A 57,671-nucleotide genomic window follows, 5' to 3' on the forward strand; every position below is an offset into this window, starting at 1 on the left:
AAATTTGCCGGGACGTTAGGGTGGGGATATGTCCCCACCAGAAGGCACCAGGCGGTGTAAAAAATGCTTGAACGCAGGCTTTGGCGCAACCTCGATTATTATTTTGTGGGCAGCGTTATTGCCCTCTTGTTAATTAGCCTTGCTGTCCTCAGCAGCGCTGCGGCCAATGTGGCAACTGATCCCTATTACTATGTTAAAAAGCAACTGATATGGATCTTTATTGGCCTTTCCGGGTTAACCCTGGTGCTGCTGACTGATTACCAGCAACTAAAACGCTATCACTTGCCCCTGTATGTCCTGAATTTAATTTTACTGGCCGCCGTCATGCTCATTGGTCATGAAGCCAAGGGAGCCCAGCGCTGGATCAATCTCGGGCCTTTTCTCCTGCAGCCTTCCGAATTTGCCAAGACCATAACGGTCATTACCCTGGCCTGCTTTCTGGATAAACGCCAGGGCAAACTCAACCGCTGGCAGGATTTAATCTTACCCTTTACCTATGTAGCCGTGCCCATGCTGCTGATTTTAAAACAGCCCGACCTGGGTACGGCCCTGGTTTTGCTGGCCATCCTTTTCGGCATGTTGTATGTAGGAGGGGCCAACCCCAGGCTGTTATTATTAATCGCCGGCGGGGGCCTCCTCCTGGCGGGACTGGCCCTTTACGCCCACTTCCATTTTGGCCTGCCCCTGCCCCTGCAGGATTACCAGCTGCGCCGGCTGGTGGTAGTCCTCAATCCCTATAACGACGGCCAGGGCGGTACCGGTGCCGGCTACCATGTCATCCAGTCCCAAATTGCCATCGGCTCCGGTGGGTGGTGGGGGGTCGGCTTTCGCCAGGGTTCCCAGGTGCAGCTGCATTTCCTGCCGGAACACCATACCGACTTTATCTTCTCGGTAGTCGGGGAAGAGCTGGGCTTCGTCCGCACCGTAGGTATTCTCGCCCTTTATTTCCTGCTTATCTATCGCATGATCCGGATTGCTGCCCGGGCCAAGGATATGTTTGGCGCTTTGCTGGTGGGCGGCGTAGCCTCCATGTTTACCTTTCATATCCTGGTTAATGTGGGCATGACCACAGGTATTATGCCCGTGACGGGGATACCCCTGCCCCTCTTTAGCTACGGGGGGAGCGCTATGCTGGCCAATATGCTGGCCCTGGGGCTGGTGCTCAATGTTAACCTGCGCCGGCAAAAAATTCTTTTTTAGGGTTATGCCTATTGACAAGGGAGAACCCCTTGTGTATATTAATAATTGGCTGTTAGCACTTAACTGAGGTGAGTGCTAACAACTCCTAAATGCTGTGAAAGGAGGAGTTTTTATGCTCAAACCGCTTGCCGACCGGGTCGTTCTCAAGGTCCTGACCGGCGAAGAAAAAACCCAGGGGGGTATTGTTTTACCGGATACTGCCAAGGAAAAGCCCCAGGAAGGGGAAGTAGTGGCCGTCGGGCCGGGCAAGATCCTGGAAAACGGTACCCGGGTAGCGCCGGAAGTAAAGGTCGGTGACATAGTAGTTTTTGCCAAGTACAGTGGCACTGAAGTCAAGTACGAAGGCCAGGAATACCTGATTATCCGTGACAGCGATATCCTGGCTATTAAGGAAAAATAAAGGAATTTAAAGGAGGTAGGAAATCATGGCTGCCAAACAGCTGGCCTTTGATACGGAAGCCAGGCGCGCCCTGGAAAGAGGTGTCAGCGCTGTTGCCCAGGCGGTGAAAGTTACCCTGGGACCGAAGGGTCGCAATGTGGTCATAGAACGCAAGTTTGGTTCCCCGGTCATTACCAAGGACGGGGTTACCGTAGCTAAAGAAATTGAGCTGAAAGATCCCTATGAGAACATGGGTGCCCAGCTCTGCCGGGAAGTCGCTTCCAAGACCAATGATGTTGCCGGTGATGGGACAACCACTGCTACCGTCCTGGCCCAGGCCATTGTCATGGAAGGCTTGAAAAATGTGGCCGCCGGTGCCAATCCCGTTTTCATCAAGAAGGGCATTGACCGGGCTGTGGAAGCTGTGGTGGATGAAATTAAGAAGATGAGCATCCCGGTAGAATCCAAGGAAAGCATTGCCCATGTAGCCTCCATTGCCGCCAATGAGCGGGGGATTGGTGAGCTCATTGCCGATGCCATGGAGAAGGTTGGTAAAGACGGCGTCATCACGGTGGAAGAATCCAAAGGAACGGCCACTACCGTAGAAGTAGTGGAAGGTATGGAATTCGACCGCGGTTATGTATCGCCGTATTTTGTTACCAATGCCGAGGCCATGGAAGCCGAATTTGAAGAACCCTATCTACTTATCCATGAAAAGAAGATCTCGGCTATCAATGACCTGTTACCCCTGCTGGAAAAGGTAGTCCGGACGGGTAAACCCCTGGTCATCATTGCCGAGGATATTGAGGGCGAAGCCCTGGCCACCCTGGTGGTCAACAAGCTGCGCGGTACCCTGAACTGCGCTGCCGTCAAGGCCCCCGGCTTTGGCGACCGCCGTAAGGCGATGATGGAGGATATTGCCATCCTGACGGGCGGCACCTTTATTTCCGAGGACCTGGGTGTCAAGCTGGAGAATGTCGACCTCCACATGCTGGGCCGGGCCAAGAAGGTCAAGATTGCCAAGGAAAAGACCACCATTGTCGAGGGTTACGGCAAGAAAGAGGCCATTGACGGCCGCATTGCCCAGATTAAGAAGCAGATTGAAGAAACCGACTCCGATTACGACCGTGAGAAATTGCAGGAACGCCTGGCCAAGATGGCCGGCGGCGTAGCCGTCATCCGTGTCGGTGCGGCTACCGAAACCGAACTCAAGGAGAAAAAACACCGGGTGGAAGACGCCCTGGCAGCTACCCGGGCTGCCGTTGAGGAAGGCATAGTCCCCGGCGGCGGCGCCACCCTGGTCCACTGCATCCCGGCGGTGGAAAAACTCCAGGCCGAAGGCGATGAGGCCGTGGGCGTCCGGATCATCAAACGGGCCCTGGAAGAACCCCTGCGCCAGATCGCGGCCAACGCCGGCCTGGAAGGCTCGGTTATCGTGGAACGGGTGCGCAACGAAAAGCCCGGCATCGGCTTCGATGCCGTCACCGAGCAGTATGTTGACATGGTGAAAGCCGGTATCGTGGACCCGGCCAAGGTTACCCGCAGCGCCCTGCAGAATGCGGCCAGCATTGCTGCCATGCTGCTAACCACGGAAGCCCTGGTAGCCGAGATACCCAAGGAAGAAAAGACACCTCCCATGCCGCCCGGCGGTGGTATGGATTACTAAGGTAGAAAAGAGCCTGGAGGGGTGTTCTCCAGGCTCTTTTTATCTCCTGTTTCAAATATAAAAGCGGGTGAAAATTGCCGCCCGTAGAGATGCGGCTGCGGAAAGTGGGAATATATGGCGTAAATAACCTTAAATAACCCTTGCGTTAAGAATCTGCCAATAGTAGAATTATAAAAAACTTAACAGGGGAGCTCCTGTTAGGGGCTGAGAAAGGGCTAGTGAGCACCTGACCCGTTGACCTGATCAGGGTAATGCCTGCGGAGGGAGAGTGAACGTTTACGACCGGTGTACCTCCTAAAGGAGGCACACCGGTTTTTTATTGGGAGCAAAACATCTGAATTTACGGAGGTGTTGCCCCTGGCCTGGCTATATGTCATTACCAACCGCCGCCTGGCGGGTGCCAGGTCCCTGGTAGACCTGGCTGCCAAGCTGACCGGCGTCGATTACTTGCAGCTGCGGGAAAAGGATTTACCCGGCAGGGAGCTTTACCACCTGGCCCGGGATATAAAGCAGGCCCTGCCGCCGGGAACGCGGCTGCTGGTCAATGACCGCCTGGATGTGGCCCTGGCCGCCGGCGCCGACGGGGTGCACCTGGGCGAAAACTCCCTGCCAACGGCCGTGGCCCGCAGGCTTTTAGGGCCCGGCAAAATCGTGGGGGTTTCCGTGCACAGCGTGGCGGCCGCCCGGGAAGCGGAGCTGGCCGGCGCTGATTACCTGCTGTTCGGTCATGTATTCCCCACGGCTTCCAAGGAGGGAGTCCCCCCCAGGGGTCTGGGGCACTTGCGGGAAGTTGTGGCCAGTGTTGGTATACCAATTATCGCCCTGGGCGGCATCAATGCCGCCAGTGCTCCGCAGTGCCTTGCTGCCGGGGCCAGGGGCGTGGCCGTGATGTCAGCCGTTATGGCTGCTCCCGACCCGGCCCGGGCTGTAGCTGAATTAAAGCAGGCCCTAAGTAAGAGGTGAGTAGTGTAGTACCAGCCGGTACCAGCGAGTACATGAAAATACCGGGCTGGCATTTGTCGGAAGCGAGCGAGCTTCTACCGAGCGGCGAAGCGGCCCAGGCGAAGCCGAGGGATGATAAGCGGGGCCGAGGACAGCAAGGCCTTCGGCCGGATTCTAAAGGCAAGGATGCCGAATAGGCCGGGAACCCCGCCTTAAGCCCTGGCTGAGCCGTAGGCCGCCCAGAGAGGGCACAGGTAGCGAGCGAGACAATGCCAGCCTGCGACAGAGTTATTTCCGGGGAGGCAATATTATTATGCGCCTGAAGGTGAATGGCGAAGAGCGGGAAGTAGCAGCCGGGCTGACGGTTGCCGAACTGCTGCAAGAACTGGGGATCGAGAGCCGTTACCTGGCCCTGGAACGCAACCGCCGGGTTGTCCCCAGGCAGGATTACGCGACAACCGTTCTTGAGGAAGGTGATGAGCTGGAAATCATCCGCTTTGTAGGGGGAGGCTGAAAGAGGAAGTCGGAGGCAAGAGGTTGGAGGCCGGAATCTTTGGGGGCGACCCACATTTCATTTTGGAGGTGGATTCATCATGGATGATAAACTGGTCATCGCCGGGCGGGAGTTCAATTCCCGCTTGATGGTCGGGACCGGCAAGTATGCCACCATGGAACTCATGCAGCAGGCCATTGCGGCCTCAGGGGCGGAAATAGTGACGGTAGCCGTGCGCAGGATCAATCTCCAGTCCCCGGGACCATCCCTCCTGGATTACCTGGACCTGCAGAAGATAACTCTCTTACCCAATACCGCCGGGGCCACTACCGTCGATGAAGCGGTGCGCCTGGCCCGCCTGGCCCGGGAAGCCGGCCTTTCCGATATGATTAAACTGGAGGTTATCGGCGACCAGGAAACCCTTTTACCTGACCCGGTGGCAACCATTGAGGCTACCCGCATCCTGGTCCAGGAAGGCTTTATTGTTTTACCCTATACCACCCAGGACGTAGTCGTGGCCCGGCGCCTGGTGGAAGCCGGGGCGGCTACGGTTATGCCCCTGGGTTCCCCCATAGGTTCGGGACAGGGTCTGCCCAATTTTGATGCCATCAAGCTCATCATCGACCGCGTCAATGTCCCGGTGGTAGTTGATGCGGGCATAGGCGCTCCTTCCGACGCCGCCCTGGCTATGGAAATCGGCGCCTCGGCCTGCCTGATCAATACGGCCATTGCCGAGGCTCGCGACCCTGTTCTCATGGCCGCGGCTATGCGCCAGGCAGTAATTGCCGGGCGCATGAGCTATCTCGCCGGCAGGATACCCAAGAAAACCTATGCCAGCCCCAGCAGTCCTACCGCGGGCATGATTGGCCGCAGTTAGTACGACTTCCTGTTTTTGACCTTCTGTTTTACGGAGGTGGTTGTTGTGAGTGTACCGGCCTATGAATACGAGGGTGAACTGAAGGCGATAGTTGATGGGGAAGCCATCGAGGCCCTCCTGGCAACGCCGCCCCCCGGAGGAGCGGCCCTGGATGCCATTTTACGTAAGGCCCGCTCTTTAAAGGGTTTAAGCCTGGAAGAAGTAGCCGCTATCCTTAATTTAGAAGATGCCGCCATGCTGCAAAAGGTTTACCGGGCGGCAGCTGAAGTTAAAGAGCGGGTTTACGGGCGGAGAATAGTTCTTTTTGCTCCCCTGTATATCAGCAACCTTTGCAGTAATAACTGTCTTTACTGCGGCTTCCGCCGGGATAACAGGGACCTGAAACGCAAGCTTTTAAGCCCGGAGGAAATTGGTAAAGAAGCCCGGGCCCTGGCTGAGCAGGGCTTCCGGCGCGTCCTCCTGGTCGCCGGGGAAGGCAGGACGGGTGCCGATGTCGATTATCTCTGCCGGGCCGTTGAGGCGGTTTACCGCTATTCACCCCTGCGTATTGTCCACCTTAACGTTGCTCCCCAGACGGTGGCCGGCTTTCGCCGCTTGAAGCTGGCCGGGGCCGGCGTTTACCAGTGTTTCCAGGAAACCTACCACCCCGCTACCTACCGGGTAATGCATCCCGCAGGTACCAAGGCCGACTACGGCTGGCGCCTGACGGTCATGCACCGGGCCATGGCCGCCGGGTTTGGCGATGTGGGCATGGGGCCCCTCCTGGGCCTCTATGATTACCGTTTTGAAGTCCTGGCGGCCATCAGCCATGCCCGCAGCCTGGAACAGGCCTTTGGTGCCGGTCCCCATACCATGTCGGTACCGCGGCTGCGGCCGGCCCTGGGGGCAGCCTTAACTGAGGTTCCCCATCCTTTAAGCGATACCGATTTCCGCAAGGTAATTGCCGTTTACCGCCTGGCCTTACCTTATGTGGGCCTGGTGCTGACTACCAGGGAGCGGCCGGAACTCCGCGATGAACTGGTGGATATGGGCGTATCCCAGATTTCCGCCGGTTCCTGTGTCAGCCCGGGCGGCTACGCTGAAGCTGAAGACCCGGCAGCCCAGTTTGAAGTGGGCGACCACCGGCCTTTGAGTGCGATGGTAGCTATGCTCCTGCAACATGGCCACCTGCCCAGTTTTTGCACCGCCTGTTACCGCTGCGGCCGTACCGGTAAACGTTTTACCGGCCTGGCGCGGGAAGGTGATATCCAGCGATTCTGCCTGCCCAATGCCATCTTAAGTTTCCAGGAGTACCTGGTAACAAAAGCGCCGCCGGAGTTAAAGGCTGCCGGTGAAAGGGCTATTGCCACGGCCCTGGCCACCATTGACGATAGCAACTTGCGGGAGGAGACCATGGAGCGCCTGGAGCGAACCCGCCGGGGGGAGGGGGATTTACACTTCTAAACATTTCCTGCGAGCTTTTAAATAAAGCCAGCCGGTCAGTATCAACGTTTTTAAGAACCACCATGCCGTTAACGCGGGCACTGGTAGGCGAAGGAACTTAATTTGTCATACCTCCCCCGGCCAGGCATATATATAGTAAAAGAAAAATGCTTGTCCGGGGGGACGCAAGGTGCGGGATAACTGGGACTGGGAGGAAATTAAGGGGGCACCCCTGGGGAGCTGGCCAGGACCGGGGCGGTCCTTGCCGCCGCCGCGTTTTCCCCGCCGCTGGTTGCGGCAGGGGATATTGGCCGGCCTGTTATGGCTGGCCCTAACCATACTTTTTCGCCTGGACGGCCCCGTGGTCCAGCCCCTGCAGCTGGGGCTGCGCCATTACCTGGCTGACCCGGCGGCCGACTATACCCCGGCCGTAGCCCAACTGGTACGTTCAGGGATGTGGCTGGATGCCTACGACCGCTGGGTTTTCCATTCCTTCACGCCGGGAGCAGGTGCTGTCCCGGTGACCGCCAGCCCGGCCCTGCCGGCCATGGCTGTACCCCTTTCGGGAAATATCAGCCGCCCTTACGGCCGGATGGTTGCCGCCGGCCAGCAGTATTTCCATAATGGCATCGATATCCAGGCCCCGGGGGGTTCAACTGTCCGGGCCGCCCTGGCGGGGAAGGTCATCAGGGCCGGGGAGGACCCTGCCCTGGGGCTGGTGGTGGAAATCGACCATGGCCGGGGACTGGTCACGGTGTACGGCACCCTGGGCCAGGTTAAAGTAAGCCAGGGACAGGCAGTAGAAAAGGGCAGCGTAATTGCCACCCTGGCCCAAGGACCGGTGGCCCAGCTCCATTTTGAAGTACGGCAGGATGGCCGCCCGGTGGACCCCACCACCTTATTAACAGCACCCGGTAAGATGTAAACCATGCGGGCCGGACGACTGGGGACGGCAGAGATAATTTGCAACGATTATTTCCTGCTCCTCCTGGGCCTTTATTTTGTCGTGGGGGTTTTACCCCAGGCCTTACTCTTGTTTACGGCTGTGGCCTGGCATGAAGGCTGCCATGCCCTTGTGGCCCACCGCCTCGGCTGGCAGGTCAAGAGCGTGGAACTCTTTCCCTTTGGTGGGGTGGCCCGCTTGACGCGGCCTCCTGGACGGGGTTTTATGGACGAAGCCCTGATCGCCCTGGCCGGCCCCCTGGCCAGTTTCTTCCTGGCCCTGGGGATAACCCTTTTTGGCCTGTTGCTTAACTTCGAGCCGGCCGGGCTCCTTTTTTTTCGCCAGGTCAACTTTATCCTGGGCTTTTTTAACCTCTGGCCGGGCCTCCCCCTGGACGGGGGGCGTATTTACCGGGCCTTGAGGGCGAAGCACACCGGCCTGTACCGGGCAACTGTGGAAGGAGTTTGCGGAGGCCAGGTCCTGGCCCTCCTCCTGGGCCTGGGGAGTATTGCCGGCTTTTTTTTCCGGCTGGTGGATCTCCAGGGCCTGGCCCTGGCCCTCTTTATCTATTACGCTGCCCGGCAGGAAGGAGAGATGGCGCCCTATATGTTCTGGCAGGATTTCTGGCGGCAGCGGGGTAAAGAAAATAAACTTAAAGCTGGCAAGGTCTTCTGGCTGGTGGCCGACCCGGGTCTTACCCTGGCCAGGGTGGCACGTTCCTTTTCCCCCCGTTCCTTCAACCTGGTAGCAGTCATCGGTAAAGGGGGACGGCTGGAAGGTATCTTAACGGAAACGGAAATCCTGCAAGAACTCCTGGAAGGGGGGAATAATACCCTGGATGCCCTGCTGCGGAAGTAGGGCAGGCCTTGCCCCGCCTTTTTCTTTTTGATACAATACAGGCAAGAGGTATTACGGGCAAAGGTGCCCCGGCCCTTACCTGCAACGAGGGACGGGGTTATTTTTGTCTGGTCATCCTGGAGGAAGTGAAAGCCTGTGCGCATAGCCCTGGCCCAGCTCAACCCTACTATCGGCGACATCCGCGGCAATGTGGCAAAAATCCGCGAGGCAATGGCCCGCGCCCGGGGAAGGGGGGCCGGGCTCATAGTTTTTCCCGAACTGGCAGTAACCGGCTACCCGCCCCGGGATTTGCTCTGCCGCCAGGACTTCCTGGAGCGGGTTGAAAGGGCCCTGGCAGGAGATATTGCACCTTTAAGTAAGGGGTTACCCATCCTGATCGGCGCTCCGGTAAAAGGGACAGGGGTGCCGTCCGGGGGGAGCGATACGGCTGCGGCTTTCCTGTTTAACGCGGCCCTCCTGTACGCTGGCGGCAAACTCTTTTACCGCCAGGATAAAAGCCTGCTACCCAACTACGACGTCTTTGACGAGAGCCGCTATTTCAAGCCGGCTGAGCACCGGGAAGCGGTAACCTTCAATGGCCTGCGCCTGGGGTTGACCATCTGCGAAGATATCTGGAACGACAAGGATTACTGGAACCGGCAGCTCTATGAGGTCGATCCCGTGGAAGAGCTGGTAGCCGGGGAGACGGCGTTGCTGATCAACATATCCGCTTCACCCTACCATTACGGTAAAATCGGGCTGCGGGTAGATATGCTCCGCAGCCTGGCCCGTAAATATCACCGGCCCATCATTTACGTGAACCAGGTGGGGGGCAATGATGAACTGATCTTTGATGGCACCAGCCTGGCCGTGGACGCAGCGGGTAATGTGGTGGGCCTGGCCGCCAGCTTTGCTGAGGACCTGCTGGTGCTGGAGGTAGGGCGGATGGGAGCCGGAGGACCTTTATCCCTGGTGGCAGTTAAGGATGGCCGGGCAGGGCTGCCCCACGAAGACATCAGCTACGTTTACCGGGCCCTGGTGCTGGGAATCGCCGACTACCTGCGCAAGACCGGCTTTCAAAAGGCCCTGGTGGGTTTGAGCGGGGGCATCGACTCCTCGGTAACCGCCGCCCTGGCGGCCGCGGCCTTGGGGCCGGAAAATGTGCTGGGGGTCTCCATGCCCTCACGCTACTCTTCGCCGGGGAGCCGTACCGATGCCCGCATCCTGGCGGAAAACCTGGGCATTGCCTTCCGGGAAATCCCCATTGAAGGCATGTTTAGCGCTTACCTGGCGGCCATGAATGCAGGCGGCCCTCCCCGGGGCGACCTGGCCGAGGAAAATATCCAGGCGCGCATTCGCGGAAATATCCTCATGTTCATATCCAACCGCGAGGGTTACCTTACCCTGACCACCGGCAACAAGTCCGAGATGGCCGTGGGTTACTGTACCCTCTACGGCGATATGTCCGGGGGACTGGCCGTACTGGCCGATGTGCCCAAAGTGATGGTCTACGAACTGGCTCGCTACATTAACCGGGAGAGGGAAATCATCCCCCACAGCGTGCTGGTCAAGCCCCCGTCGGCCGAACTGAAACCGGGCCAGGTGGACCAGGACTCCTTACCCCCTTACGAAGTGCTGGATGCCATCCTGCAGGCTTATATCGAAGAGGAGAAAGGGGCCGCGGAAATTGCCGCGAGGGGATTTGACCCGGAACTGGTCCGGGAAGTGATCCGCAAAGTCGACCGGGCTGAGTACAAGCGCCGCCAGGCTGCTCCGGGCCTGCGGGTGACCTCCAAGGCCTTCGGCACGGGCCGGCGCATGCCCATTGCCTGGCGCGCGGGATAGAAAACCTTCAGGGTATATTTTTTTCTCATTTCCTGCTATACTAATGACCAGGAAATTGAGCAGCGTGAGGCGAAGGAATTGCAGGATAGTGACTGGGAAAAGTTATTAACCAGGGTTGCCAAACCGGCCCGTTACCTGGGCACGGAGTGGAATGCCATTCACAAGGACTGGAAAGAAAACCCGGTGCGCATGGCTTTTGTTTACCCCGACCTTTACGAAGTAGGCATGTCCCACCTGGGCCTGGCCATCCTTTACGGCGCCGTCAATGAGCGGCCCGGGATGCTCATGGAGCGGGCCTTTGCCCCCGGGCCGGACCTGGAGACCCTGCTCCGGGAAGAACATCTCCCCCTCTTCAGCCTGGAATCCCACCGGCCCTTAACTGATTTTGATGTCCTGGGCTTTACCCTCCAGTATGAAATGAGTTATACTACAATTCTTAATATCCTTGACCTGGCCGGTATACCCCTTAAGGCTTCGGAGCGGGCCCCGGAGCATCCTTTAGTTATCGGCGGGGGGCCGGGGGTGGCCAACCCGGAGCCGGTGGCTCCCTTTTTTGATGCTTTTCTCCTGGGTGACGGTGAGGAGGCCCTACCCGAACTACTGGCGCTGGTGGGCAGGTTAAAAAAAGAAGGGGCAATTAACGACCGCCGCCGGGTTTTAAAGGTCATAGCCAATCTGCCCGGCTTTTATGTGCCTTCCCTGTATAAAGTAGAATATAATAGCGACGGCACCGTGGCCGCGGTTATACCCCGGGAGGAGGGCGTGCCCGAACGCATAGTCAAACGGGTCATCCCCGACCTGGATGCAGCCTATTTTCCCACCCGGCCTATTGTTCCCTTCCTGGAGGTAATTCATGACCGCATGATGCTGGAAGTCATGCGGGGCTGCACGCGGGGCTGCCGTTTTTGCCAGGCGGGGGCCATTTACCGGCCGGTCCGGGAACGGGACCTCTCCATCCTCCTGCGCCAGGCGGAAGAGCTGGTGCGCCACACTGGCCACGAGGAGATATCCCTTACATCTTTGAGTACGGCCGACTACTCCCGGGTGGAGGAACTGGCGCGGGCCCTGGCAGCTACCTATGCTGATCAGGGCGTCAGCGTTTCCCTGCCCTCTTTGCGGGTGGATGCCTTCAGCGTCCGCCTGGCGGAAGCCGTCCAGCGGGTACGTAAAAGTACCCTCACCTTTGCCCCCGAGGCGGGCAGCCAGCGCCTGCGGGATGTCATTAATAAAGGCGTGAATGAGGAAGACATCCTGACGGCCACCGGCGAGGCTTTCCGGGCTGGCTGGCAGGCTATCAAGCTATACTTTATGCTGGGTTTACCCACGGAAAGGGAAGAGGATCTCCTGGGCATTGTAGACCTGGCGCGGCGCATCCTGGACCAGGGGAGAAAGCTGGCGCCGGGGGGAAAACCGGCGGTCACTGTCAGCGTTTCCTCCTTTGTCCCCAAGCCCTGGACGGCTTTCCAGTGGGAACCCCAGGACCGGTTGGAAGTAATTAAGGAAAAGCAAAAACTGCTGCGCTCCCACCTTAAAGGGCCGGGACTGCGCTTTAACTGGCATGAGGCAGAGGTCAGCTTTATCGAAGCCGTTCTCTCCCGGGGCGACCGGCGCTTGAGCAAGGCGATTGTGGCGGCCTGGCGCCGGGGGGCGAGATTAGAGGGCTGGTCGGAATACTTTAATTACGGCTGCTGGGAGGCGGCCTTCAGGGAAACAGGCCTGGACCCGGCCTTTTATGCCTGCCGGCTACGCCGGGAAGAGGAAGTATTTCCCTGGGACCACCTGGACTTTGGGATAGCCAAGGACTTCTTAAAAAGGGAACGCCGGCGGGCCTATGAGGGCCGGGTAACGGCTGATTGCCGGTCAGGCCGCTGCACCGGCTGTGGTGTCTGCCCGGGACTGGGTGTTGACCTTATCCTGAAAGGAGGGTCCCGGGACAGTGCGGTTACGGGTAAAATATAGCAAGGGGGGCCGGGCGGTTTTCCTGGGCCACCTGGAGATGCTCCGCCTGTGGCAACGGGCCATGCGCCGGGCCGGGCTTCCCCTGGCCTATAGCCACGGCTTTAACCCCCACCCGCGCCTAGCCTTCGGCCCGGCCCTGGCGGTAGGGATAGAGAGCCTGGCGGAATACCTGGACATGGAATTGACTATGGTCCTTGACCCGGCCGGAGTCAAAGAAAAGCTACAAGCCGAGCTGCCGGCAGGCCTGGAACTCTTGCTGGTCTTTCCTATTCCTGACCAGGCACCGGCCCTGACCGCCATTATTGATGCTGCTGCTTACCGGGTCGCCTGGGAGGAGCCGCCCGACCAAAAATTTTTGCAGCAGAAGGCTGAGGCGCTCCTTTCCCGCCCGGTGGTCCAGGTGAGCCGGCCGGGCAAAGATGGCACCAGGGTCAAGGATATCCGCCCGGGCGTTTTCCAGCTGGCCGTCAAGCCGGAAGCCACCCTGGCGATGCTCCTCGAGTGCAGCTCCCGGGGGGTTGTCCGCCCGGAAGAGGTCGTAAGTACCATGGGCCTGGAGGGCCCCTACCGGGTAACCCGTACGGGCCTGTTTATCCGCCAGGGCGATGCCCTCCTGGCCCCCGAATCTATCGCCGCAACGGAAATAAAAACAGCTGGGAAAGGGCTACTTGCAAGGGACTAGCGAGCCCCTGCACGAAAATGGTGATAGGGGAATATGGAGGATTTAATCTGGAACTGGCGTAGCCAGTTCCTACGGGAATTCTAACTTCAGACTTCCTGTCTCCGACTCCCGCTTTAGAGAAGGTAGAGATGGGTGAACAAAGAAATCTTAATCCAGGTTGATGCCGAGGAGACGGCAGTCGCCGTCCTGGAGAACGGCCGCCTAATGGAGATATACCTGGAAAGGGCCACCAAAGCGCGCCTGGTGGGCAATATTTATAAGGGCCGGGTGGCCAACGTTTTACCCGGCATGCAGGCTGCCTTTGTAGATATCGGCCTGGAGAAGAACGCCTTCCTTTTTGTTGATGATACTACTGGCCTGGAAGCCCTGGAAGGAGAAGTGCCCCCCCGCAGCCGGCGGCGTATCAGCGACGTCGTCCGGGAAGGCCAGGAAATCCTGGTCCAGGTGGTCAAAGAACCCCAGGGAAGCAAGGGTGCCCGGGTCACCACCCAGATTACCCTGCCGGGGTGTTACCTGGTCCTCATGCCCACGGTTAATTATATCGGCATCTCCCGCCGCATCGGCAGTGAAGAGGAAAGGGAGCGGCTGAAAACCCTGGCCCGGGCGGTTAAACCGCGCCGCATGGGGTTAATCGTCCGCACGGCAGCCGCCGGCGCCGGCCTGGAAGAACTCCGGGAAGACAGCAGGGCCTTAAGCCTGACCTGGAAACGTATCCGGGAGTTGGCCCGGCGGAGCAAAGCCCCGCGGCTGCTCCACCATGATGTGGAACTCTCTTTACGTATTTTAAGGGATTTATACACGGAAGATGTCAGCAGGCTCCTGGTTAATTCCCGGGATACCTACAACAGGGTTATTGAGATCCTGGCCGAACGGGCACCAGACCTGCGGCGCCGGGTTGTCTTAAGGGATGGCGCCGATCTTTTTGCCCTGTATGGCGTGCAAAACCAGGTAGAACAGGCTTTGAAGCGCAAAGTCTGGCTTAAATGCGGCGCTTACCTGGTTATTGACCAGATGGAGGCCCTGACGGCCATTGATGTCAATACGGGTAAATATGTCGGCCGCCACAACCTGGCCGACACGGTCTTGACGACAAATCTGGAAGCAGCGGTGGAAGTAGCCCGCCAGCTGCGCCTGCGCAACATCGGCGGCATCATTGTCGTCGACTTCATCGATATGGAAAATCCCGCTCACCAGGAGCAGGTAATCAAAGTCTTGCAAAGGGAACTGGCCCGGGATAAAACCAAGACCCAGATCCTGGGTTTTACCCGCCTGGGGCTCCTGGAAATGACCCGGAAAAAAGACCAGCTGGAACTGGGAAATGTGCTGCAGCAGGACTGCCCCTATTGCCACGGTACGGGCAAGGTCCTGTCGGAAGAAACGGTAGCCCTCCAGGCCAGGAAAAAAGTCCTGCAACTGGCCGAAGAGAGCCGGGCCCGGGCCCTGCTGGTGGAGGCCAATCCGGCTGTAGCTTCTTTGCTTATTGGCTCAGGGGGAGCCCACTTGCGCCTCCTGGAGCGGCGGGCCGGGAAAAAGCTGATTATCAAGGGCAAGGAAAATTTCCACCTGGAAGAAGTAAACGTGCGGGAGCTCTTTGACCTGGACGAAATCAACAACCTGGCCACCCCCGTCAAAGCCGGCCAGATTCTGAAAGTTACCATCGAAGGGGCGCATACGACCAACAACGGTGATGGTATCGCCAGGGTGGACGGCTTTGTCCTGGCTATACCCGGCGGCGCATCTTACCTCGGCCAGGAAGTGCCGGTAGAGGTTACCCGGGTTTACCGCACCTTTGCCCGGGCGCGGCTCTTAGCCGATGCTTGACAGGGACTGGGAAGATATGTTACACTGCATTAAGCTGCACCAGAGTTTTAAACCGCTCGCCGCAGGTTGTAAAACCTTTCTAACAGGTACCTGGCGGCGGCGAGTCTTAGCTTGGGGGGATTCAGGTGTATGCCATTATTATGACCGGTGGCAAGCAGTACCGGGTTAGCGAGGGCGACGTCCTTCGGGTAGAAAAGCTACCGGTAGCCGAAGGCGAAAAGGTAGTCCTGGATAAGGTGCTGGCCGTCGGTGAAGGCGCTGACTTGCAGGTAGGCACCCCTTATGTGAAAGGGGCCAGGGTTACCGCCACTGTAGAGGCCCAGGGTAAGGGCAAGAAAATAATTGTTTTCAAGTACAAGCCTAAGAAAAACTACCGGCGCAAGCAGGGCCATCGCCAGCCGTATACGCGGTTACGGATTGAAAAAATTGAGGTGCAATGATCAGGGTTATCTTCTGGCAGGGAACAGGCGGGACTTTCACGGGCTTTACCGTTACCGGCCATGCTGGTTACCGGCCTAAAGGCGAGGATATCGTCTGTGCCGCCGTATCGGCCCTGGCCCAGACGGCAGTTTTGAGCCTGAAGGAACAGCTGGAAGAGGAACCCGGGGTAAGCATCCAGGAAGGTGTCCTGGACTGCCGTTTACCGGCAGGCTTAAGCCCCGCCGGGCAGGAGAAGGCCCGGGTGATTCTCAAAACCATCGAACTGGGGCTGAAGGCTATAGCCAGCGATTACAGACAGTATGTAGCAGTAGAATATAAAAGCAGGAGCTAGAGGTGAAATAAAAATTTCTGACCTCCGATTTCCTGCATCTGACTTCCGAAACTAAGGGGGTGGGCCAGATGATTATGGATTTACAGCTTTTTGCCCATAAAAAAGGTGTAGGTAGTTCCCGGAACGGCCGCGATAGTGAGGCCAAACGCCTGGGAGTAAAAAGACAGGACGGCCAGTTTGTTAAGGCCGGCAATATCCTGGTGCGCCAGCGTGGTACCAGGATCCACCCGGGCCGCAACGTCGGCATTGGCAAAGACGATACCCTTTTTGCCCTGATTGACGGCGTAGTCCATTTTGAACGCAAAGGACGCGAGAAGAAGCAGGTCAGCGTTTATGCCAGCTAAGAATAACCCCTGGAAACTTCCAGGGGTTTCTGCTATGGACCGGCCCGTTAGCGACTGGCGCCCGCGCCAGTGAACATGCGAAAATAATAAGGGGCGAGGTGTCTGCAATGACCTGGCAGGCCGCAGCAGTGGTATCTTTGCTACGCTGGCAAAGACACGATATCCTGAATCACCTCCAGGTGATCTCCGGTTATCTCCAGCTGCAAAAAAGTGACCGGGCTTTATCATATTTGCAAGAGGTTATCGTCCAGCTGGAGCAGGTGGGCGGGCTCATGCGCCTGAAACAACCCGACCTGGCCCTGGCCAGCCTTCTCAAAATGGAACAGGCCGCCGCCCAGGGCATAACCTTAACAATAGCCGTACATACCATGATGGAGAACCTGGCTGTGGATGATAAAGTGGCCCTCACCCTCTGGGAGGCCGCCTGGGACCTGGCCCTGGCCCTGGCCGGTGAGGGGAATGCCGTCCAGGTGAGCCTGACTGAGGTGGAGGAAGGCTATTACCTGTCCTTTAAAGCAGCAGTACCGGCAATCGTACCTGCCGGTGCAGCAAACCACCTGGCCGACCTGACCGGCCGCCACCAGGTGCCCTTCACCTGGGAACCGGATAAGGGAAAAATGGGACTGCTCTTGAGGAAACAGTAAAAATCGCAGGTAGGCTGCGATTATGGGTGGGGATATGTCCCGGAGCCGCGAATAGTGGAGCGAAGGTCAAAAGGACAGGCGAGGTGAGGTAACCGCTGCCGGAGCCGAGGACGCCTGAGCATACCCTGGCTAGGAATACAGCGTTATCTCATAGGAGGATCTAAGCCAGCGGAGCAGGAAGCCTGTTCATTGGCAATCCGCTTTTAGCATAACCCTATTTTCGGAGGAATGTTATTCCCCTTGTTCTACGACGAAGCTAAAATTTACGTGCGCGGCGGCGACGGCGGTAATGGCGTCGTCGCCTTCCGGAGGGAGAAATATGTCCCCCGCGGTGGCCCCAGCGGCGGCGACGGCGGCCGCGGCGGCAGCGTAATACTGGAAGCCGATGCGTCCTTAAGAACCCTGGTCGATTTCCGCTATCGCTCCCATTACCGGGCCGAGCGGGGCCAGCACGGCCAGGGGAAAAATAAACACGGCCGCAGTGCCCCGGATCTCATCCTCCGGGTCCCGGTAGGGGTGGTAGTAAGGGATGCCGCTACCGGACAGGTCCTTGCCGACCTGGTCGAGGACGGCCAGCGAGTCGTGGTGGCGGCCGGCGGCCGGGGCGGCCGGGGGAATGCCCGTTTTGTCTCGCCGACGGACCGGGCGCCTGCTTTTGCCGAAAAAGGCGAACCCGGCGAGGAACGCTGGCTACTCCTGGAATTAAAGCTCCTGGCTGATGTCGGCCTCATCGGCATGCCCAATGCCGGCAAGTCAACCCTGCTTTCCCGTATATCCGCCGCCCGGCCCAAGATTGCCGACTACCCCTTTACCACCCTGACCCCGGTTCTTGGCGTAGTGCGGGTAGACGAAGAAAACTCTTTTGTAGTGGCCGACATACCCGGCTTGATCGAAGGTGCCCACCAGGGCGCCGGCCTGGGATTAAAGTTTTTACGCCACATCGAGCGCACCAGGGTCCTGGTCCACGTTCTGGACGTATCTTTACCGGCAGAAGAGGTCCTGTATAACTGGCAGGCTGTCAATAAAGAGCTGGAACACTATAACCCGGAACTGGCCCGGCGGCCCCAGGTAATTGCCGCCAACAAAATGGACATCCCCGGCGGGGAAGCAAAAGTGGCTTATCTTAAAGAACATCTGGGCGAGGCTTACTACATTTTTCCCATAGCAGCTGCCACCGGTGCCGGCCTTGCGGCCCTCCTTTACCACCTGGCAGACATGCTCAAAAACTTGCCACCGCTAGCACCTTTACTGGAACCAGGGGAAGAAAAGGTGACAACCTTTGCCCCGGAAGAGATAACAGTAACCAGGGAAGGTAATGTTTTCCTGGTCAAAAATAGAGAAATCGAGCGGCGGGTGGCCATGACCTACCTGGATAACGCCGAAGCCGTCCGCCGCCTGCAGGTTTACCTGCAGCACAGGGGCCTTGATGCCGCCCTGCACCGGGCCGGCGTCTTCCCCGGTGCTACTGTAAGAATAGGTAAATATGAATTTGAGTATAGGGAAGAGGGGTAAAAGTACTGAATGTCCGCGAGGGCATGAAAATGCCGGGCTGGCATTTGTCGGAAGCGTGGGAGACAATGCCAGCCTGCGACCGAGTTACTTGCGAAGGAGTGACGGCCTTGACGGAGAGGGAGTGCCGCGAGGCTCTACAACAGGTCCGCAGGCTGGTAGTTAAAGTAGGCACCAGCACCCTGACCCACAAAACAGGCAAGTTAAACCTGGAACGCATGGAGCGCCTGGTCCGGGAACTGGTGGACCAGGTCAATGCCGGCCGCCAGGTAGTGCTGGTTACTTCCGGGGCCGTGGGGGCCGGCATGGGTCGCCTGGGACTGAAGGAAAAACCCAGGACACTGCCGGAAAAGCAGGCCGCCGCCGCTGTGGGCCAGGGCTTGCTCATGCACATGTATGAAAAATTCTTTAGCGATTACGGCCTGCTGGTGGCCCAGGTCCTCTTAACCCGGGACGACCTGGCCGACCGCCGCCGTTACCTCAATTCCCGCCACACCCTGGCCACCCTGTTACACCTGGGCGTGATACCCATAGTCAATGAAAATGATACCGTGGCCGTAGACGAAATACGGGTTGGTGATAATGACACCCTGTCGGCCCTGGTGGCCGGCCTGGTTGACGCCGATATTTTAATCCTGCTGACGGATACCGGCGGCCTTTTTACCGCCAACCCCCGTAACCACAAAGATGCCTCTTTACTCCATTGTGTTACAGAAATTACGCCGGAGATAGAAGCCCTGGCCGGGGGGGCCGGTTCTACCTGGTCCACCGGCGGTATGGCCACCAAGCTCCAGGCCGCGCGGCTGGCCACCAGCTTCGGCATCCCGGTAGTGATCACCAGCGGGCTGGAGGGTGGAAAAATCGGCGCCGTCCTCCGCGGGGAAGAGGTAGGTACCATCTTTATCCCCCGGGAACACCGCACCCATACTCGCAAGCGCTGGCTGGCCTACGGGCCGGCCGCCCAGGGCCAGGTCCAGGTGGATGGCGGGGCCGTCAGGGCCATCTGCCAGGGTGGAAAAAGCCTCTTACCGGGGGGTGTGGTGGCCGTTTACGGCGACTTTGACCAGGGAGCTATTATCAGTATTATCGATCCGGACGGCAAGGAAATTGCCCGGGGTATGTCCAACTACCCGGCCGCAGCCATTCGCCGTATCCAGGGCAGGAAAACGAAGGAGATTGTCGAAATCTTAGGCTATAAAGATTACGATGAAATTGTGCACCGGGATAACTTAATCGTTTTAGCTTAGCAAGGAAAGGAGTGGCTGCCATGAATGTAGCCGCAGAAGTGCAGGCTAAGGGTAAGCTGGCCAGGGAAGCAGCGCGTACCCTGGCTAATTTAAACACGGCCAGGAAAAATGAAGCCCTGCTGGCCATGGCCCGGGCCCTGGAGGAGGAAAAGGATTTCATCCTGGCGGCCAATGCCCGGGATATGGCTGCCGGCAAAGAAAAGGGCCTTTCCCGGGCCATGCTGGACCGCCTCCTGTTAAACGAGCGGCGCATTCAGGACATGGCCGTTGGTTTGCGGGAACTGGTAGCGTTGCCCGACCCGGTGGGCGAAGTTACTTCCATGTGGACGCGGCCCAACGGCCTGCAGATTGGCCGGTTGCGGGTGCCCCTGGGGGTGATCGGCATTATCTATGAAGCCCGGCCCAACGTGACTGTAGATGCGGCGGGCCTGTGCCTGAAAACCGGTAATGCCGTTATCCTGCGCGGAGGCTCGGAGGCCTTTAATTCCAACCGGGCCCTGACCCAGGTCATCAGCCGGGCGGCAGCGGCCGCCGGCATGCCGGAGGGGGCCATCCAGTTAATTGAGACCACCGACCGCGAAGCCGTCAACCTGCTGCTGCGGGCCAATGATTACCTGGATGTCCTGATTCCCCGGGGAGGCGCCGGCCTCATCCGCACGGTGGTGGAGAACGCTACGGTGCCGGTGATTGAGACGGGTGTGGGCAACTGCCATGTCTACGTCGATGCCGCAGCCGACGTGGAGATGGCCAGAAACATTGTAATCAATGCCAAGACCCAGCGTCCCGGCGTCTGCAACGCCATGGAAACCTTGCTGGTCCACGAAAAGGTGGCGGCTGCTTTCCTGCCTTCCCTGGCGGAGGCCTTGAAGGAAAGGGGGGTTGTCTTGCGGGGATGCGAACGCACCCGGGAACTTGTCCCCTGGGCGGAAGCAGCTACCGAAGAAGACTGGGCTACCGAATACCTGGACCTGATCCTGGCCGTCCGGGTGGTCGACAGCTTGGAAGCGGCCCTGGAGCACATCCATACCTACGGCACCAAACATTCGGAGGCTATCGTCACCAGCGATTACCAGACGGCGCGGGAATTCCTGGCCCGGGTGGACGCCGCCGCCGTTTACGTCAATGCTTCCACCCGCTTTACCGACGGTTATGAATTCGGTTTCGGGGCGGAAATCGGCATCAGCACCCAGAAGCTCCATGCCCGTGGCCCCATGGGCCCGGAGCAGCTCACAACTTTTAAGTATATTATCTTTGGTAGTGGACAGATCCGTCAGTAATTGTTAAAATAACAGCATAGGGAACCGGGAGGGAGTTATGACGGCATCAAACAATTACCGGCGGGTAGGTATTATGGGTGGGACCTTTGACCCCATTCATTTCGGTCACCTGGTAACGGCCGAAGCCGCCCGTTGGGAATTTGCCCTGGAAAAGGTGGTCTTTGTCCCTTCCGGGCGACCTCCCCATAAAAAGGACTACCGGGTCAGTGACCCGGAACACCGCTACCAGATGACGGTCCTGGCTACGGCCAGCAACCCTTACTTTGAAGTATCCCGGAGCGAGATTGACCGGGAGGGTTATTCCTATACCGTCGATACCGTATATGAGTTTCGCCGCTTTTACGGCCCGGAAGTCCAGCTTTTCTTTATTACCGGTGCCGACGCCATCCTGGAGATCTTGACGTGGAAGGATGTCGACAGGCTCCTCCAAGAGTGCCATTTTATTGCCGCCACGCGCCCCGGTTTTCAGTTGAACCGGCTAGGGGAGTCCAGAACCATGTTACCGGTTGAGGGTAGGCACCGTATTCATCTCATTGAAGTCCCAGCTCTGGCCATATCATCTACTGATATCCGCTGGCGAGTACAAAATAAAAAACCAATTAAATATTTACTCCCGGAGGCAGTAGAAGATTATATCCACTGCCAGGGGTTGTACCGGCCCCGGGACTGTGGCATATAGTGGCGTATATGAAAAGAGCTAGGACTATATACTACTACTAACATCAAAGAAGAGGTGAAGTGCATTGGTGCGTACCCTGTACGTGGGCAACCTTCCCTGGGCCACCACGGAGGAAGAACTGGCCAGGGCGTTTGCGGCCCACGGCGAAGTGTTGAGCGCGCGGATTATTACCGACCGCCAGACGGGCCGGTCCCGGGGTTTCGGTTTCGTGGAAGTTAACGATGCCGATGCCGACCGCATGATCGCCGCCATGAATGGCGCCGAACTTGGTAATCGCGTCTTAACCGTCAACGAAGCCCGGGCCCGCTCGTAAGACCCGGAGTTGAGCCTGACCTCCTATTTTTAACAAATAGGGGGTTTTTGTTAGCTGCCCAGCGGAGGTTAGTTATAAAAGTGAAAAAGTACCTGCAGCTTCTAGCAGCACGGCTACCCGCTGGGCGTTACCGCCATAGCCTGGGTGTAGCTGATACCGCAGCCGGACTGGCAGTAAAAAATGGTGTTGACCCGGAACAGGCCCGCCTGGCGGGCCTGTTACATGATTACGCCCGGGATTTACCGCCGGAGAAACTCCTGGACCTGGCCGGGGCTGCCGGGCTCATAACCTGCGACCTGGAAAGGCGGCTACCCGTTTTACTCCATGGCCCCGTCGGAGCCCTGCTCCTGGAACGGGAGCTGGGGATAACCGATAAAGCCATTCTCCAGGCCGTGGCCCGGCATACGGTAGGGGCGCCGGGCATGACGACGCTGGATAAAATTATTTACCTGGCGGATGTTATTGAACCCGGGCGCCAGTTTGCCGGTGTCCAGGCTATTCGTAAAGCAGCGGCCACTGACCTGGAGGCGGCTTTGTTGAAGGCCTTGGAAGCCAGTATTGTTTACGTCCTGGATAAAGAACAGCCCCTCCACCCGGCCACGGTGGAGGCACGCAACTACATTTTACTGGCCAGGGGAGGTTATTGATTGATGGATGCAGCCCGGGTAGCTGAGCTGGCGGCCAGGGCGGTAGGAGAGAAGAAGGGACTGGATCCGGTCATCCTGGATCTCAGGGGGATTACCCTTATTGCCGATTACTTTGTTATTGCCAGCGGTACCTCGGCAACCCAGGTCCAGGCCATTGCCGGCCGGGTAGAGGAACTCCTGGAGGCAGCCGGGGTAAAGCTCTTGCACCGGGAAGGCTGGGACGCTGCTCGCTGGATCTTGCTTGATTATGGTGCGGTGGTGGTACATATCTTCCAGGAAGAAGAGCGCCGTTTCTATGACCTGGAGCGCCTCTGGCGGGATGCCAGGGTGATTAAAATAGATGCCGTCTAGCACAAGATAGCTATGCCGCTGATGCGGTACCAGCAGAAGGATTAAAATAACGGGCTGGCATTTGTTTGGAGCGAGCAAAAACAATGCCAGCTTGGTGCGCAGTTATTTTAGGGTAAACTTTAGGAGTGACTGGTTATGGAAGCAAGGTATAATTTTAAGGAAATCGAACCTAAATGGCAGCGCCGCTGGGAAGCAAGCGACCTTTACCGGGTAACAGAAGATAGCGACAAGCCCAAGTTTTACTGCCTGGAGATGTTCCCCTATCCTTCCGGGAATTTACACATGGGTCATGTCCGTAATTATTCCATCGGCGATGTGGTAGCCCGCTTTAAACGCATGCAGGGCTACAATGTCCTCCATCCCATGGGCTGGGATGCCTTTGGCCTGCCGGCGGAAAACGCGGCCATCCACCGGGGGATTCCACCGGCGGAGTGGACCTGGAGCAATATCGCCAACATGCGCCGCCAGCTCCATGCCATGGGCATCAGCTACGACTGGGATCGGGAGGTGGCTACCTGCCACCCCAACTACTACCGTTGGACCCAGTGGCTCTTCCTGCAGATGTACAAGCACGGCCTGGCCTACCGCAAAAAGGCCGCCGTCAACTGGTGTCCTTCCTGCGTCACGGTGTTGGCCAACGAGCAGGTAGTTGACGGCGCCTGCGAGCGCTGTCATACCCCCGTTATGCGCAAAGACCTGGAGCAGTGGTTTTTCCGCATCACCGCTTATGCCGAGCGGCTTTTGAGCGACCTGCAGCAGCTGCCCGGCTGGCCGGAAAAAGTAAAGATCATGCAGGAAAACTGGATCGGCAGGAGCACCGGCGCGGAGGTTATTTTCCGGGTGGAAGGCAGCGATGAAGAAATACCGGTATTTACCACCCGTCCGGACACCCTCTACGGGGTTACCTATATGGTCCTGGCTCCCGAACATCCCCTGGTGGCGAAGCTGGCAGCGGGGACACCCCAGGAAAAGGAAGTAGCCGGCTTTGTCCAGGCAGCCCGCTATTTAAGCGACCTGGACCGGACTGCTACCGAGAAGGAAAAGGAAGGCGTTTTTACCGGGGCCTATGCCATCAACCCGGTCAATAACGAGCGGGTACCCATCTGGATCGCCAACTATGTCCTCATGGAATACGGTACCGGGGCGGTCATGGGGGTACCGGCCCATGACCAGCGGGACTTCGAATTTGCCCGCAAGTACAACCTGCCGGTCGAGGTGGTTATCCAGCCCCAAGGCCAGGAACTTGACGGCGCCACCATGACGGCCGCCTACGTCGAGGACGGCATCATGGTCAACTCCGGTCCCTTCAACGGCCTGCCCAACCGGGAGGGCATCGGCAAGGTAACTGCCTACCTGGAGAGCACTGGTAAAGGTAAGGCCCGGGTGAATTACCGCCTGCGGGACTGGCTGATTTCCCGCCAGCGTTACTGGGGCGCGCCCATACCCATAATTTACTGCGACCACTGCGGCCTGGTACCCGTGCCCGAAGAAGATCTGCCGGTCATCCTGCCCGAGGGGGTAGAGTTTAAACCGACAGGGGAATCGCCCTTAAAGAACTGCCCCGAGTTTGTCAACACCACCTGTCCCCGGTGCGGTGGCCCGGCGCAGCGGGAGACGGACACCATGGATACCTTTGTCTGCTCCTCCTGGTATTTCCTGCGCTACACCAGCCCCCACAGCCAGGAGCGGGCCTTTGCACGGGATAAAGTTGATTACTGGATGAATGTGGACCAGTATATCGGCGGGGTGGAGCACGCCATCCTGCACCTCATGTATGCCCGCTTCTTTACCAAGGCCCTGTACGACTTTGGCCTGTTGGGGGTGGAGGAGCCCTTCCAGAACCTGCTAACCCAGGGGATGGTCTTAAAGGACGGCAGCAAGATGTCCAAATCCAAGGGGAATGTTGTCAGCCCTGAAGAAATAATAGAGCGCTATGGCGCCGATACCGCCCGCCTCTTTATCCTCTTTGCTGCCCCTCCGGAGCGGGACCTGGAGTGGAGCGACCAGGGAGTGGAGGGCTGCTACCGCTTCTTAAACCGGGTCTGGCGCTTAGTGGCCGCTTACGCCGATGCCGTGCGCCGGGACGGCGGCACCCCCGTGGTGAACGCTCCCGCCGACCGTGAGCTCTGGCGGCTCCTCCATGCTACCATCAAAAAAGTTACCGAGGATATCGAGCAGCGCTTTAACTTTAATACGGCCATCAGTGCCATTATGGAGCTGGTCAACGGCTGTTACCGTTACCAGGACACCGTTGCTGAAAATGAACAAAACCTGCCGCTGATGGGTGAGGTTTTGCGGAAGCTGGTTACCCTGCTGGCCCCCTTTGCTCCCCACATTGCCGAGGAGCTCTGGCAGGGCCTGGGGGGCCGGGAAAGCGTCCACCTGGAATCCTGGCCTGCTTATGACCCCGCGGCCCTGGTGGAGGAAGAGGTAACCCTGGTGGTGCAGATCAACGGTAAAGTTAGGGACCGGATGCAGGTTCCGGCGGGGCTGCCGGAAGAAGAGGTTAAGAAGCTTGTTTTAAAAAGGGAAAAAGTGGCCAGCCTCCTTGCCGGCCAGCAGGTGGTGAAGGTCATCGTGGTGCCGGATAAGCTGGTCAATGTTGTAGCCCGCTGGGCGAGTTAAAAGCTGTTTTCGTCAAAAAGGCTGGAAAAATGGCTCTAGTTTGGTTAAAAAGTTGCCCTATCGAGGGAAACTGGAGAAAGGATGGAAGGGATGGCTCTTAAACGACTTCTACTGTTAGTGCTGCTGGTGTCCGGCTCTTTTCTCTCCTTGAGCGGGGTGGCCTGGGCCTCTGGAGGAAATGAACTGGGCCATCTTTTACCCTGGTGGAGCGTATTGCCTTTTGTAGGCATGTTGCTGTCTATTGCTATCTTCCCGCTGGTTAACAGCCACTGGTGGGAGCACAACATGGGCAAGGTAAGCGCGTTCTGGGCCCTGGTTTTCTTTATTCCCTTCTTAATTGCCTTCGGCAGTGGGACCGCTTTCTTCCAGGCCCTGGAAGTATACTTGCTTGATTACCTTCCATTTATCATTCTTCTCTTCGGTTTGTTTGTAGTTTCGGGAGGAATTATCCTCCGCGGTACCCTGCAGGGGACCCCGGCCGTGAACGTATTGCTCCTGCTGGTAGGCACCGCCCTGGCCAGCTGGGTGGGAACGACGGGAGCCAGCATGCTCCTGATCCGGCCGGTGATCCGGGCCAACGAGTGGCGGCGTTACAAGGCCCATATAATTATCTTCTTTATCTTTCTTGTATCCAATATCGGCGGCTCCCTGACACCCGTGGGCGACCCGCCCCTGTTCCTCGGATATTTAAGGGGTGTACCCTTCTTCTGGACAATGCGATTAATTGTCCCTATGGGATTTAATGTAATTATTCTCCTGGCCTTGTATTATATCCTGGATAGTTACTTTTACCGTAAAGAAAGCGTCCCGGAACTGAAGAACGAGCGGGAACCCTTGCGTGTAGAGGGGTTACACAATCTTATTTATCTCGGCATCATTCTTGCTGCGGTTATTACCAGCGGCATCCTGGCCAAGAACCCCGCCTTCGCCGATCTGAAAACAGGCGCCCTCTATGGTATCACCCTGTACCGGCACGGGGAGGAAGCAGTGGTCTTGCCCTACACGAATATAATCCGCGACCTGGCCATTCTCCTGGCAGCCTTCCTGTCATGGAAAACTACTTCTATGGATATTCGTAAAGATAATCGTTTCACCTGGGGCCCCATCAAGGAAGTGGCCACCTTGTTTGCCGGTATCTTCATGACCATGATCCCGGCCCTGGCCATCCTCCACGCCCGCGGCGCTGAACTGGGCTTAACCCACCCGGCGCAATTTTTCTGGGCGGCAGGAGCCCTTTCCAGCTTCCTGGATAACGCTCCCACGTATCTGGTATTTTTGACCACCGCCGCCAGCCTGGGAGCCGCCAGCGGCGTGCCGACCACTCTGGGGATAGTGGCCCCCAAGATGTTAATGGCCGTATCCTGTGGAGCGGTGTTCATGGGGGCTAATACTTACATCGGCAATGCTCCCAACTTTATGGTGCGGTCCATAGCGGAGGAGAATAACATTCGCATGCCGAGCTTCTTCGGCTATATGGCCTGGTCGGCGGGTATTTTGATCCCCCTCTTTATCATGGACACTTTAATCTTTTTCCGCTGATTGCCAGAAGAATAGGCGGGTAAGGCATCCTGGCTGAAAATTGCTTTCTTACCGGAATTAAATATTACTTTATGATCTTTTAGTTCAAAAAACGGAGTGGAAGCGGAGTGAAAGCGGGGATGTCCCGGTAAGGATGGTTAAATGTAGTTTAAAGTTACCTGGACGGGGGACCCATGCGCTCCGGGTGGTACCTGCAGGGAAAAGCGAGGTTCATCTTTAAAGTCAAGGCAGTTTTTGCCGGGGTGATAGGAAGATGTGGGAATGGGACGGTCGCGTGCGCTGGCTGGCTGTAGCCCTGGTGGCGGCCATCCTCTTTGGTGCCGGTCTCCAGTACGGCCGCTGGCAGGAGCGGCAGGGGGGAGATAAACTTCCCGCGGTGGTGCCGGGGGATGAAAAGGCAGCAGGGGCCACCGGTGGCGCTAAATCTGGCGCTGCTCCGGGGGAGGCGGCAACCATCCAGGTCCATGTGGCCGGGGCGGTGCAAAGGCCGGGGGTGTATGAACTTCCCGCCGGGGCCAGGATTAACGAGGCCGTGAGCCTGGCCGGGCTGCTGCCGGAAGCCAACCCCAACGCCCTGAACCTGGCCGCTCCTTTGAATGACGGCCAGCAGCTCATCGTTCCCCGGCAGGGCGAGGAAGCAGCGCCGGGGAAGGGGGGTAATCCGCCCGGTAGCGCAACTGCAGGTGGGGGTGCCCGGAAAATTAATATTAATACCGCCACCCTGGCCGAATTAGACACCCTGCCGGGTATTGGACCAACCCTGGCCCAGCGCATCCTGGATTACCGGACGCAGAAGGGTCCTTTCCGGACGATTGAAGACCTGCAAAATGTCGGCGGTATCGGCCCCAAAAAATTTGCCGACCTGAAGGATTTGATAACGGTCCGCTAGGGTAGGGGGGCCGTTTTTTGTTTCGCCGTGCCTCACGAGCCGGCAAAATAGCTGCCGAAAACAGGTGCCGCCATTTTTTTCCGGGATATTACTGGTGCGGCCTGGTATATAAAGCCGGTGGGAGAACGCTTGACATAAGGGCTGGGTAGGGATAAACTTGCTTTGTAATCAGTCCTGCTAAAGGAGAGTTAGTACTATGAATGTCCTGCAGGCAATAATCCTGGGCCTGGCCCAGGGCCTGGGAGAATTTTTGCCCATTTCCAGTTCCGCCCACCTGGTTTTGCTGCCCTGGTTTTTCCGCTGGCCCGACCCGGGCTTAACCTTTGACGTCGCCCTGCACCTGGGTACCCTCATTGCCGTGGTAGCTTATTTCTGGCGGGACATTGTCGAGCTGGTTATCTGCGGCTTGTCCCAGCCTCGCAGCCTGGATGGACGCCTTTTCTGGTACCTGGTCGTTGCCTCCATCCCGGGGGCCATCTTTGGCTATCTCCTGGAAAAACAGGCCGAGACGGTTTTCCGTTCACCCCTGCTCATTGCTTTGACCCTCACCTTGATGGGAATTGGCCTCTGGTGGGCCGACCGGGTGGGCCGCAAAACCCGGCAAATGGATGATATTACCCTGGCCGACAGCATTATTGTGGGTATTTCCCAGGCCCTGGCCATTATCCCCGGCGTCTCGCGTTCCGGGATTACCATGTCCGCCGCTCTCCTGACCGGGATGCAGCGCGAGACGGCAGCCCGCTTCTCCTTCCTCATGTCGGTGCCGATTATTGCCGGGGCGGCCCTGCTGCAGTTAAAGGATTTAACCCTGGCTGCTATCAACCTGTCCTTTATCCTGGGGGTCCTGACGGCAGCTGTCGTCGGTTTTTTAGCCATCAAGTTTTTGCTCCGCTACCTGCGCCATGGCAGTTACCTGCTGTTCACCTGGTACCGGATTTTCCTGGCCGTCCTGGTGGTGGCCGTATTCTGGCTACGCCGCTAAAAAATCAGGCCTGGCTGCCCGCGGGGGCAGCTTTTTTGCTGTTGCGGGGGTACAATACCTTTGCCGGCCATTATACCAGCTGGTTGAGGAAGGGAGTGAGGCAGTGCTTAGAGTCACAGGTATCAAGATACCAGTAACAGATAAAGTTCCGGATCTGCAGGCCGCCCTTCTGCAAAAGCTCGGCATACTGGCCCGGGACTTACAGGGCTTTACCATTTACCGCCAGTCCCTGGATGCCCGTTCCCGGCAGATGCTCTACTGGGTCTATACCCTGGATGCCAGGGTAAAAAATGAAGGCCGCCTGTTAAAGAAACATGCCGGCGATAAAACCGTCTCCCGGGCGGCCCTCCCCGTCTACCGGCCGGTCAAACCGGGCCGGGAGAAACTACCCCACCGTCCGGTAATTATCGGCACCGGGCCGGCCGGTCTTTTTGCCGGGCTGCTTTTAGCCCGCACGGGTTACCGGCCCGTCCTCCTGGAAAGGGGGGCCGATGTGGATACCCGGACCAGGGTGGTGGCCCGCTTCTGGCAGGAAGGGCTCCTGGATCCCGGGTGCAACGTCCAGTTCGGTGAGGGCGGCGCCGGTACTTTCTCCGACGGCAAGCTGACGACTTTAATTAACGACCATCGCTGCCGCTACGTCCTGGAGGAACTGGTGCGATGCGGGGCGCCGGAGGAAATCCTCTATTATTACCGGCCCCACATCGGCACCGATATCCTGCGGCTCGTTGTTAAAAATATGCGCCACGAAATAATCCGCCTGGGGGGTGAGGTTCATTTCAACGCCCAGGTTAGTGATATCGCAACAGGAGACAATCGCCTGCAAGGCCTGGTTATAAATGGTACGGAAATGCTGCCGGCAACGGTGGCCGTTCTCGCCTGCGGCCACAGCGCCAGGGATACCTTTAACCTGCTGGTAGAGCGAGGGGTGCAGGCCGGCCCCAAACCCTTTTCTATCGGGGTACGCATTGAACACCCCCAGGAGTTGATCAACCATGCCCAGTATAAAAAATTTGCCGGCCTGGAGGGCCTGGGGCCGGCCGACTATAAACTGGCCTACCACTCACCTCACGGCCGTTCGGCCTATACCTTCTGCATGTGCCCCGGGGGCACGGTGGTGGCTGCCGCCTCGGAACCCGGCGGCGTGGTTACCAACGGCATGAGCACCTATGCCCGCGATGGCGAAAACGCCAACAGCGCCCTGCTGGTGGGAGTGACGCCGGAGGACTTTGGCGACGATCACCCCCTGGCCGGGGTCGAGTTCCAGCGCCGCTGGGAACGCCTGGCTTTCCAGCTGGGAGGGGAAAATTATCATGCCCCGGTCCAGCTGGTGGGCGACTTCCTGGCCGGGCGGCCTTCTGGACAACTGGGAAAGGTAAGGCCCACCTATCGCCCGGGGGTAACCCTCCAGGAGTTAAAAAAATGCCTGCCTGCCTATGTAGTAGCCACCTTGAGGGAAGCCATAACCGTCTTTGACCGCAAGGTTTACGGCTTTGCCCTGGCGGACGCGGTGTTGACCGGCGTGGAAACCCGCAGTTCTTCCCCGGTACGCATCTGGCGCGATGACAACTATGAGGCCAGTACCGGGGGCCTGTACCCGGCTGGCGAAGGGGCCGGTTACGCCGGGGGCATTGTCTCCGCCGCCGTCGACGGCCTTAAGGTGGCCGAAGCCATCATCAGCCGCTACCGGCCGCTGGATTAGTTGCCTGGAAGGCTAGGAGCCTTGCCGGCGGCGCCGGATTTCTACGGCGGCGTAATTGAAGGTCCCGGGCAGGGGTGCCCGGGGTTTTTTTACCCGCACCAGCACTTCCTCCACCGGGAAACCGGTGAGGATTTTTTGCGCCACAGCCTCGGCCAGGGCTTCCAGGAGCTTGAAGCGTTGCCCGGTAACGGTCTCCCGGACCAGGCGATAAACCGCATCGTAATTAACCGTGGCCTGCAGGTCATCAGCCTGCCCGGCCGGGGCCAGGTCCAGGTAAAGCTCGGCATCGACGATGAAGGGCTGGCCCAGCTGTTCCTCGGCGGGGTGGCAGCCGTGGAAGGCATAGAATTCCAGCCCGTCCAGGATTATTTTATCCTTACTCATAACGTCCTCCCTGATGGCCGGTTTTCACCGGTTATTTGCCCCGGATCAGCGCCATGGCCTCCGCCCGGGCGGCCTGGTCGCGGCGGAAAAGGCCGCGGACGGCGGAGGTGATGGTCAGGTGGCCGGGCTTTTTGACCCCGCGCATGCTCATGCATAAATGCTCGGCTTCAATGACGACCACCACGCCGTAGGGGTCCAGCTTCTGCATGATAATATCGGCGATTTGTGATGTTAAACGTTCCTGGACCTGGGGCCGCCGGGCGGCGATATCCACTACCCGGGCCAGCTTGGAAAGGCCCGTGATCTTCCCCCGCGGTATATAGGCCACGTGGGCTTTACCCAGGAAGGGCAGGAAGTGGTGTTCGCAGACGGAATAGAGGGGAATATCCTTGACCAGCACCATTTCCTCATGGTGCTCATCAAAGACAACCGTCAATTCTTCCCCCGGGTCGCGGTTGATACCGGCGAAGATCTCGGCATACATATCGGCAATACGGCGCGGCGTTTCCCTTAAGCCCTCCCGCTCGGGGTCTTCGCCTACGGCCTCAATAAGCATCCTTACCGCCTGGCGGATTTTTTCTTTATCCATGTTTCTTCCTCCCCGGCGCTTGACCGCTGTTTTTTGTCATTAAAACATATATCTTACGGCCAGTCAATTGTACTTAGAAGGAAAATGGCTTTCTAAAGCGAAATATGTTTCATCCAGGAGAATGCGGGGGTGGAAATATGACCATTGCGGCTACCTATGCCGAGCAATTGCGTTTTTTGGGTATTGGCGAGGCGGAACTGGCCCTGATGCACGCGGAAAGAGATATTTTCATGCAAGAAGCTGATACTGTAGTTAAAAGCTTTTATGACCAGCTTGTTCAGTACCCTTACCTGGATGCTTTGATTAAAAACCACAGTACGATAGAGCGACTCTCCCAGACACAGAAGGCCTATTTTATCAGCCTTACCTCCCCGGCCATCGATGAAGAATACATATCCTGGCGCCTACGCATTGGTAAGAAGCACCAGGAAATCGGCCTCTATCCCAAGTGGTACCTGGGGGCCTATCGCCTTTACTTCAGTGAGCTTCACCGCATTATCTGGCAGTACCACGGTGATGATCCTGATCTGGCCCTGCGCTTGCTGGAGGCCTTCACCAAAAGGGTTGTCTTTGACATGCAGCTGGCCATTGAAAGCTATATTATTGACCAGCTCCAGCACCTGACCCGTTTCCATGATGAAATCGCCGCCGTAGCCAGGATTATCGGCGATATTGCCGAGCAGACGAAGATTCTATCCCTCAATGCCTCCATTGAAGCGGCCCGGGCCGGGGAGCACGGCCGCACCTTTTCGGTGGTGGCCCAGGCGGTACGGGACCTGGCGGCCCGGACTTCCCAGTCGGCTAAAGATATCACCCAGAAGGTCCAGGAGAACCACCGCGTCCTGGCCAGGATGCAGCAAACGGGGAAGTGATGAAGAACATTGGCCCATGAGGATTTACAGGCTTACCTTGCCTACCTGGAACAAAAAGGGATGCTCCACCGGGTGAAGGCAGAAGTCGATCCGGTCCTGGAAATCGCCGCCGTAACCGACCGGGTGGTAAAAAAAGGGGGGCCGGCCCTGCTTTTTGAACGGGTTAAGGGTTCCCCTTTACCTGTGGCCACCAATCTTTTCGGTAGTATAGAGCTGGTGCAGGCGGCCCTGCAGATCGCCGACCTTGAGGAACCGGCCGGGAGGTTAAGGGCTTTACTTGATTTACCTGCGACGGCCGGCGGCTGGCTGGAAAAACTAAAACACCTGCCGCGCCTGGCCGAGCTGGGCCGCTACCTGCCGCGCCGGGTCAAAACCGCCCCTTGCCAGGAGGTGCGGGTTGACCCCCCTTCCCTGGCGGAACTGCCGGTACTGCAGCTCTGGCCGGAAGACGGCGGCCGCTTTATTACCTTGCCCCTGGTTTTCACCCACGACCCTGTTACCGGCCGCCGCAACGTAGGTATGTACCGCATGCAGGTTTTTGATGACCGCACCACGGGCATGCACTGGCACATCCACAAGGAAGGGGCGGAACACCTGCGCCGGAGCGGGGGCCGCCTGGAAGTAGCCGTAGCCCTGGGGGCCGACCCGGCCGTGATTTATGCCGCGACTGCCCCCCTGCCGCCGGGATTTGATGAAATGCTTTTCGCCGGCTTCTTACGCCGGGAACCGGTGGAGATGGTCCCGGCGTTAACGGTGAATGTGGAGGTCCCGGCCCGGGCGGAAATCATCCTGGAAGGCTATGTGGACGCCCATGAAAGGCGCCTGGAAGGCCCCTTCGGCGACCATACAGGTTACTACTCGCCGGCCGACTATTACCCGGTTTTTCACCTTACCTGCCTGACCAGGCGGCGCCAGGCCGTTTACCCAGCCACGGTGGTGGGGCCGCCGCCCATGGAAGATGTCTATTTAGGCAAGGTAACGGAACGTCTCTTTTTGCCCCTGATCCAGCTCCAGCTACCGGAGGTTGTCGACATTAACTTTCCGGCCGAGGGGGTATTCCACAACTGTGTTATCGTCGCCATCCGCAAGAGTTATCCCGGCCAGGCGCGCAAAGTCATGCACGCCCTCTGGGGCATGGGGCAGATGATGTTTACCAAGCTGATCATCGTCGTTGACGACGAGGTGAATGTGCATGATCTTGGTGAAGTGCGCTGGCGGGTCCTGGGTAACATTGAACCCAGGCGGGATACGGTAATCGTGGACGGGCCGGTGGACATCCTCGATCATGCCTCGGCCTATACGGGTTACGGTAGCAAGATGGGCCTGGATGCCACCCGGAAACTGCCGGAGGAAGGGTACCCGCGGCCCTGGCCCCGGGAAGCGCGCATGAGCCGGGAGATTTTAGAACTCATCGACAGGAAGTGGCGTGATTATGGCCTGCCGTAAGTTAAAGATCTTCCTGGAAATGATCAAGTTTGAGCATACCATTTTTGCCCTGCCCTTTGCTTACCTGGGGGCTTTCCTGGCGGCCGGCGGCAGGCCGGCCCTGGCCCAGCTTGGCTGGATTACCCTGGCCATGATCGGGGCGCGGACGGCAGCCATGTCGTTAAACCGCCTCATTGACCGCCATATTGATGCCTTGAACCCGCGCACGGCCGGCCGGGCCCTGCCCCGGGGACTGTTGTCCGTAGCCGAAGTGTGGCTGTATACCCTTCTTTCCTTTGGCCTTTTATTGTATGCTGCCCTGCAACTCAACCGGCTCTGCGTGCAGCTGTTGCCCATTGCCGTTTTTGTCCTGGTGATCTATTCCTATACCAAACGCTGGACCTGGGCCTGCCATCTGGTCCTGGGGCTGGCCGATGCCCTGGCCCCCGTGGGAGCGTGGGTGGCCGTCCGGGCGGCCATCGACCTGCCGGCCATAGTCCTGGGCCTGGGCATGGGGAGCTGGGTGGCGGGGTTTGATATTATCTACGCCTGCCAGGATTACGATTTTGACCGGCGTTACGGCCTTCACTCTATACCGGCCCGTTTTGGCAAGGCCAGGGCCCTGATCATCGCCCGCTGGCTGCACGCCCTGGCCATCTTGATGCTGGCCCTGGTGGGCTTGCTCCTGCACCTGGGCTTAATCTATTTCCTGGGGGTATTACTGGCGGCCGTGGTCTTAATCTATGAGCACCGTTTAGTTTCCCCGGAAGACCTGTCGCGCTTAAACCTGGCCTTCTTAAACTTGAATGGCTATTTAAGCGTCCTCATGTTTGTCTTTACCTTGCTGGCGTTAACCTGGCGCTGAAAGGAAGCTGGAAAAAGGAGTGAAAAAATGGGCGGGAAACGCTTAATCTTCTTTTTGCTCATCCTGTTCCTGGCTTTGATGGCAGCCGGCTGCAAGGTACCGGCAGGTAAGGGCGAGGGAGAGGAAAGCCTGAAGCTGGGCCTGATCCCGGTGGAAGACAACTTCCCCTTTTTTGTAGCTGAGCAGGAAGGCCTTTTTGCCAGGGCCGGGTTGGAGGTCGAGTTAGTCCCCTTCAACAGTGCCCGGGACCGCGACCTGGCCCTGCAGGCCAAAAGCATCGACGGTGAAGTGGCGGACATTGTGGCTACGGCCCTATTGCGGAAAGGCGGGACGCCGGTCAAAATCGTCTCCCTGACCATGGGGGCAACACCCGCCGAAGGACGCTTTGCCCTGGTCACCCGGCCTGGTTCCGCTGTCAGCCGCCCGGAACAGCTCAAGGGAGCAAGCGTGGGCATTTCGGAAAATACCATCATTGAATATGTCGCCGACAGGCTCCTGCAGGGCGCGGGGGTAGAACCCGGAAGCGTGCAGAAGGTGGCCGTGCCCCAGATCCCGGAACGCCTGCAGCTGCTCCTGGGGGGCAGGCTGGAGGCGGCCCTCCTGCCCGATCCCTTTGCCACCCTGGCCGAGAAAAAGGGCGGCCGGGTCATCCTGGACGATACGAAAATTAACCGCAATTTGTCCCAGGTGGTCCTTATCTTCCGGGAAGAAACCCTCAAAGAAAAAGCGACAGCCATCAAGAAGCTGTTGCAGGTTTATGCCGAGGCGGCCGGCCTGGTAAGCAGCCATGCGGATAAGTACCGGGAGCTATTTATTACCAGGGCCAGGATTCCCGCAGAGCTCAAGGATACGTATTTGTCGCCTAAATTTTCACCACCCCAGGTACCGGCAAAGACCGAAGTGGCCGATGTCCAGGAATGGATGGTGGCGAAAAAATTACTGCCGGCGGCGTACAGCTACGAAGAACTGGTGGACCCCACCTTTGTCCCTGGCGGCAGGGAGAATAAGTGATCCGGGTTTTTAACCTTGATTACACCTATTATACCGGTGAGGGGGCCGTACCGGCGCTGGTTAACATTAACCTCACCGTGCCGGCGGGGCAAACCTGCGTCCTCATAGGCCCTTCGGGTTGCGGGAAAACAACCCTGCTCTACCTGCTGGCCGGTCTTCTGCAGCCTGCCAGGGGAGAAATATGGATCGGCGGGGAAAGAATAACAAAGCCGCGCCAGCGGACGGCGATTATTCTCCAGGATTACGGCCTTTTGCCCTGGAAAACGGTGTGGGAAAACGCGGCCCTGGGCCTGGCTTTACGGAAGTTCACCGCCCGCCAGCAACAGGAGCGCCTGCAGCCCCTCCTAGCCGGCCTGGGGCTGGCCGGCCTGGAGAAACGCTACCCGGCCCAGTTGAGCGGCGGCCAGAAACAACGGGTGGCCATTGCCCGGGCCCTCTCCCTGGAGCCGGATGTCCTGTTAATGGACGAGCCCTTTTCGGCCCTGGATGCCCTGACCCGGGAGAGTTTACAGCAGACCCTGGTCGAAATACAAAACCAGCGCCGGCTGACTACCGTGCTGGTTACCCATAACATCGAGGAAGCCGTTTTCCTGGGACAGCAAATTATTATCCTGACAGGGGCGCCGGGACAGGTGAAGGCGGTCCTGGCCAACCCGGGGGCGGGAAGCGGGGACTACCGCTTTACCACTAAATTCCATCACCTTTGCTCCCGGGTGCGCCAGCTCCTGCGAAAATAAATGTAGCACCTAATATTAGCACCGTGTCGCGGGGAGGTGTATAGTGCCGTGCCGGATTCCCGCCGGGCCCTATCCTACCTGGCGTCCATTCTTTTTTTATTTGGCCTCTGGTGGCTCCTGGCAGTCGTTATTAACAACCCGGGCCTGCCGGGTCCCTTTCCGGCCCTCCAGAGCCTGGTTAAGGTGGGATGGCCGGTACTGGCCCGGCACCTTTATATCAGCACCTACCGGGTGCTGGGGAGCCTGGCCCTGGCCCTTATAATAGCTGTACCTTTAGGCCTCTGGGCCGGCCGCCACCCGGCTTTTGATTCCTTCCTGGCACCCCTGGTCTATTTGCTGTACCCGGTTCCCAAGGTGGCCCTGTTACCTGTAGCCATGGTCCTTTTAGGCATTGGTGACGGCACCAGGATGCTGGTCATTTTCCTGGTCATTGTCAACCAGATCCTTATTACGACCCGGGACGCAGCGCGGCAGATCCCGCCCCAGCTGCTGCTGTCCGTTGCTTCCCTGGGGGCCGGGAAAATCAGCCTCTACCGCCAGGTGATTTTACCTGCCTGTTTGCCGGAGATCATTACTGCCAGCCGCATTTCCCTGGGCAGCGCCATTGCCGTTCTTTTTTTAAGTGAAACCATTGCCGGCAACAGCGGCCTGGGCTATTTTATCCTTGACGGCCTGTTCCGGGCCGATTACGGCGCCATGTTTGCCGGGATCCTGGCCATGGCCGGCATGGGGCTGGTACTGTATATGTTGCTTAATTTCCTGGAATATCTCCTTTGTCCCTGGCAGCGGCTGTAGATAGACGCCCCGGCTTCCAGCTTCCGGCCTCTGTTTCAGCCAGGCGCCGGGCATCCTGGACGACTTGCCAGGCGGGGTCGTCCAGGACCGTCTCCCCGGCGGCGATAATCTTTACCGCCTGTTCAATAATGTCTCGTTCGAGGCCAACCCTGGTCATGATCTCCCGGGCCAGGGCAGCGTTTCCTGCCTTTTCTCCGCCCGCACCCAGGTCGTAGAACAGGCAGGCCGCGATGGCTACCAGGGGTTGCACGCCTTCTTCCCGGGCTATTTTTTCGGCAAAGCCGGCGGCCTTTAAGGCCAGGTTTAACAATTCCCTTTGGTTGAAAAGCATTTTACGGGCTTCCACTTCCAGCTTATCGCGGATCACCCGGGGCTGGCGCTGGTAAACGGCGGCCATTTCGCCCAGGCACTTGCTGGCGTAGGAACACCAGGCGGCACAGCCGGGGTCAAAGCGGGGGTTGGTTACCAGCTTGCGGCAATGGGGGCAGCGTAAGTTGACATCGTCTTTCCAGAACTCAATCAGGCCGCCGCAGTGGGGGCAGGGTTCCTCGAAAATATCGCCAGGCTTCCAGTAACGCCGGTCCTGGCCGGGGCAGCGTCCCAGGCTCATTTTTGGGTCCCCCCTTCGCAAATGTTACCTGCATACTAATACACAGGCTTCCAGGTTGCTATGATGGAGATCACATCTTAATGTAAAATTTACCTTGCACCAAATTGTAGCTCCGGTAGGAAAATTGGACCAGGGCGGAGAAAAAGTTTCAGCAAGAAAGGGGATTACCAGGATCAATGCCACCGGCAAGGATAGTGAAAAAATTTTCTCTCCTCATTGCTACCAGCTTGCTCCTCCTTTGCACCGGAGCATTACCAGCACTGGCCGCAGACGCTGCCGGCCCCCCCGGGCTTACGGCAGCGGCAGCGGTACTGATGGATACAGCTACGGGAAAGGTGCTCTTCGCGAAAAATCCCGACGAACGCAAGGCCCCGGCCAGTACCACCAAAATCCTCACCGCCATGATCGCCCTGGAAAAAGGCCATTTAGATGATGTGATCACTGTGGGACCAAATCCTCCCCGGGTTGACGGTACCCGTATCTACCTGGTGGAAGGGGAGAAAGTCACCCTGGAAAACCTGCTTTACGGCATGCTCCTTAACTCCGGTAACGATGCTGCCCTGGCTATAGCCGAACATTATGGTGGTTCTATGGAAGGCTTTGCCCGGCTGATGAATGAAAAGGCCGCCTCACTGGGCGCCTTAAATTCCCACTTTGTCACTCCCAATGGCCTGTCAGACCCTAACCATTATACCACGGCCCGGGACCTGGCCATCATTGCCCGGGCGGCCATGCAGGATGAAACCTTTCGCCGCATAGTAGCTACCAGAACCCGGCCCTGGCACGGCCAGGAATGGGAAACAACCCTGGTCAACCAGAACAGGCTCCTCTGGAACTATGAAGGTGCCGACGGCGTCAAAAACGGGTATACTTCCGAGGCCCGCTTTACCCTGGTAGGTTCAGCGACCAGGGAGGGGCAGAGTTTTATTGCCGTTGTCCTGGACGAGCCCGGTGCCCGGGCGGCCGAGCAGGACGTGGCCGCTCTCCTGGACTACGGCTTTAAGGAGTTCCGTTCTTTTCAACTGGTCCGGCAGGGTGAGATAGTAGCCGTAATTGACCCGGGCAACGGGAAAAAGATAGAACTGGCCGCGGCCGGTGACCTGGCTGTAGTCCGCAAAAATGATAATAGTAGTCCCCCCACCGGGCAACTGCAATTATCTCCCCTCAAAGGGCCTCTATCCGCTGGTACCCGGGTAGGGGAGATGGTTTTCCGGCAGGATGGGGAAATAGTAGGCCGCGTGGACGTAATTAACCGCCAGCCCATCCCGGCCCGGCCCCCCAGTCTCAGTGACTGGTGGCTGCGGCTGAGCCTGGCGCTGGGGGCCTTCTTCCTTTTATACCGCCAGGCGCAGGTGAAGCGGCAGCGCCGGCGGGTCTTCCGGAGCCGGGTTTTCAGCGATTACCCTTGAGTCCATAAGGCCACCCGGGCCGCAGCCAGCCCCCGCTGGTCGCGCAGCTACCCGGCCATATCAGGAGAGGCAGCCGCTTCTACCCCGGGTAGCCAGGGGAATACCTAAGGCCCTGGCCGTGACCGGGTCCAGGGCCGCCAGGTCGGTCTTATTGACCTGCCGGACGGATTGTTTGCCCAGGGCGCGTACCCCTGCCATGATTTCGGCGTTACAGGCCCTTAAGAAATTGGCCAGATTATGGGCCGCCTTGTCTACATTCAGCTGGTCCTGATAGCGCCCCTGGGCAAAGACTACCTGGACCGGAGGTTCCCAGGGCATGGCTTTTAAGACCTGGGTGTGGGTGAGGGCGAAGAGGGCGATGGTACCGATATATACGGCGTCGGCCCCCAGGGCCAGGATTTTTAAAAAGTCGCCCGGGGTAACCAGCCCGCCGCCGGCGATCAGGCTTACTTTGTCTTTTACCCCCTGTTTTTTTAGAAAAGTGGCCGCGCGGTTGACGGCATAGACCGTGGGCACGCCAAAGTCATCCTGGATAATGGGCGGTGAGCCCTTGGTGGCCGCCCCGGCTCCATCGATGGCAATAAAGTCGACGCCTGCTTCCAGGAGGATGGCCAGGTCCTGCTCCAGGTCATTGCCGGCACCGATTTTAGCACCGATGGGAACGCCCCCGGTCAGGTGGCGTAACCTGGTGACCAGGGGTGGCAGGTCTTTTTGCGGATCTTTGATACCGGGCATACGGGCATGAGTTACAGCCGCCTGGCCGGGCTTGAGCCCGAGCAGGTGACGGCCTTGGGGAGGTATCTCGTCATAATTGCTGCTGTGGCCCAGGCCGCCTCTGGCTGCCTGGCCAAACTGGATTTCCACCATGTCGGCCTGCTGGAGTATGCGGGGGTTATGATTCCAGCCGCCACGGCTGTACTGGACGATGAGGTGCCTGGTAGCCTGCCTCTCGGAAGGCAAGAAAGGCCCTTCGCCGGTATTGGTGGCGGTACCGGCCAGGCTGGCTCCCCTGGCCAGGGCTATCTTGGCCTTTTCGCTTAAGGCCAGCCCGTAGGCCATGCCGGACACGATAATCGGCATGCTTATTTGCAGGGGCCTGGCGGCCTGCGGTCCCAGGGTTACCTTTGTATCAACGGGAACACTTTCCTCAACAGGCAGCCTGGCCAGCTGCGCCAGGTTAAAAACAAGGCCGTCCGTACCGGGGAAACGCCAGGGGCTGCCGAAAGGTCTCTGGAGGAGTTGCCCCTGCTGGGCCCGCAAATTGGTCTCAACAATTTTCTGGAGACCGGTACGGGTGGCGGCCGAAACCAACTCCCAGAAATTCTCTTCATAGGGATCGGTCATCACGGTTTTAAGAAAAGAATCGTGAAAGCGGTTCAGCAGGGGGCGGCTGAAAAGCCATAGCCCCAAAAAGGTCAGGCCGGCCGAACCCAGAGCCGCTTTCCAGAGATCGATAGTCCCGGCTTTTTTATTTCCCATCTGGCGATCCGTTCCCTTGTGGACAATGTATTATCAGTATCTCCCTCAAGGAGAAAATTATATTCTCCGGTCATTACCGCGACCCCGCTGCGGCGGAATAATATTGCCACCTGGAACTGGACAGACTAGGGCCAGGCAGGTGATAAAAACGAGCGCTGAAATTAAACGGGTTGTTTTTGAGCCGGCAGCCCTCAATTATCCTCTGGGTAAAAAACTATATCATGCTTTCCGTCAAAAAGGGCTCGAGATACACTTTACTCCATCCCACAACCGGGTAATTTGTGTCCCGGGTAAATCAGTTCAAGAAAGTTTCGTGGAAGCCAAACGAACCCTGGTGGTGGGGGTAAGACGAAGCAGGCATTTAGAAACCTGTAAACCTTCGGCCCACTACCAATTGCCCCTGGCTACCAGTTGCCCGGCAATGTGTGAGTACTGTTACCTGTTTACTCATTTTGGACGCAGGCCTTACCAGAGAATTTATGTAAATTTGAGTGAGATTCTGGAGCTGGCCGCGGAATATATTGAGCGCAGAAAACCAGAGGTTACGGTTTTTGAAGCGGCAGCTACTTCAGACCCCCTTCCGGTAGAAAAATATACCGGTAATCTGGCCCGTACCATTGAATTTATGGGTAATCAACCCCTGGGGCGCTTGCGCGTTGTCACCAAATTTACCGATGTTGCAAACCTTTTGGGATTAGACCACCGGGGTCATACCCGCTTTCGTTTTAGTATTAACGCCGCAAATATAATTAAGCGTTTTGAGCATGGTACGCCGCCGCTGGCAGAACGGCTGGCAGCAGCCCTTAAAATAGTAAAGGCCGGTTACCTTCCGGGTTTTATCATAGCCCCCATATTTTACCTGGACGGCTGGCAAGAGCAATACCGGGCTCTCTTTGAAGAAATTGCCCGGCAACCTTTAATTGCAGAACACAACGATCTGACCCTGGAATTAATAACCCATCGTTTCACTAAAAAGGCGAAGACCACTATAGAAACTTTATTTCCCAATACAAAATTACCTCTAGATGAAGAGGGCCGTAGTTTCAAATACGGCCAGTTCGGTTACCCCGAGTTCGACAGTTGCTAGGCAAAAATGACTGCTTTTCAGATGAAGAACCCTTATAAATCAACGTTTCCCGATCTTGGGAGAGCTCAAAAATCAAAAATCACATAGGCACACGATTTCGGGATTAAAACTTGATGGTAATGTAGTACATGCGCTATAATATAGACATGTACATAAGAACTATTTCCCGCAAAAACAAGGACGGCTCTGTTGTCCGTTATATCCAGCTTGCCCACAACGTCTGGGACCCCAAGGCCGGCTACCCGAAAGCCAAAGTACTCTTCAACTTCGGCCGCGAAGAGGATGTAGACCGGGAAGCCCTGGTCCGCCTGGTAAAGAGTATTACGCGTTTTTTGGGACCGGAAGAGGCTTTACGCACCCAGGCAGAGTTAAACGGCAGCGCTCCCCTAACTTTTGTCTCCAGCCGGCCTATAGGTGGCGCCTGGGTGTTAAACGAGCTCTGGAACCAGCTGGGTATCAACCGCGTTTTAGCCGGGCTGCTGGCCAAACGTAAGTTCCAGGCGCCGGTAGAACGAGCCATCTTCGCTATGGTAGCCAACCGGGCTTTGAACCCGGCCAGTAAACTTAAGACCGAGGATTGGGTCAGCCACGATGTTTTCATTCCCGGCCTCCCGGACGTGCCGGTGCAAAACCTTTACCGAGCCATGGACTTCTTACTGGAGGCTGCTGAAGAACTGCAAAAGGATATCTTCTTCTCCGTGGCCCACCTCTTCAACCTGGAAGTCGATCTCCTGTACTTCGATACCACCTCCACCTACTTTGAAGTGGAAGAGGAGGATAATCCGGAGGACCATAAGCAGCACCTTCGGCGTAAAGGCAACTCCAAGGACCACCGGCCGGATTTACCCCAGGTGGTAATCGGCCTGGCTGTCACCAGGGAGGGCCTGCCGGTACGCTGCTGGGTCTGGCCGGGTAACACCGCCGACATGGCGGTAATCGAGCAAGTCAAAAAGGACCTGGTGGGCTGGCAACTGGGCCGGGTCATTACTGTTGTCGACCGCGGTTTTGCTTCGGAAGACAACCTTCGTTACCTCCAGCGCGCCGGCGGCCACTACATTGCCGGCGAAAAGATGCGCAGCGGCAAGGATACGGTGGCAGAGGCCCTTGCCCGGCCGGGCCGTTACAAAACTGTCAAGGATAACCTTGAAGTTAAAGAAGTTATCGTCGGCGACGGCGAAAAAAGGGTACGATATATCCTGGTACGTAACCCTAAAGAAGCAGAAAAAGACAGACTGGAGCGGGAGAAAATCCTGGCCCGCCTCAAGGAAGAATTAGCGGCCATTGGGGACCTCAAAGGCGAACCCCATACTAAAGCCTGCTGCCAGCTCATTGCCCATCCCACTTATGGCCGCTATCTCAAGACCGACAAGAAGGGACAACCCTATATCGATGCGGCCAGGGTGAAAGCTGAAGAGAAGCTGGACGGCAAATACCTTTTAAGAACCTCGGACGATACCATAAGTGCTGAAGACGTGGCCCTCGGCTACAAGCAACTGCTTGAGGTAGAGGATGCCTTCCGCACCATGAAGCAGTCCTTAGAGCTGCGGCCGGTCTATCATCGCCTGAGCGACCGCATCCATGCTCACGTCCTCCTGTGCTGGCTGGGACTGCTCCTAATCCGGGTAGCTGAAACGAAAGTGCAGGATAGCTGGCGGAACATCCGCCAGACCCTGGAACGCATGCACCTGGGCGAATTTGTTGGTCCTGAGGGCAGGGTACTCCAAAGGACGGAAACAACCCCGCCACAGCAGCATATCTTCAAGACCCTTGGGATAAAGGAACCGCCGCAAATAATCGCGGTCGAAACAAAGGCCAGAAAGGGTCCCTAGTAACACGCGCCCAAAAAGCCGATCCCTGAAACCCTTGCGCAACAAGCTGTTGCGCTTATTATTCACCTAGCAACTGTCGAACTCGGGGTTACGGTAAATATGTTTACCCCGCCAAAGTAAAAACAGAGATTGAGTCGTTTTTTAAAGAGATGGTAGCTGCCTATCTACCCCGGGCAACTATAGAATATTTGATATAGCTAAGATTATCAGTTTACAAGGCGCGTATTTTTACTCCCCGGGCGAGTTCTTCGCCGGCTAAATTATAAAGCGTATCCAGGAGGGCTACCTGGAAGCTGGCCGGTCCCTGGCTGGCTGCTGCCGCCCTTTCAGCCGCCAGCCCATAATAGGCCAGGGCCGCGGTACTGGCCGTTACACCATCATCTTCCACTGCCCGGAAAGCGGCAATTATGGAGGTGGCAGAACAGCCGGTACCGGTAACAAGAGTCAGCAGCGGGTGCCCGTTGTCCACGGCCAGCAAGCGTTCGCCATCACTAATGTAATCGGTAGCTCCCGTAACCGCTACCACAGTATTTAAATCCCTGGCTACTTGCTTGACCATGTCTGCCACCCGGGCAGGAGCCCCTGCGGCATCTACTCCTTTGGTATGCCCGCCAAAACCACCTATGCTGGCTATTTCCGACGCATTGCCGCGCAGGATATCGATATGCAGTTCCTTGATAATTCTTTGCGCCGTCCGGGTGCGGAAAGGCGTAGCCCCGGCTCCTACAGGATCGAAAACTACAGGGATGCCGGCCTTATTGGCTGCTTTACCTGCCAGGAGCATCGCTTCTACTACCTCTCCCGTCAAGGTTCCCATATTCAGTACTACCGCCTGGGCCAGGCGGGCCATATCAGCTACTTCTTCCCTGGCATAGGCCATGACCGGCGAGGCGCCGATGGCCAGCGTTACATTAGCCGTAAGATTGGTTACCACTAAATTGGTAATATGATGGACTAACGGCCGTTGTTCATATACCCTTTGCCGTCGCGCAGCCACCTGTTCTCCCCAGTTCATAATACCCTTCCTTTCAAGGAGCTTTATTACCTTGTTGAACTTCAGTATACCACAAAGTTCAAGCAATGGAAGTATAAATGCCAGCAGGAATTTTAGCCTTCCTGGCGAAATTTGCCTTATGATTGCTGCACCTTTAGTCCGGGCTACCCTGGCCTATATATGCGGGTTGCTGCTGGCCTCACGAATAACAGTGGGGCCGGCCTGGCCCCTTGCCCTGGCTGTAATCCTCCTGGCTCTGGTTTACCTTTTCCGGCAGCCGCCGCGGCGGGTAGAGGGGCAGGTATTGCTCCTGGCCGATTTTATGGCCCTGGGCCTCTTGATCAGCACCTGGGACAGCAGCCATCACCAGAGCCGGCTTACCGGCGACCGCGAGACCTTCCTCGACCTGACCGGTGTGGTAATAGAGGAACCACGGGTTTACCCCAACCGCGTCGTCTATACCCTGGCGGCCCGGGAGATAAGGCAGGGAGACTACCATAAAAGGGTAAGGGAAAAGGTCCAGGTTGTTCTTTACCGGTCGGCAAAGGGCGGGGAACCTGTACTTTACCGTTACGGTGACGTCCTCCGCGTCCACGGCCAGCTGGCGGCCCCGCCGGCGGCCCGTAATCCCGGCGAATTGGACTACCGCGCCTACCTGGCGCGGCAGTATATCTATAACCGGATGTTAATAGATAACCCGCGGGCCATAGTCAAGCTGGGAACTGAGCCGGGCCATCCCCTGGTGCGCCTGGCCCTGGCGGCTAAAGCCAGGGTAAAAACAGCAATCACCGCCGCCCTGCCGCCGCGCCAGGCAGGGATCCTGGCAGCCCTCCTTTTCGGGGATGTTAATGAGTTAACAGATACTGACAGTGATACCTTCAAAACCCTGGGGGTCTTTCATTTCTTTGCCGTCAGCGGCTCTAATACGGCCCTTGTTTTACTTATACTGATGGCCATAGCCGGCCTGCTGGGTCTTAAGCCAGGAGCGGCAGTGGTCCTGGGGCTGGCGGGGCTGGTTTTTTATGCCGCCGGCACCGGTTTTACCCCCTCGGTCAACCGGGCCAGCATCATGGCCGGCCTGGGGTTGATAGCCTATCTTCGCCGGGAGCGGCGGGACTTTTACACCGCCCTGGCCCTGGCGGCCCTGGTAATCTTGCTCTTCCGCCCCCGTTCCCTGTATGACAGCGGCTTCCAGCTGTCCTTTGCCGCCGCCTGGGGCATTGTTTATTTTTATCCTTTGCTGGATGACCTCCTGGCCTGGCTCCCGGCCTGGCGGGTTTACCTGGTGGTCCCCCTGGCGGCCCAGGCTTCCACCCTGCCCCTGGTGGCTTATTATTTTAACTTTGTCTCCCTCTTGAGCCTCCCGGCCAACCTTGTTACCGCCGGCCTGGTAGGGGGTATTGTAACCCTGGGGCTGGCTGCCTCTACCCTGGCCCTCATCAGTCTACCCCTGGCTGTAACGGTAGCTGTAGCCCTGGGCCCCCTTATCAGCCTGCTCCTGGCCTTCCTGGAACGCCTGGCCGGCCTCCCGGGCATCACTATACCTCTAGCCACACCTTCACCCCTGGCCGTGGCCGGTTATTACCTGGCCCTAATCCTTTTGCGGGAATTCTGGCTGCGCCGCCATGAACCCCGCTGGCAGGCTTTGTGGCAGTGGCATCGCCGCGAGCTGGGCCTGCTGGCCATCCTTACCCTGGCCACCTTCATGATTTTTCTTTATCCACCGGGCCGGCAGGAGGAACTCAAGGTAACCTTTATTGACGTCGGCCAGGGGGACGCTATTTACCTGGCCACCCCTGCCGGCCGGCACCTCCTGGTTGACGGCGGCGGCCGGCCTTACGACCAGGGCGATTTTGACGTCGGGGAAAGGGTGGTGGTACCTTTTCTCCACCGCCAGGGGGTACGGCACCTGGATGTGGTGGTCAGTACCCACCCTGATGCCGATCATATAGGCGGCCTCGCGGCCGTAGTCCGGGGAATGCCGGTGTCCCTGGTGGTCGTCCCGCCCCTCCGCGGGGCCATGCTGGACGCCTACCGTCCCTTCCTGGCAGAACTCCAGGCCAGGGGGATCCCCTGGCAGGAAGCGGGACGCGGCGATGCCCTGGCCCTGGACCCGGATCTCAATATCCAGGTCCTGCACCCCGGCCGGGAAATCAGCGGCAGCAACTCTGACAGCAATAACAACTCCCTGGTGCTGAAGGTAATTTACCGGCAGTTCAGCTTGCTCCTGAGTGCCGATATCGAGGCCGAAGCCATGGCCGATCTTAAGGCAAACGGGGCAGATGTCCGCAGCACCGTTTTCAAAGTGCCCCACCACGGCAGCCGCTACGGCCTGGAACGGGAGTTTTTAAAACAAGTGGCCCCGCAGGTGGTGGTGATCCCCGTCGGGGAGAAGAATAATTTCGGCCACCCGGCGCCGGAAATTTTAAGCTACTGGCAGGAGATGGGTGTGCCCGTCTACCGTACCGACAGGCAGGGGGCGATTATAATCAAGAGCGATGGGGAACGCTGGCAGGTTAATACCACCATCCACTAAGGATATTTACCTGGTTGCTAAAAAGAACCATGGCGCGTAGAAGGAAATAGTTAACTAAGGTCGAATATTTTTTTATAAGGCGTGAGCCAAACAATGCCGGCCTGGGGCAAAGTTATTTTCAGGGTAGACCTTGAATTACCACGTGCCCCGGCAAGGGCCGGGGAAAATTGCATACTCACCCCGGGGGTGCCCGTGAGGGCTGAGAGGTGCTAACCGTGCACTAACCCTTGGAACCTGATCTGGGTCATACCAGCGGAGGGAAGTGGGGTCAAAGGTTTATGAAGATCACCTGCTTGCCGCAGGTGTTTTTTATTAAAGAAGGGGGTAAACGCAAATGACGCAAATAGAGGCGGCCCGAGTGGGCCAGGTAACGCGGGCCATGGAAAAGGTGGCGGCGAAGGAAGGTATCCGGGTAGAAGACCTGATGGCGGCAGTGGCTGCCGGCCGGGTGGTGATCCCGGCCAATAAAAATCACCGCAACCTGGAACCATGCGGCATTGGTAAAGGCTTGAGGACCAAGGTCAATGCCAACCTGGGGACTTCCACGGCCTACCCGGATATCGAGCCGGAACTGGCAAAGCTTAGAGAAGCCCTGGACGCCGGGGCCGATGCCGTCATGGATTTAAGCACCGGTGGCGATATTAATGAGTGCCGGCGGCAAATTATTGCCCATTCCCCGGTTGCCGTCGGCACGGTGCCCATCTACCAGGCCACGGTGGAGGCCCAGGAAAAATACGGCGCCCTGGTGGAGATGACGGCCGAGGATTTATTTAAAGTAATCGAAAGGCAGGCCGAAGACGGGGTGGACTTTATCACCGTCCACTGCGGCGTTACCCTGGAAGTGGTCGACCGCCTGCGGCGGGAAGGGCGCCTTACCGACATTGTCAGCCGGGGTGGCTCTTTCCTGACAGGGTGGATGCTGCACCATGGGGAAGAGAATCCCCTCTATGCCCAGTACGACCGCCTGCTGGAGATTGCCCGCCGTTATGATGTCACCTTGAGCCTGGGCGACGGTCTCCGGCCCGGCTGCCTGGCCGATGCTACCGACCGGGCCCAGATCCAGGAGTTAATTATCCTGGGTGAACTGGTAGACCGGGCCCGGGAAGCGGGCGTCCAGGCCATGGTCGAAGGGCCGGGACACGTACCCTTAAACCAGGTGCAGGCCAACATCTTGCTGGAGAAAAGGCTCTGCCATGAGGCGCCCTTTTATGTCCTCGGCCCCCTGGTAACCGATGTCGCCCCGGGCTACGATCATATTACGGCGGCCATTGGCGGCGCCCTGGCAGCAGCGGCGGGAGCGGACTTCATCTGTTATGTCACCCCGGCCGAGCACCTGGGCCTGCCCACCCTGGCTGACGTCCGGGAAGGGGTAATGGCCGCCCGCATTGCCGGCCATGCCGCCGACCTGGCCAAAGGTATCCCCGGGGCCTGGGAATGGGACCGGGAGATGGCCCGCGCCCGCAAAGCCCTGGACTGGGAGCGCCAGCTGGAGCTGGCCATTGATCCCAAAAAGGCGCGGCAGTATCGCCGGAACCGCAATGAAGCTACCGCCGTTGCCTGTTCTATGTGCGGCGACTTTTGTGCCATGCGCCTGGTGGGAGAGTACCTGGGCAAGCCGGTAGAAAAGTGCTAAAATGAAGGGAGAACCTTTTGGGGGCCAGCGCCATAGCAAAGGTTTCCCCATAGGGATTCGTGCCAGGGAGGGCTTATCATTTGGACTGGCAGGAACTGGACAGGGAATTGGAACAAGGTAAGATAGCCCCGGTATATCTCTTTTATGGTAACGAGAGTTATCTCCTGGAGCGGGCTTTAAAAACCCTCCGGGAAAAGCTGGTCCCAGCAGAAGCGGCGGCCTTTGATTACCAGGAACTGGACGGCAGGGAGCTATCAGCAGGAAAGATAGTCCTCCTGGCCACTACCCTGCCGGCCCTGGCGCCCAGGCGCCTGGTGGTAGTAAAAGACCCGGCGGCAGAAATATTGAAGGCCGGGGAAGGGGACCTCCTGGCTTACCTGGAAAACCCGGCCCCGACGACCTGCCTGGCACTGGCAGTTAATGGCAGTATTGATAAACGCTTGAAGCTAGTGAAGCTAATCCAGCAGACCGGCCGGGTGGTAGAATTTTTACCCCTTAAGGCAGCAGAACTGGAGAAGTGGTTACAGCGGGAGGCCCGGGAGCAGGGTTATAATTTACACCCGGCGGCTGCCCGGGCCCTGGCCCAGGCCGGCGGGGGAGACCTGCGCCTGGCCAGGAATGAGTTATATAAAGTAATGACCTATACCGGGCAGCCGGGTACCATTACACCGTCAGATGTTGAGGCCCTGGTACCGGCCGCGGCTGCGGAAGCTACCATCTTCCAGTTAGTAGACGCCCTGGGGAACCGCAATGCCACCCTGGCCATTAACTCCCTGCGCCGGCTGCTGGAAAAAGGCGAGGCCCCGTTAAGCATCCTGGCCATGCTGGCCCGCCAGCTGCGCCTGATTTACCAGTACCACCTGGCGGCGGATAAAGGCGAGCTGGCCGCCAGGCTGGGAGTAAAACCCTTTGTCGTGCAGAAGGTGGCCGCCCAGGCCCGCAATTTTTCCCTGCCTGCTGCCGGCCGGGCCCTGGAGGAATTATTAAAGGTAGATACCGGGATCAAGACCGGGCAGGGTGGAGCCGGCCCCCTGCTGGAAAAAGCTATCTGGACTATTATTAAAGGGGAGCATTAATGCTCCCCCACCTTTACTCTTCACCAGCGGGTCGCTTCTGGTCCTTTTCCCGGACTGCTCCGGCAGTACTCCTGACGGTACCAGCTGCTCTAGTACCAGGGGTCGCAATTTCGGTAGCAAATTCATAGGCGGTACCCGGGGTACCTTCGGTAGCAATGCCCTTCCGGTTGGCTTCTTTTTCCGGCCGCTCTTTAGCGGTGCCAGGTTTTTCCGGCATAAATTAAAGTCCCCCCTTTCTGCAAGCCTGTTTTTATTATGGCATGATGAAGGGGGGAAAATTCCGGGTAAATTAAAAACCCCCTGGATAGGCGGGGGTTATGTTGCTCAAATTAAGCCATGGGATTAAGCCGACGTTTTGTTGAACAGGCGCTGCAGCCTTGATTTTTTCCGGGCGGCAGTGTTCGGGTGGAGAACGCCTTTGGTAACGGCTTTGTCGATGGTGCGAATGGCCTGGCGCAAATTTTCGGCAGCGGCACTATCGCCCTGTTCCAGGGCCGTCCGGAATTTTTTGATGGCCGTTTTCACGCGGGATTTGACGGCCTTGTTGCGCTCGGTACGAATGCGGGTCAGCTCTACGCGTTTAATGGCCGACTTAATGTTGGGCATCCCAGCTCACCTCCCGCCTTATTTTATCATGGCAACCTGGTAAAAGCAACATTTAACCGGATTGAGCCGGGTTCTCCCGCCGCAGGTCTTCGATAACTCCCGCCAGGACCCTGGCTATCAGGCGGGCGGAGCGTTCCGCCTCTTCCAGGGTATTATTATCGCTGCCAACTTCTAAGAGCAGGGCCCGGGGCAGGAGGTGCTGGTTGTAGCGGCCTTCCTGGACCCGGACACCCAGGCATAAACCGGGATAAAGTTCGTCCATTTTTTTAGCCAGCTGGTGGGCAAAGGCCTCATTCTGGCGCCAGTTGGGGTGTTCCAGGCGGGCATTGCTGCCGACGATAATGAGCACCTGGGCGACTTTCTGGTGGGCAATTTCCACTACCGGTGGTGCCGGCAGGCCGGCGTTGCGATGGATATCCAGGGCCACCAGGACGGAAGGGTTTTCCGCCAGCATTCTTTTCAGGGTTTTTTCGGAGTTGGCATAGGACCTGGTAAAGTCGGGATAATCATGGATGGTAGTTGAACGTACTACCGGGATGCCGTAATCTTTGCTTAAAGTTTCGGCCAGGACCGCCGCCACCTGGCTGACACCGCCGTTTTTCCCGGGAAATTTAGCCTGCCCCTCACTCGGCTGGTAGGATTCCGCATTGTGGGTGTTGTATATAGCAACCAGCGGGTTATCGGCGCTGGCGATCTCCCTTTCTGCCGGCGCTGGTGGGGCACTTTCCCCCGGCAGCGGCGGGGGCAACTCATACTCTTCCTCGGTAGTCAGCAAGGGCGTTACCCCGGCACTGCCGGGGAAAACTACCAGGGGTGAGGCCAGGACCCGGGCGGCGGCCGCCAGGTTTTTGCTGGAACTATCTTGCGGGCTGCTGGCCGCGCGTAAAGCAAGGGTCGGCAGGCCTTCGCTTAAAATGCCTTCCAGCAGGGGCAGGGGTAACCAGGCAGAATAACTTACGCCGGGGGATAGCTGGCGGCCGGCTTTAATCAAACGCCAGGTACCGGTAGCCAGGGAAAGAATAACCGCCACTGCCACGAATACTTTTACCAGGCGAGATAGAAAGATCCTGGCCTGCCAGCGGGTAATAACGTGAATCCGCAAACTTTCCGCCCCCTTGCTGGTAGCCATTTTATTCCTCCAGGGGATAATTTAGACCTGGGGACGGACCACGAGGGGCAATGTTAGGAGGCTGAGCAGTGACTGGGGCCCAACTTAAGGATCTTTTACAGGCTTATAAAAACGGGCAGGTTGACCTGGACACCGTCATGGGGCATTTAAAAAGTTTAAAGGAAGAAGACCTGGGCTTTGCCAAGGTCGATCACCACCGGGCTTTAAGGAACGGCTTTCCGGAGGTTATTTTCGGCCAGGGAAAAACAAAGGAACAGGTGGCGGCCATTGCCTCCCGCCTGGCGGCTGCCGGCTCAACGGTCCTGGTAACCAGGACTACCAGGGAAGTATACCAGGAGGTTGCCGCTCGCTTGCCGGCGGCCGAATTTAACGAACTGGCCCGGACCATCGTGGTGGCTGCCGGGGAGATCAAGCCTACCGGTGGTAGAGTGGCGGTTTTAAGCGCCGGGACGGCCGACCTGCCTGTGGCCGAAGAAGCAGCGGTGACGGCGGCGGTAATGGGCAATGAGGTGGAGAGAATTTACGATGTCGGCGTGGCCGGCATCCACCGCCTGCTGGGGCGGGTGGAACTGGTACGCCGGGCCGATGTGGTTATTGTCGTCGCCGGCATGGAAGGTGCCCTGGCCAGCGTCGTAGCCGGCCTGGTGGACCGGCCGGTGATTGCCGTGCCGACAAGCATCGGTTATGGGGCGAGTTTCGGCGGGCTGGCCGCCCTGCTGACCATGCTTAATAGCTGTGCTGCTGGCATTGGCGTCGTTAATATTGACAACGGTTTTGGCGCTGCCGCCCTGGCCACGGCTATCACCCGCCTGAAAAAAGTATAATTTACCTCCTTTTTGGGCAATGCTATAGGCGAACCCGTAGGAGGTGATAAATATGACTAACTGGGTAGGCGCCGTTGTCCGCTTTGTTGTCTCGGCCCTGGTGCTGATGCTGGTAGGTTTTATCCTTCCCGGCATTAGAGTAGCAGGTTTCACCGGTGCCCTGATTGCGGCCGTCGTTATAGCCATCCTGGGCTGGCTGGCAGAAGCCGTCCTTGGCAAGCGGATTTCCCCCCATGGTCGCGGCATTGTCGGCTTTATCGTCGCGGCAATAGTAATCTATCTGGCTCAATTTATTGTCCCCGCCTACTTAAGCGTGAATATCCTGGGTGCTTTACTGGCGGCTCTAGTTATCGGTGTAATTGATGCCTTTGTCCCTACCGAGCTACGCTAGGCAATGAGCTGCCGGGCGGGCCGGGCTTTTAGCCCGGCCCGCTTTCTGTGCGCCCGGCATGGGCGTTAACTTAGTGGTGAAAGTCCACTGCAGGCGAGGCAGCACCAGTCTGCTAGCCAAAGGCAAGGGTGTCCATCGCGAGGTGGGATCCGAAGGAAGCCGGAGGCAAAGCCACGGCCCGATGAACAAGAACCCCATACGAGGCTAGACCGTTCGGATAAGCTGGCGGAACACAGCGAAATCCCAGGCTGCCAAGGGACGGTAGAGTATATGGGGCGGGCACGGGGCGAAGGTTAACGCTCTTACCCGGGGAGGCCTGCCGGATAAGCCAGGGAGAGCTGGTAAACCGTATCGGAAGGTACGGCTGAACCGGCAGGAGTCAGCAGAGGGCATAGTACCCTGGGGGTCATGAACTCCAGGGGAAGGCCCGAACATCAAGTCAGAGGTGAAACCGGTGCGTTCGCGAGAAGGACAGAGACAGCAGAAAACCCCGCAAGGGGCCTGCCCGCGGGAAGAAGTGGTGAAGCCACGGGGGAGCGCGGGAGGGCCGAGTTCTTCTCCGGCACAAAGCGGGACGTCACCTCGCGGAGGCCAAGGTAGCGGCCTGATGGAGCAGGTGGTGGCCAGGGAGAACATGCTGGCCGCGCTGAAACGGGTAGAGCGGAACGGAGGCGCGCCCGGTGTGGACGGCATCCCGACCGAACGGTTGCGGGACCAAATACGCGCCGAGTGGCCGCGCATCCGGGAAGAACTGCTCGCGGGAACCTACAGACCGAAGCCCGTGCGCCGGGTCGAAATCCCGAAACCCGGGGGAGGCAAACGGATGTTAGGGATACCCACCGTAATGGACCGCCTAATCCAGCAGGCCCTCCTGCAAGTATTGACGCCCATCTTCGAACCGCAGTTCTCAGAGGCCAGCTACGGGTTCCGTCCCGGAAGGAAAGCCCATGATGCGGTAAAGAAGGCGCGGCAATACGTAGAAGAAGGATACGAATGGGCCGTGGACCTGGACATCGAGAAATACTTCGACCGGGTAAACCACGACATCCTCATGGCCCGGGTGGCCCGGAAAGTGGCAGATAAGAGGGTACTTACCCTTATCCGCCGCTATCTCCAGGCAGGCGTCATGGTAAACGGAGTGGTCATGGAGACGGCAGAAGGAACGCCCCAGGGCGGACCCTTAAGCCCGTTATTGGCCAACATACTCCTGGACGACCTGGACAAAGAACTGGAAAAGAGGGGCCACAAGTTCGTCCGTTACGCCGATGACTGCAACATCTACGTCAAAAGCAAACGGGCAGGAGAAAGGGTCATGGCCAGTATCCGCAACTTCCTGCAGGAGCGGTTGAAGCTCAAGATCAACGAGCAGAAGAGCGCGGTAGACCGGCCGTGGAAGCTGAAATTTCTGGGGTTCAGCATGTACAAACACAAGGCAGGAGTAATCCTTATCCGCCTGGCGCCGCAGACCATCGACCGGGTGAAAACGAAAATCCGGGAGATAACCGCCCGGAATAAACCCTTAAAGATGGCCGAGCGCATAGAGCGCCTGAACGCCTACCTGGGCGGCTGGATAGGGTACTTCGCCCTGGCCGACACGCCCAGCATCTTTAAGAACTTAGAAAGCTGGACGCGGCGGAGGCTGCGCATGTGTCTCTGGAAGCAGTGGAAGCGAGTACGGACCAGGTACCGCGAACTACGCGCATTGGGATTGCCGGAATGGGTAGTGCATGAATTCGCCAATGCCCGCAAAGGGCTGTGGCGGATGGCCCATGGGCCAATGAATAGAGCCCTGGGCAATGCCTACTGGCAATCCCAGGGCCTGATGAGCTTAACCGAGCGCTATTCTTATCTTCGTCAAGCTTGGTGAACCGCCGGATGCGGACCCGCATGTCCGGTGGTGTGAGAGGACGGGGGCTAGCCGCCCCCTCCTACTCGATGTGCGCCCGGCATGGGCGTTAACTTAGTGGTGAAAGTCCACTGCAGGCGAGGCAGCACCAGTCTGCTAGCCAAAGGCAAGGGTGTCCATCGCGAGGTGGGATCCGAAGGAAGCCGGAGGCAAAGCCACGGCCCGATGAACAAGAACCCCATACGAGGCTAGACCGTTCGGATAAGCTGGCGGAACACAGCGAAATCCCAGGCTGCCAAGGGACGGTAGAGTATATGGGGCGGGCACGGGGCGAAGGTTAACGCTCTTACCCGGGGAGGCCTGCCGGATAAGCCAGGGAGAGCTGGTAAACCGTATCGGAAGGTACGGCTGAACCGGCAGGAGTCAGCAGAGGGCATAGTACCCTGGGGGTCATGAACTCCAGGGGAAGGCCCGAACATCAAGTCAGAGGTGAAACCGGTGCGTTCGCGAGAAGGACAGAGACAGCAGAAAACCCCGCAAGGGGCCTGCCCGCGGGAAGAAGTGGTGAAGCCACGGGGGAGCGCGGGAGGGCCGAGTTCTTCTCCGGCACAAAGCGGGACGTCACCTCGCGGAGGCCAAGGTAGCGGCCTGATGGAGCAGGTGGTGGCCAGGGAGAACATGCTGGCCGCGCTGAAACGGGTAGAGCGGAACGGAGGCGCGCCCGGTGTGGACGGCATCCCGACCGAACGGTTGCGGGACCAAATACGCGCCGAGTGGCCGCGCATCCGGGAAGAACTGCTCGCGGGAACCTACAGACCGAAGCCCGTGCGCCGGGTCGAAATCCCGAAACCCGGGGGAGGCAAACGGATGTTAGGGATACCCACCGTAATGGACCGCCTAATCCAGCAGGCCCTCCTGCAAGTATTGACGCCCATCTTCGAACCGCAGTTCTCAGAGGCCAGCTACGGGTTCCGTCCCGGAAGGAAAGCCCATGATGCGGTAAAGAAGGCGCGGCAATACGTAGAAGAAGGATACGAATGGGCCGTGGACCTGGACATCGAGAAATACTTCGACCGGGTAAACCACGACATCCTCATGGCCCGGGTGGCCCGGAAAGTGGCAGATAAGAGGGTACTTACCCTTATCCGCCGCTATCTCCAGGCAGGCGTCATGGTAAACGGAGTGGTCATGGAGACGGCAGAAGGAACGCCCCAGGGCGGACCCTTAAGCCCGTTATTGGCCAACATACTCCTGGACGACCTGGACAAAGAACTGGAAAAGAGGGGCCACAAGTTCGTCCGTTACGCCGATGACTGCAACATCTACGTCAAAAGCAAACGGGCAGGAGAAAGGGTCATGGCCAGTATCCGCAACTTCCTGCAGGAGCGGTTGAAGCTCAAGATCAACGAGCAGAAGAGCGCGGTAGACCGGCCGTGGAAGCTGAAATTTCTGGGGTTCAGCATGTACAAACACAAGGCAGGAGTAATCCTTATCCGCCTGGCGCCGCAGACCATCGACCGGGTGAAAACGAAAATCCGGGAGATAACCGCCCGGAATAAACCCTTAAAGATGGCCGAGCGCATAGAGCGCCTGAACGCCTACCTGGGCGGCTGGATAGGGTACTTCGCCCTGGCCGACACGCCCAGCATCTTTAAGAACTTAGAAAGCTGGACGCGGCGGAGGCTGCGCATGTGTCTCTGGAAGCAGTGGAAGCGAGTACGGACCAGGTACCGCGAACTACGCGCATTGGGATTGCCGGAATGGGTAGTGCATGAATTCGCCAATGCCCGCAAAGGGCTGTGGCGGATGGCCCATGGGCCAATGAATAGAGCCCTGGGCAATGCCTACTGGCAATCCCAGGGCCTGATGAGCTTAACCGAGCGCTATTCTTATCTTCGTCAAGCTTGGTGAACCGCCGGATGCGGACCCGCATGTCCGGTGGTGTGAGAGGACGGGGGCTAGCCGCCCCCTCCTACTCGATGTTATAATAATAGAGCTAACCCACCAGTGAGACTTTTAAAAAAGGAAACCGGCGCCGCCAGTTTCCACGGGAATTTGGACATCAGACTTCATGCATCTTGCTTCCGACTTGCGTGGGGGAGGAAGTTATTTAGTGACAGAGCAAAAAAATATCCGTAATTTCTGCATCATTGCCCATATTGACCACGGCAAGTCCACCCTGGCCGACCGCCTCCTGGAGTATACCGGCGCTTTGAGCAAGCGGGAGATGGTGGACCAGGTTCTGGATACCATGGAACTGGAACGGGAGCGCGGCATCACCATCAAGCTCCAGGCGGTCCGCCTGAACTATAGAGCCCGGGACGGCCGGGAATATGTTTTAAACTTGATTGACACCCCGGGACACGTGGACTTTACCTATGAAGTATCCCGGAGCCTGGCGGCCTGTGAAGGTGCCCTGCTGGTGGTTGACGCGGCCCAGGGCATTGAGGCCCAGACCCTGGCCAATGTTTACCTCGCCCTGGAACACAACCTGGAAATTATCCCGGTTATCAATAAAATCGACCTGCCCAATGCTGAGCCGCAACGGGTACGCCGCGAGATAGAAGACGTCATCGGCCTGGACGCCGGTGAAGCCATCCTGGCCTCGGCTAAAACCGGGGTGGGGACGGAAGAGATCCTGGAGGCCATCGTCCGGCGCATTCCCCCGCCCCGGGGCGACCGGGAAGCGCCCTTAAAGGCGCTGATTTTTGATTCCATCTTTGATAGCTACCGGGGGGCTATCCCCTATATACGGATTGTCGAGGGCCAGGTGCAAAAGGGCGACCGCATCCGTTTCATGGCTACGGGGGCCGAATTTGAAGTTAATGAGGTGGGCATTTTCACCCCGGCGCCGCGGCAGGTCACAACACTAGCCGCCGGCGAGGTGGGCTTTCTCTCCGCCAGCATTAAAAATGTCAAGGATACCCGGGTCGGCGACACCATCACCAGCGCCACCCG

General features: G+C 58.0%; 54 protein-coding genes, 2 riboswitches and 1 other annotated feature (1 of these 57 cut by a window edge). Of the genes, 46 read left to right on the forward strand and 8 right to left on the reverse strand.

Annotation, left to right across the window (positions count from 1 at the left end):
- Nucleotides 1–63: 63 nt before the first annotated feature.
- From rodA to MGLY_RS09185, 29 genes are all read left to right on the forward strand, one after another.
- Entirely contained in the window at nucleotides 64–1,200 is a 1,137-nt protein-coding gene (gene rodA / locus MGLY_RS09045; RefSeq protein WP_156273187.1) for a rod shape-determining protein RodA, read from the forward strand.
- A 112-nt stretch (nucleotides 1,201–1,312) separates the two neighbouring features.
- Nucleotides 1,313–1,600 carry a co-chaperone GroES gene (gene groES, locus MGLY_RS09050; RefSeq protein ID WP_054936265.1) on the forward strand — a complete coding sequence of 96 codons (288 nt, stop codon included), beginning with the start codon at nucleotides 1,313–1,315 and terminating at the stop codon, nucleotides 1,598–1,600.
- Between the two features lie 25 nt (nucleotides 1,601–1,625).
- The gene (groL, locus tag MGLY_RS09055; protein ID WP_156273189.1) at nucleotides 1,626–3,245 is read left to right on the forward strand and encodes a chaperonin GroEL; all 1,620 of its coding nucleotides are present in this window, start codon (nucleotides 1,626–1,628) and stop codon (nucleotides 3,243–3,245) included.
- A 174-nt stretch (nucleotides 3,246–3,419) separates the two neighbouring features.
- Nucleotides 3,420–3,530, forward strand: a riboswitch (TPP riboswitch).
- Nucleotides 3,531–3,593: 63 nt separating this feature from the next.
- On the forward strand, nucleotides 3,594–4,208 hold the full coding sequence (gene thiE / locus MGLY_RS09060; protein WP_170290998.1) for a thiamine phosphate synthase: 615 nt from the start codon (nucleotides 3,594–3,596) through the stop codon (nucleotides 4,206–4,208).
- Between the two features lie 292 nt (nucleotides 4,209–4,500).
- The gene (thiS, locus tag MGLY_RS09065) at nucleotides 4,501–4,701 is read left to right on the forward strand and encodes a sulfur carrier protein ThiS (protein ID WP_156273191.1); all 201 of its coding nucleotides are present in this window, start codon (nucleotides 4,501–4,503) and stop codon (nucleotides 4,699–4,701) included.
- 79 nt (nucleotides 4,702–4,780) lie between these two features.
- Nucleotides 4,781–5,557, forward strand: coding sequence for a thiazole synthase (locus MGLY_RS09070; RefSeq protein WP_156273193.1), 777 nt, complete (start codon nucleotides 4,781–4,783; stop codon nucleotides 5,555–5,557).
- A gap of 45 nt (nucleotides 5,558–5,602) precedes the next feature.
- Nucleotides 5,603–7,000, forward strand: coding sequence for a [FeFe] hydrogenase H-cluster radical SAM maturase HydG (hydG, locus tag MGLY_RS09075; protein ID WP_170290999.1), 1,398 nt, complete (start codon nucleotides 5,603–5,605; stop codon nucleotides 6,998–7,000).
- A gap of 169 nt (nucleotides 7,001–7,169) precedes the next feature.
- Nucleotides 7,170–7,904, forward strand: coding sequence for a murein hydrolase activator EnvC family protein (locus MGLY_RS09080; RefSeq protein WP_156273197.1), 735 nt, complete (start codon nucleotides 7,170–7,172; stop codon nucleotides 7,902–7,904).
- Nucleotides 7,905–7,907: 3 nt separating this feature from the next.
- Nucleotides 7,908–8,780 carry a M50 family metallopeptidase gene (locus tag MGLY_RS09085; protein WP_156273199.1) on the forward strand — a complete coding sequence of 291 codons (873 nt, stop codon included), beginning with the start codon at nucleotides 7,908–7,910 and terminating at the stop codon, nucleotides 8,778–8,780.
- A gap of 135 nt (nucleotides 8,781–8,915) precedes the next feature.
- The gene (locus tag MGLY_RS09090; protein WP_156273201.1) at nucleotides 8,916–10,604 is read left to right on the forward strand and encodes an NAD+ synthase; all 1,689 of its coding nucleotides are present in this window, start codon (nucleotides 8,916–8,918) and stop codon (nucleotides 10,602–10,604) included.
- Nucleotides 10,605–10,682: 78 nt separating this feature from the next.
- Nucleotides 10,683–12,563 (forward strand): TIGR03960 family B12-binding radical SAM protein, encoded by a 1,881-nt coding sequence (locus MGLY_RS09095; protein WP_156273203.1) that lies wholly within the window; start codon nucleotides 10,683–10,685, stop codon nucleotides 12,561–12,563.
- On the forward strand, nucleotides 12,541–13,245 hold the full coding sequence (locus MGLY_RS09100) for a TIGR03936 family radical SAM-associated protein (protein WP_156273205.1): 705 nt from the start codon (nucleotides 12,541–12,543) through the stop codon (nucleotides 13,243–13,245). Before MGLY_RS09095 ends, MGLY_RS09100 begins: the two co-directional genes overlap by 23 nt.
- 132 nt (nucleotides 13,246–13,377) lie before the next feature.
- A complete protein-coding gene (locus MGLY_RS09105) occupies nucleotides 13,378–15,066 on the forward strand; it encodes an Rne/Rng family ribonuclease (RefSeq protein ID WP_156273207.1) in 1,689 nt (562 codons plus the stop codon).
- 40 nt (nucleotides 15,067–15,106) lie between these two features.
- Nucleotides 15,107–15,183 (forward strand) — a sequence feature (ribosomal protein L21 leader region).
- An 8-nt stretch (nucleotides 15,184–15,191) separates the two neighbouring features.
- Nucleotides 15,192–15,506, forward strand: coding sequence for a 50S ribosomal protein L21 (gene rplU / locus MGLY_RS09110; protein WP_156273209.1), 315 nt, complete (start codon nucleotides 15,192–15,194; stop codon nucleotides 15,504–15,506).
- A complete protein-coding gene (locus tag MGLY_RS09115) occupies nucleotides 15,503–15,838 on the forward strand; it encodes a ribosomal-processing cysteine protease Prp (protein WP_156273211.1) in 336 nt (111 codons plus the stop codon). The genes rplU and MGLY_RS09115 overlap by 4 nt, the downstream gene beginning before the upstream one ends.
- Before the next feature lie 74 nt (nucleotides 15,839–15,912).
- Nucleotides 15,913–16,182, forward strand: a complete 270-nt coding sequence (gene rpmA / locus MGLY_RS09120) for a 50S ribosomal protein L27 (RefSeq protein WP_054936379.1) — start codon at nucleotides 15,913–15,915, stop codon at nucleotides 16,180–16,182.
- A 107-nt stretch (nucleotides 16,183–16,289) separates the two neighbouring features.
- Nucleotides 16,290–16,826 carry a Spo0B domain-containing protein gene (locus MGLY_RS09125; protein ID WP_156273213.1) on the forward strand — a complete coding sequence of 179 codons (537 nt, stop codon included), beginning with the start codon at nucleotides 16,290–16,292 and terminating at the stop codon, nucleotides 16,824–16,826.
- A 240-nt stretch (nucleotides 16,827–17,066) separates the two neighbouring features.
- Nucleotides 17,067–18,338, forward strand: a complete 1,272-nt coding sequence (gene obgE, locus MGLY_RS09130; protein ID WP_156273215.1) for a GTPase ObgE — start codon at nucleotides 17,067–17,069, stop codon at nucleotides 18,336–18,338.
- 107 nt (nucleotides 18,339–18,445) lie between these two features.
- Nucleotides 18,446–19,582 (forward strand): glutamate 5-kinase, encoded by a 1,137-nt coding sequence (proB, locus tag MGLY_RS09135; protein WP_156273217.1) that lies wholly within the window; start codon nucleotides 18,446–18,448, stop codon nucleotides 19,580–19,582.
- A gap of 20 nt (nucleotides 19,583–19,602) precedes the next feature.
- On the forward strand, nucleotides 19,603–20,859 hold the full coding sequence (locus MGLY_RS09140) for a glutamate-5-semialdehyde dehydrogenase (RefSeq protein ID WP_156273219.1): 1,257 nt from the start codon (nucleotides 19,603–19,605) through the stop codon (nucleotides 20,857–20,859).
- A gap of 37 nt (nucleotides 20,860–20,896) precedes the next feature.
- On the forward strand, nucleotides 20,897–21,538 hold the full coding sequence (gene nadD, locus MGLY_RS09145; protein WP_156273221.1) for a nicotinate-nucleotide adenylyltransferase: 642 nt from the start codon (nucleotides 20,897–20,899) through the stop codon (nucleotides 21,536–21,538).
- 67 nt (nucleotides 21,539–21,605) lie between these two features.
- Nucleotides 21,606–21,851 carry an RNA recognition motif domain-containing protein gene (locus MGLY_RS09150; RefSeq protein WP_054936377.1) on the forward strand — a complete coding sequence of 82 codons (246 nt, stop codon included), beginning with the start codon at nucleotides 21,606–21,608 and terminating at the stop codon, nucleotides 21,849–21,851.
- Between the two features lie 80 nt (nucleotides 21,852–21,931).
- The gene (gene yqeK / locus MGLY_RS09155) at nucleotides 21,932–22,498 is read left to right on the forward strand and encodes a bis(5'-nucleosyl)-tetraphosphatase (symmetrical) YqeK (RefSeq protein ID WP_156273223.1); all 567 of its coding nucleotides are present in this window, start codon (nucleotides 21,932–21,934) and stop codon (nucleotides 22,496–22,498) included.
- Between the two features lie 3 nt (nucleotides 22,499–22,501).
- Nucleotides 22,502–22,849: a ribosome silencing factor gene (rsfS, locus tag MGLY_RS09160; RefSeq protein WP_156276333.1), complete on the forward strand. Its 348-nt coding sequence runs from the start codon at nucleotides 22,502–22,504 to the stop codon at nucleotides 22,847–22,849.
- Nucleotides 22,850–22,984: 135 nt separating this feature from the next.
- Nucleotides 22,985–25,474, forward strand: a complete 2,490-nt coding sequence (gene leuS, locus MGLY_RS09165; RefSeq protein WP_156273225.1) for a leucine--tRNA ligase — start codon at nucleotides 22,985–22,987, stop codon at nucleotides 25,472–25,474.
- A 90-nt stretch (nucleotides 25,475–25,564) separates the two neighbouring features.
- Nucleotides 25,565–27,013 carry a sodium:proton antiporter gene (locus MGLY_RS09170; protein ID WP_170291000.1) on the forward strand — a complete coding sequence of 483 codons (1,449 nt, stop codon included), beginning with the start codon at nucleotides 25,565–25,567 and terminating at the stop codon, nucleotides 27,011–27,013.
- A 253-nt stretch (nucleotides 27,014–27,266) separates the two neighbouring features.
- Entirely contained in the window at nucleotides 27,267–27,902 is a 636-nt protein-coding gene (locus tag MGLY_RS09175; RefSeq protein WP_156273229.1) for a ComEA family DNA-binding protein, read from the forward strand.
- Nucleotides 27,903–28,098: 196 nt separating this feature from the next.
- Nucleotides 28,099–28,884 carry an undecaprenyl-diphosphatase UppP gene (gene uppP, locus MGLY_RS09180; protein WP_156273231.1) on the forward strand — a complete coding sequence of 262 codons (786 nt, stop codon included), beginning with the start codon at nucleotides 28,099–28,101 and terminating at the stop codon, nucleotides 28,882–28,884.
- Nucleotides 28,885–28,987: 103 nt separating this feature from the next.
- Nucleotides 28,988–30,586, forward strand: a complete 1,599-nt coding sequence (locus MGLY_RS09185) for an NAD(P)/FAD-dependent oxidoreductase (RefSeq protein ID WP_156273233.1) — start codon at nucleotides 28,988–28,990, stop codon at nucleotides 30,584–30,586.
- Nucleotides 30,587–30,598: 12 nt separating this feature from the next.
- On the opposite strand, the gene folB is transcribed toward MGLY_RS09185, so the two are convergent.
- Complete coding sequence (folB, locus tag MGLY_RS09190) at nucleotides 30,599–30,970, reverse strand: dihydroneopterin aldolase (protein WP_156273235.1); 372 nt, start codon at nucleotides 30,968–30,970, stop codon at nucleotides 30,599–30,601.
- Nucleotides 30,971–31,001: 31 nt separating this feature from the next.
- Nucleotides 31,002–31,559, reverse strand: a complete 558-nt coding sequence (folE, locus tag MGLY_RS09195; protein WP_156273237.1) for a GTP cyclohydrolase I FolE — start codon at nucleotides 31,557–31,559, stop codon at nucleotides 31,002–31,004.
- 137 nt (nucleotides 31,560–31,696) lie between these two features.
- On the opposite strand from folE, the gene MGLY_RS18495 reads away from it, so the two are divergent.
- The 6 genes from MGLY_RS18495 to MGLY_RS09225 are packed head-to-tail and all read left to right on the forward strand — an operon-like array spanning nucleotide 31,697 to nucleotide 37,264.
- Nucleotides 31,697–32,431, forward strand: coding sequence for a globin-coupled sensor protein (locus MGLY_RS18495; protein ID WP_156273239.1), 735 nt, complete (start codon nucleotides 31,697–31,699; stop codon nucleotides 32,429–32,431).
- Nucleotides 32,432–32,440: 9 nt separating this feature from the next.
- Complete coding sequence (locus MGLY_RS09205) at nucleotides 32,441–33,877, forward strand: menaquinone biosynthesis decarboxylase (protein WP_156273241.1); 1,437 nt, start codon at nucleotides 32,441–32,443, stop codon at nucleotides 33,875–33,877.
- Nucleotides 33,864–34,721, forward strand: a complete 858-nt coding sequence (locus MGLY_RS09210) for a UbiA-like polyprenyltransferase (RefSeq protein WP_156273243.1) — start codon at nucleotides 33,864–33,866, stop codon at nucleotides 34,719–34,721. Before MGLY_RS09205 ends, MGLY_RS09210 begins: the two co-directional genes overlap by 14 nt.
- Nucleotides 34,722–34,748: 27 nt before the next feature.
- Nucleotides 34,749–35,732: an ABC transporter substrate-binding protein gene (locus tag MGLY_RS09215; RefSeq protein ID WP_156273245.1), complete on the forward strand. Its 984-nt coding sequence runs from the start codon at nucleotides 34,749–34,751 to the stop codon at nucleotides 35,730–35,732.
- Nucleotides 35,729–36,469: an ABC transporter ATP-binding protein gene (locus MGLY_RS09220; RefSeq protein WP_156273247.1), complete on the forward strand. Its 741-nt coding sequence runs from the start codon at nucleotides 35,729–35,731 to the stop codon at nucleotides 36,467–36,469. The genes MGLY_RS09215 and MGLY_RS09220 overlap by 4 nt, the downstream gene beginning before the upstream one ends.
- Nucleotides 36,470–36,517: 48 nt before the next feature.
- A complete protein-coding gene (locus tag MGLY_RS09225) occupies nucleotides 36,518–37,264 on the forward strand; it encodes an ABC transporter permease (RefSeq protein ID WP_246187294.1) in 747 nt (248 codons plus the stop codon).
- Here the strand turns inward: MGLY_RS09225 and MGLY_RS09230 are convergent.
- The gene (locus tag MGLY_RS09230; RefSeq protein WP_156273251.1) at nucleotides 37,221–37,874 is read right to left on the reverse strand and encodes an HD domain-containing protein; all 654 of its coding nucleotides are present in this window, start codon (nucleotides 37,872–37,874) and stop codon (nucleotides 37,221–37,223) included. The genes MGLY_RS09225 and MGLY_RS09230 overlap by 44 nt on opposite strands.
- A gap of 194 nt (nucleotides 37,875–38,068) precedes the next feature.
- Between MGLY_RS09230 and MGLY_RS09235 the strand changes: the two genes are divergently transcribed.
- Nucleotides 38,069–39,283, forward strand: a complete 1,215-nt coding sequence (locus MGLY_RS09235; protein WP_170291001.1) for a D-alanyl-D-alanine carboxypeptidase family protein — start codon at nucleotides 38,069–38,071, stop codon at nucleotides 39,281–39,283.
- A 60-nt stretch (nucleotides 39,284–39,343) separates the two neighbouring features.
- Here the strand turns inward: MGLY_RS09235 and MGLY_RS09240 are convergent, their stop codons facing one another.
- A complete protein-coding gene (locus MGLY_RS09240; RefSeq protein WP_156273255.1) occupies nucleotides 39,344–40,762 on the reverse strand; it encodes an FMN-binding glutamate synthase family protein in 1,419 nt (472 codons plus the stop codon).
- A gap of 25 nt (nucleotides 40,763–40,787) precedes the next feature.
- Here MGLY_RS09240 and splB point away from each other — a divergent pair, with 25 nt between their 5' ends.
- Nucleotides 40,788–41,849, forward strand: coding sequence for a spore photoproduct lyase (gene splB / locus MGLY_RS09245; RefSeq protein ID WP_156276335.1), 1,062 nt, complete (start codon nucleotides 40,788–40,790; stop codon nucleotides 41,847–41,849).
- 146 nt (nucleotides 41,850–41,995) lie between these two features.
- Nucleotides 41,996–43,678 (forward strand): IS1634 family transposase, encoded by a 1,683-nt coding sequence (locus MGLY_RS09250; RefSeq protein ID WP_422880108.1) that lies wholly within the window; start codon nucleotides 41,996–41,998, stop codon nucleotides 43,676–43,678.
- Nucleotides 43,679–43,889: 211 nt separating this feature from the next.
- On the opposite strand, the gene thiM is transcribed toward MGLY_RS09250, so the two are convergent.
- A complete protein-coding gene (gene thiM, locus MGLY_RS09260; RefSeq protein ID WP_156273257.1) occupies nucleotides 43,890–44,693 on the reverse strand; it encodes a hydroxyethylthiazole kinase in 804 nt (267 codons plus the stop codon).
- 118 nt (nucleotides 44,694–44,811) lie between these two features.
- Between thiM and MGLY_RS09265 the strand changes: the two genes are divergently transcribed.
- From MGLY_RS09265 to holA, 3 genes are all read left to right on the forward strand, one after another.
- Nucleotides 44,812–47,208, forward strand: coding sequence for a DNA internalization-related competence protein ComEC/Rec2 (locus MGLY_RS09265; protein WP_156273259.1), 2,397 nt, complete (start codon nucleotides 44,812–44,814; stop codon nucleotides 47,206–47,208).
- Between the two features lie 172 nt (nucleotides 47,209–47,380).
- Nucleotides 47,381–47,486: riboswitch (TPP riboswitch) on the forward strand.
- A 56-nt stretch (nucleotides 47,487–47,542) separates the two neighbouring features.
- Nucleotides 47,543–48,841, forward strand: a complete 1,299-nt coding sequence (thiC, locus tag MGLY_RS09270) for a phosphomethylpyrimidine synthase ThiC (protein ID WP_156273261.1) — start codon at nucleotides 47,543–47,545, stop codon at nucleotides 48,839–48,841.
- An 80-nt stretch (nucleotides 48,842–48,921) separates the two neighbouring features.
- Entirely contained in the window at nucleotides 48,922–49,917 is a 996-nt protein-coding gene (holA, locus tag MGLY_RS09275) for a DNA polymerase III subunit delta (RefSeq protein ID WP_156273263.1), read from the forward strand.
- Between the two features lie 13 nt (nucleotides 49,918–49,930).
- Here the strand turns inward: holA and MGLY_RS09280 are convergent, their stop codons facing one another.
- The 3 genes from MGLY_RS09280 to spoIIP form a co-directional block, all read right to left on the reverse strand.
- Nucleotides 49,931–50,134: a hypothetical protein gene (locus tag MGLY_RS09280; RefSeq protein ID WP_156273265.1), complete on the reverse strand. Its 204-nt coding sequence runs from the start codon at nucleotides 50,132–50,134 to the stop codon at nucleotides 49,931–49,933.
- A 125-nt stretch (nucleotides 50,135–50,259) separates the two neighbouring features.
- On the reverse strand, nucleotides 50,260–50,523 hold the full coding sequence (gene rpsT, locus MGLY_RS09285; protein ID WP_054937301.1) for a 30S ribosomal protein S20: 264 nt from the start codon (nucleotides 50,521–50,523) through the stop codon (nucleotides 50,260–50,262).
- A 52-nt stretch (nucleotides 50,524–50,575) separates the two neighbouring features.
- Nucleotides 50,576–51,652 carry a stage II sporulation protein P gene (spoIIP, locus tag MGLY_RS09290; protein WP_170291002.1) on the reverse strand — a complete coding sequence of 359 codons (1,077 nt, stop codon included), beginning with the start codon at nucleotides 51,650–51,652 and terminating at the stop codon, nucleotides 50,576–50,578.
- A gap of 68 nt (nucleotides 51,653–51,720) precedes the next feature.
- Here spoIIP and larB point away from each other — a divergent pair, with 68 nt between their 5' ends.
- The 5 genes from larB to lepA all read left to right on the forward strand — a co-directional run.
- Complete coding sequence (gene larB / locus MGLY_RS09295; RefSeq protein ID WP_156273267.1) at nucleotides 51,721–52,476, forward strand: nickel pincer cofactor biosynthesis protein LarB; 756 nt, start codon at nucleotides 51,721–51,723, stop codon at nucleotides 52,474–52,476.
- A gap of 52 nt (nucleotides 52,477–52,528) precedes the next feature.
- Nucleotides 52,529–52,867, forward strand: coding sequence for a phage holin family protein (locus MGLY_RS09300; RefSeq protein WP_054937298.1), 339 nt, complete (start codon nucleotides 52,529–52,531; stop codon nucleotides 52,865–52,867).
- 607 nt (nucleotides 52,868–53,474) lie between these two features.
- Nucleotides 53,475–54,734: a group II intron reverse transcriptase/maturase gene (ltrA, locus tag MGLY_RS09305; protein ID WP_277997837.1), complete on the forward strand. Its 1,260-nt coding sequence runs from the start codon at nucleotides 53,475–53,477 to the stop codon at nucleotides 54,732–54,734.
- A gap of 630 nt (nucleotides 54,735–55,364) precedes the next feature.
- A complete protein-coding gene (gene ltrA / locus MGLY_RS09310) occupies nucleotides 55,365–56,624 on the forward strand; it encodes a group II intron reverse transcriptase/maturase (protein ID WP_277997837.1) in 1,260 nt (419 codons plus the stop codon).
- A 202-nt stretch (nucleotides 56,625–56,826) separates the two neighbouring features.
- Nucleotides 56,827–57,671: the start of a translation elongation factor 4 gene (gene lepA, locus MGLY_RS09315; RefSeq protein ID WP_277997838.1), read on the forward strand. It continues 961 nt past the right edge of the window; the window shows 845 of its 1,806 coding nt (coding positions 1–845); the start codon lies at nucleotides 56,827–56,829; its stop codon lies off the right edge, out of view.

It is taken from the genome of Moorella glycerini (genome assembly GCF_009735625.1).
GTDB classification, from domain to species: Bacteria; Bacillota; DSM-521; order Neomoorellales; family Neomoorellaceae; genus Neomoorella; species Neomoorella glycerini.

Bases quoted from the DNA above. Each gene is read 5' to 3' on its own strand.
- thiC (WP_156273261.1), top strand. From the start codon at position 47,543: ATGACGCAAATAGAGGCGGCCCGAGTGGGCCAGGTAACGCGGGCCATG.
- MGLY_RS09215 (WP_156273245.1), top strand. From the start codon at position 34,749: ATGGGCGGGAAACGCTTAATCTTCTTTTTGCTCATCCTGTTCCTGGCT.
- groES (WP_054936265.1), top strand. From the start codon at position 1,313: ATGCTCAAACCGCTTGCCGACCGGGTCGTTCTCAAGGTCCTGACCGGC.
- spoIIP (WP_170291002.1), bottom strand. From the start codon at position 51,652: ATGGCTACCAGCAAGGGGGCGGAAAGTTTGCGGATTCACGTTATTACC.
- groL (WP_156273189.1), top strand. From the start codon at position 1,626: ATGGCTGCCAAACAGCTGGCCTTTGATACGGAAGCCAGGCGCGCCCTG.
- MGLY_RS09070 (WP_156273193.1), top strand. From the start codon at position 4,781: ATGGATGATAAACTGGTCATCGCCGGGCGGGAGTTCAATTCCCGCTTG.
- rpsT (WP_054937301.1), bottom strand. From the start codon at position 50,523: ATGCCCAACATTAAGTCGGCCATTAAACGCGTAGAGCTGACCCGCATT.
- folB (WP_156273235.1), bottom strand. From the start codon at position 30,970: ATGAGTAAGGATAAAATAATCCTGGACGGGCTGGAATTCTATGCCTTC.
- MGLY_RS09210 (WP_156273243.1), top strand. From the start codon at position 33,864: ATGGCCTGCCGTAAGTTAAAGATCTTCCTGGAAATGATCAAGTTTGAG.
- MGLY_RS09250 (WP_422880108.1), top strand. From the start codon at position 41,996: ATGTACATAAGAACTATTTCCCGCAAAAACAAGGACGGCTCTGTTGTC.
- thiS (WP_156273191.1), top strand. From the start codon at position 4,501: ATGCGCCTGAAGGTGAATGGCGAAGAGCGGGAAGTAGCAGCCGGGCTG.
- MGLY_RS18495 (WP_156273239.1), top strand. From the start codon at position 31,697: ATGACCATTGCGGCTACCTATGCCGAGCAATTGCGTTTTTTGGGTATT.
- thiM (WP_156273257.1), bottom strand. From the start codon at position 44,693: ATGAACTGGGGAGAACAGGTGGCTGCGCGACGGCAAAGGGTATATGAA.
- ltrA (WP_277997837.1), top strand. From the start codon at position 53,475: ATGGAGCAGGTGGTGGCCAGGGAGAACATGCTGGCCGCGCTGAAACGG.
- MGLY_RS09115 (WP_156273211.1), top strand. From the start codon at position 15,503: ATGATCAGGGTTATCTTCTGGCAGGGAACAGGCGGGACTTTCACGGGC.
- MGLY_RS09140 (WP_156273219.1), top strand. From the start codon at position 19,603: ATGAATGTAGCCGCAGAAGTGCAGGCTAAGGGTAAGCTGGCCAGGGAA.
- MGLY_RS09170 (WP_170291000.1), top strand. From the start codon at position 25,565: ATGGCTCTTAAACGACTTCTACTGTTAGTGCTGCTGGTGTCCGGCTCT.
- folE (WP_156273237.1), bottom strand. From the start codon at position 31,559: ATGGATAAAGAAAAAATCCGCCAGGCGGTAAGGATGCTTATTGAGGCC.
- MGLY_RS09085 (WP_156273199.1), top strand. From the start codon at position 7,908: ATGCGGGCCGGACGACTGGGGACGGCAGAGATAATTTGCAACGATTAT.
- MGLY_RS09280 (WP_156273265.1), bottom strand. From the start codon at position 50,134: ATGCCGGAAAAACCTGGCACCGCTAAAGAGCGGCCGGAAAAAGAAGCC.
- MGLY_RS09125 (WP_156273213.1), top strand. From the start codon at position 16,290: ATGACCTGGCAGGCCGCAGCAGTGGTATCTTTGCTACGCTGGCAAAGA.
- rodA (WP_156273187.1), top strand. From the start codon at position 64: ATGCTTGAACGCAGGCTTTGGCGCAACCTCGATTATTATTTTGTGGGC.
- rpmA (WP_054936379.1), top strand. From the start codon at position 15,913: ATGGATTTACAGCTTTTTGCCCATAAAAAAGGTGTAGGTAGTTCCCGG.
- uppP (WP_156273231.1), top strand. From the start codon at position 28,099: ATGAATGTCCTGCAGGCAATAATCCTGGGCCTGGCCCAGGGCCTGGGA.
- MGLY_RS09265 (WP_156273259.1), top strand. From the start codon at position 44,812: ATGATTGCTGCACCTTTAGTCCGGGCTACCCTGGCCTATATATGCGGG.
- MGLY_RS09240 (WP_156273255.1), bottom strand. From the start codon at position 40,762: ATGGGAAATAAAAAAGCCGGGACTATCGATCTCTGGAAAGCGGCTCTG.
- splB (WP_156276335.1), top strand. From the start codon at position 40,788: ATGTATTATCAGTATCTCCCTCAAGGAGAAAATTATATTCTCCGGTCA.
- MGLY_RS09300 (WP_054937298.1), top strand. From the start codon at position 52,529: ATGACTAACTGGGTAGGCGCCGTTGTCCGCTTTGTTGTCTCGGCCCTG.
- MGLY_RS09230 (WP_156273251.1), bottom strand. From the start codon at position 37,874: ATGAGCCTGGGACGCTGCCCCGGCCAGGACCGGCGTTACTGGAAGCCT.
- MGLY_RS09175 (WP_156273229.1), top strand. From the start codon at position 27,267: ATGTGGGAATGGGACGGTCGCGTGCGCTGGCTGGCTGTAGCCCTGGTG.
- rsfS (WP_156276333.1), top strand. From the start codon at position 22,502: ATGGATGCAGCCCGGGTAGCTGAGCTGGCGGCCAGGGCGGTAGGAGAG.
- leuS (WP_156273225.1), top strand. From the start codon at position 22,985: ATGGAAGCAAGGTATAATTTTAAGGAAATCGAACCTAAATGGCAGCGC.
- ltrA (WP_277997837.1), top strand. From the start codon at position 55,365: ATGGAGCAGGTGGTGGCCAGGGAGAACATGCTGGCCGCGCTGAAACGG.
- nadD (WP_156273221.1), top strand. From the start codon at position 20,897: ATGACGGCATCAAACAATTACCGGCGGGTAGGTATTATGGGTGGGACC.